At 71.0% G+C, this 43,623-nt stretch carries 35 protein-coding genes; 24 read left to right on the top strand and 11 right to left on the bottom strand.

Annotated elements, in window-relative coordinates:
- Positions 1-287: 287 nt before the first annotated feature.
- On the bottom strand, positions 288-482 hold the full coding sequence (locus ACFWPS_RS24270; protein ID WP_383708248.1) for a hypothetical protein: 195 nt from the start codon (positions 480-482) through the stop codon (positions 288-290).
- Positions 483-605: 123 nt separating this feature from the next.
- Positions 606-4,352, bottom strand: a complete 3,747-nt coding sequence (locus tag ACFWPS_RS24265) for a hypothetical protein (protein WP_383708247.1) — start codon at positions 4,350-4,352, stop codon at positions 606-608.
- 315 nt (positions 4,353-4,667) lie between these two features.
- Between ACFWPS_RS24265 and ACFWPS_RS24260 the strand changes: the two genes are divergently transcribed.
- From ACFWPS_RS24260 to ACFWPS_RS24240, 5 genes are all read left to right on the top strand, one after another.
- On the top strand, positions 4,668-4,814 hold the full coding sequence (locus tag ACFWPS_RS24260; protein ID WP_350776880.1) for a hypothetical protein: 147 nt from the start codon (positions 4,668-4,670) through the stop codon (positions 4,812-4,814).
- Positions 4,815-4,822: 8 nt separating this feature from the next.
- Complete coding sequence (locus ACFWPS_RS24255; RefSeq protein WP_383708246.1) at positions 4,823-5,824, top strand: peptidoglycan-binding protein; 1,002 nt, start codon at positions 4,823-4,825, stop codon at positions 5,822-5,824.
- Between the two features lie 137 nt (positions 5,825-5,961).
- Positions 5,962-6,573, top strand: coding sequence for a hypothetical protein (locus tag ACFWPS_RS24250; protein ID WP_383708245.1), 612 nt, complete (start codon positions 5,962-5,964; stop codon positions 6,571-6,573).
- Positions 6,570-9,470, top strand: a complete 2,901-nt coding sequence (locus ACFWPS_RS24245; RefSeq protein WP_383708244.1) for a M48 family metalloprotease — start codon at positions 6,570-6,572, stop codon at positions 9,468-9,470. The genes ACFWPS_RS24250 and ACFWPS_RS24245 overlap by 4 nt, the downstream gene beginning before the upstream one ends.
- A gap of 931 nt (positions 9,471-10,401) precedes the next feature.
- Entirely contained in the window at positions 10,402-11,745 is a 1,344-nt protein-coding gene (locus ACFWPS_RS24240) for an endonuclease domain-containing protein (RefSeq protein ID WP_383708243.1), read from the top strand.
- Between the two features lie 79 nt (positions 11,746-11,824).
- Here ACFWPS_RS24240 and ACFWPS_RS24235 read toward each other — a convergent pair whose 3' ends face one another.
- Positions 11,825-14,839: a protease pro-enzyme activation domain-containing protein gene (locus tag ACFWPS_RS24235; RefSeq protein ID WP_383708242.1), complete on the bottom strand. Its 3,015-nt coding sequence runs from the start codon at positions 14,837-14,839 to the stop codon at positions 11,825-11,827.
- Between the two features lie 569 nt (positions 14,840-15,408).
- Here ACFWPS_RS24235 and ACFWPS_RS24230 point away from each other — a divergent pair.
- Both ACFWPS_RS24230 and ACFWPS_RS24225 read left to right on the top strand, forming a co-directional pair.
- A complete protein-coding gene (locus ACFWPS_RS24230; RefSeq protein WP_383708241.1) occupies positions 15,409-15,948 on the top strand; it encodes a hypothetical protein in 540 nt (179 codons plus the stop codon).
- Complete coding sequence (locus ACFWPS_RS24225) at positions 15,932-16,147, top strand: hypothetical protein (protein WP_383708240.1); 216 nt, start codon at positions 15,932-15,934, stop codon at positions 16,145-16,147. The genes ACFWPS_RS24230 and ACFWPS_RS24225 overlap by 17 nt, the downstream gene beginning before the upstream one ends.
- Before the next feature lie 458 nt (positions 16,148-16,605).
- Here the strand turns inward: ACFWPS_RS24225 and ACFWPS_RS24220 are convergent, their stop codons facing one another.
- Positions 16,606-17,007: a hypothetical protein gene (locus ACFWPS_RS24220; protein ID WP_383708239.1), complete on the bottom strand. Its 402-nt coding sequence runs from the start codon at positions 17,005-17,007 to the stop codon at positions 16,606-16,608.
- Positions 17,008-17,090: 83 nt separating this feature from the next.
- On the opposite strand from ACFWPS_RS24220, the gene ACFWPS_RS24215 reads away from it, so the two are divergent.
- The 6 genes from ACFWPS_RS24215 to ACFWPS_RS24190 all read left to right on the top strand — a co-directional run bounded on the left by ACFWPS_RS24215 (position 17,091) and on the right by ACFWPS_RS24190 (position 22,591).
- A complete protein-coding gene (locus ACFWPS_RS24215; RefSeq protein ID WP_383708238.1) occupies positions 17,091-18,170 on the top strand; it encodes an MBL fold metallo-hydrolase in 1,080 nt (359 codons plus the stop codon).
- Positions 18,171-18,291: 121 nt separating this feature from the next.
- On the top strand, positions 18,292-18,672 hold the full coding sequence (locus ACFWPS_RS24210) for an alpha/beta fold hydrolase (RefSeq protein WP_383708237.1): 381 nt from the start codon (positions 18,292-18,294) through the stop codon (positions 18,670-18,672).
- Positions 18,673-18,749: 77 nt separating this feature from the next.
- Positions 18,750-19,583, top strand: coding sequence for an alpha/beta fold hydrolase (locus ACFWPS_RS24205; RefSeq protein ID WP_383708236.1), 834 nt, complete (start codon positions 18,750-18,752; stop codon positions 19,581-19,583).
- A gap of 304 nt (positions 19,584-19,887) precedes the next feature.
- A complete protein-coding gene (locus tag ACFWPS_RS24200; protein ID WP_383708235.1) occupies positions 19,888-20,463 on the top strand; it encodes a TetR/AcrR family transcriptional regulator in 576 nt (191 codons plus the stop codon).
- Positions 20,464-20,547: 84 nt separating this feature from the next.
- A complete protein-coding gene (locus ACFWPS_RS24195) occupies positions 20,548-21,342 on the top strand; it encodes an SDR family NAD(P)-dependent oxidoreductase (protein ID WP_383708234.1) in 795 nt (264 codons plus the stop codon).
- A gap of 226 nt (positions 21,343-21,568) precedes the next feature.
- A complete protein-coding gene (locus ACFWPS_RS24190) occupies positions 21,569-22,591 on the top strand; it encodes a methyltransferase (RefSeq protein ID WP_383708233.1) in 1,023 nt (340 codons plus the stop codon).
- 536 nt (positions 22,592-23,127) lie between these two features.
- Here ACFWPS_RS24190 and ACFWPS_RS24185 read toward each other — a convergent pair.
- Positions 23,128-24,183: a LacI family DNA-binding transcriptional regulator gene (locus ACFWPS_RS24185; RefSeq protein ID WP_383708232.1), complete on the bottom strand. Its 1,056-nt coding sequence runs from the start codon at positions 24,181-24,183 to the stop codon at positions 23,128-23,130.
- A gap of 340 nt (positions 24,184-24,523) precedes the next feature.
- On the opposite strand from ACFWPS_RS24185, the gene ACFWPS_RS24180 reads away from it, so the two are divergent.
- The 5 genes from ACFWPS_RS24180 to ACFWPS_RS24160 all read left to right on the top strand — a co-directional run bounded on the left by ACFWPS_RS24180 (position 24,524) and on the right by ACFWPS_RS24160 (position 30,225).
- Entirely contained in the window at positions 24,524-25,849 is a 1,326-nt protein-coding gene (locus ACFWPS_RS24180; protein ID WP_383708231.1) for an ABC transporter substrate-binding protein, read from the top strand.
- Positions 25,850-25,854: 5 nt separating this feature from the next.
- Positions 25,855-26,865, top strand: a complete 1,011-nt coding sequence (locus ACFWPS_RS24175) for a carbohydrate ABC transporter permease (RefSeq protein WP_383708303.1) — start codon at positions 25,855-25,857, stop codon at positions 26,863-26,865.
- Between the two features lie 10 nt (positions 26,866-26,875).
- Positions 26,876-27,775 (top strand): carbohydrate ABC transporter permease, encoded by a 900-nt coding sequence (locus tag ACFWPS_RS24170; protein WP_383708230.1) that lies wholly within the window; start codon positions 26,876-26,878, stop codon positions 27,773-27,775.
- A 132-nt stretch (positions 27,776-27,907) separates the two neighbouring features.
- Positions 27,908-29,341 (top strand): GH1 family beta-glucosidase, encoded by a 1,434-nt coding sequence (locus ACFWPS_RS24165; protein ID WP_383708229.1) that lies wholly within the window; start codon positions 27,908-27,910, stop codon positions 29,339-29,341.
- Positions 29,342-29,550: 209 nt separating this feature from the next.
- Positions 29,551-30,225: a hypothetical protein gene (locus ACFWPS_RS24160; protein ID WP_383708228.1), complete on the top strand. Its 675-nt coding sequence runs from the start codon at positions 29,551-29,553 to the stop codon at positions 30,223-30,225.
- 27 nt (positions 30,226-30,252) lie between these two features.
- Here the strand turns inward: ACFWPS_RS24160 and ACFWPS_RS24155 are convergent, their stop codons facing one another.
- The 3 genes from ACFWPS_RS24155 to ACFWPS_RS24145 form a co-directional block, all read right to left on the bottom strand.
- Entirely contained in the window at positions 30,253-31,737 is a 1,485-nt protein-coding gene (locus tag ACFWPS_RS24155; RefSeq protein WP_383708227.1) for a cellulose binding domain-containing protein, read from the bottom strand.
- A 132-nt stretch (positions 31,738-31,869) separates the two neighbouring features.
- Positions 31,870-33,288, bottom strand: coding sequence for a sensor histidine kinase (locus ACFWPS_RS24150; protein WP_383708226.1), 1,419 nt, complete (start codon positions 33,286-33,288; stop codon positions 31,870-31,872).
- Positions 33,285-33,995, bottom strand: coding sequence for a response regulator transcription factor (locus ACFWPS_RS24145; protein ID WP_089105154.1), 711 nt, complete (start codon positions 33,993-33,995; stop codon positions 33,285-33,287). The genes ACFWPS_RS24150 and ACFWPS_RS24145 overlap by 4 nt, the downstream gene beginning before the upstream one ends.
- A gap of 98 nt (positions 33,996-34,093) precedes the next feature.
- On the opposite strand from ACFWPS_RS24145, the gene ACFWPS_RS24140 reads away from it, so the two are divergent.
- Complete coding sequence (locus tag ACFWPS_RS24140) at positions 34,094-34,618, top strand: hypothetical protein (RefSeq protein WP_383708225.1); 525 nt, start codon at positions 34,094-34,096, stop codon at positions 34,616-34,618.
- A gap of 76 nt (positions 34,619-34,694) precedes the next feature.
- Here the strand turns inward: ACFWPS_RS24140 and ACFWPS_RS24135 are convergent, their stop codons facing one another.
- Complete coding sequence (locus tag ACFWPS_RS24135) at positions 34,695-35,564, bottom strand: spermidine synthase (RefSeq protein ID WP_383708224.1); 870 nt, start codon at positions 35,562-35,564, stop codon at positions 34,695-34,697.
- 36 nt (positions 35,565-35,600) lie between these two features.
- Positions 35,601-36,023 carry a hypothetical protein gene (locus tag ACFWPS_RS24130; RefSeq protein ID WP_383708223.1) on the bottom strand — a complete coding sequence of 141 codons (423 nt, stop codon included), beginning with the start codon at positions 36,021-36,023 and terminating at the stop codon, positions 35,601-35,603.
- Positions 36,024-36,278: 255 nt separating this feature from the next.
- On the opposite strand from ACFWPS_RS24130, the gene ACFWPS_RS24125 reads away from it, so the two are divergent.
- Positions 36,279-37,703 (top strand): hypothetical protein, encoded by a 1,425-nt coding sequence (locus tag ACFWPS_RS24125; RefSeq protein ID WP_383708222.1) that lies wholly within the window; start codon positions 36,279-36,281, stop codon positions 37,701-37,703.
- Positions 37,704-37,812: 109 nt separating this feature from the next.
- Here ACFWPS_RS24125 and ACFWPS_RS24120 read toward each other — a convergent pair whose 3' ends face one another.
- Positions 37,813-38,409, bottom strand: a complete 597-nt coding sequence (locus ACFWPS_RS24120) for a histidine phosphatase family protein (RefSeq protein ID WP_383708221.1) — start codon at positions 38,407-38,409, stop codon at positions 37,813-37,815.
- A 222-nt stretch (positions 38,410-38,631) separates the two neighbouring features.
- On the opposite strand from ACFWPS_RS24120, the gene ACFWPS_RS24115 reads away from it, so the two are divergent.
- Genes ACFWPS_RS24115 through ACFWPS_RS24100 form a run of 4 tightly spaced genes read left to right on the top strand, consistent with a single transcriptional unit; the run spans position 38,632 to position 43,601 of the window.
- Positions 38,632-39,585: a phosphatase PAP2 family protein gene (locus ACFWPS_RS24115; protein ID WP_383708220.1), complete on the top strand. Its 954-nt coding sequence runs from the start codon at positions 38,632-38,634 to the stop codon at positions 39,583-39,585.
- The gene (locus tag ACFWPS_RS24110; protein ID WP_383708219.1) at positions 39,482-40,687 is read left to right on the top strand and encodes a hypothetical protein; all 1,206 of its coding nucleotides are present in this window, start codon (positions 39,482-39,484) and stop codon (positions 40,685-40,687) included. The genes ACFWPS_RS24115 and ACFWPS_RS24110 overlap by 104 nt, the downstream gene beginning before the upstream one ends.
- Complete coding sequence (locus ACFWPS_RS24105) at positions 40,678-42,267, top strand: hypothetical protein (RefSeq protein WP_383708218.1); 1,590 nt, start codon at positions 40,678-40,680, stop codon at positions 42,265-42,267. Before ACFWPS_RS24110 ends, ACFWPS_RS24105 begins: the two co-directional genes overlap by 10 nt.
- On the top strand, positions 42,264-43,601 hold the full coding sequence (locus tag ACFWPS_RS24100) for an AAA domain-containing protein (RefSeq protein ID WP_383708217.1): 1,338 nt from the start codon (positions 42,264-42,266) through the stop codon (positions 43,599-43,601). The genes ACFWPS_RS24105 and ACFWPS_RS24100 overlap by 4 nt, the downstream gene beginning before the upstream one ends.
- Positions 43,602-43,623: the final 22 nt, after the last annotated feature.

Genomic DNA, 43,623 nt, shown 5'->3' with positions numbered 1-43,623 from the left:
GGCTGTTCAATACCCACATCGTTGCGTGGTGTTGGGTTTGTTTTATCTAGCGTTTTTTTCCGAGTTGTTGGCCTTGCTGTTTGGGCGTTTGCGCCGCCCAAACCCCCCCCCCCCGGGCCTGTCTGCCGTTTGGTCACGGCCGAACTACAGCTCATACACCCGGGATTCGAGTCGCCCAGGAAGGAACGATAGCCGTAGGTCCGCATGGAACCTCGCTTAACGTATGCGTCCAGTCGCATACCGTGTGGTATTCCTGCGTTGATCCACCGGTGAGTGACGGGTTCCGATCAGAGCCATGAGGCCGCCCATCGGCAGGTCAGCGCACCGATCGATGCTCGCCAGTGCCCGAACGCGTAGAGCGCGGGCTCGATGAACCACCAGCAGAAGCTGGGGCTGGGGTCGGGGTCATAGACGGCTGCGGCCATCAACGGCGCGAAGAACTCCCCGGACAGGGTGCCGCGTTCGAGTAGTGGCTCGCGCACCGCATGGGCTATGTGCCGCGCGCCGGTACCGGACGGCGCAGGCGACGTCCTCGGGATCGGCCTTACTCCAGACCGGGTGACAGAGCGGGATGACCTGTTGGGCCTCCTCCCGAGTGAGCTCTTTCAGCACACGTCCCGATAGGGCAGCTCAGGAAGGTACGTCCGCCACTGCTCTCGGGTAAGTCCCCCGCCGGCCTGCTCGCACACCTTGACGGCGATGCGCTGAGGGTCGACGGGATACGTCCGCAGCGATACGTGCTCTCCCGCAACCTGGAGGGTCCGGCCGTCGTGGGTGAAGGACAGAGCAAGGATCCGGTCTCCGGAGGTCGGCAGGGTGGATCCCATAGGCTGGCCGGAGTCGACGTCCCACAGACTGATGGTCCCGCCGGCCCCGCCGACGGCGAGAAGACTCCCGTCGGGGGAGAAGGCCAAAGCCGTGACGTCCTCCGGTTCGTCGGTGAAGTCCCTGGCCAGTGTGCCCGCGAGTTCCGCGGTGCGCCGTCGGCCGTCCTTGTCCCAGACGGACACCCAGCCCATGTCGTCACCGACGGCCAGCCGGTCGCCGGACGGGCTGAACTGCGGCAGAGTGGACACCCCGTTCCCCAGCTCGCGAACGGTGGAGCGACCGGACGGGAGCGCGACGAGCGCGGAATAGCCGGTCGCCAGAAGCCGTCCGTCGGGCCGCAGGGCCATGGAATGTGACGCGTCGTACGAGTGCGACAGATAGCGGCGTGGCCCGATACGGTGACGCGCGACCCGGTCTCCCGTGCGCAGGTCCCACCGCTCCCACACGTCCGCGTCAGACCGGTAGACCAGAAGGGAATGCGGGTCGGGGCCGAGTACGAAGTCGTCGCCGAGGGGTTCGTCCGGGTCCTCAGGCGTGATGTCCGTGGATGAGCTCTCTTGCGTCCTCCGGGTGTCCCAGACCCTGATCCGCTCCGGCCAGCGCCGCGACGACGGTCCGTCCACCGTTTCGGTTCCATAGGCGAATGCGGAACCATCCGTGCTGAACGTCATGTGGACGATGCATTCGTCCCCCTCGTCGTCGGACTCGCAATGCGCCGGCGGCAGACGGGTACCGCGGTCTCCGGTCGTGGAGCGCAGCTCGAACTCGGCCGCGTTTCTGACGAGCCGGACGGTGGCGATGAGCCGCCCGTCCGGACTGAACCTCGCGTGATAGGTAGTGGCGTGCTGATGCCAGTGTGTGTCAGCCACGGTGTCGAAGGCGACGGTCCTGATCGCGGAGGGCTGGCTTCCGGCCCGCACCAGATAGCGGATCACCCCTGCTTCCGGGTCGATCCGCACGTCCTGGACCTGCTCGTTGCGCAGGGTGTACCGCAGGACCAGATGCGGGGTACCGCCAACCCGCCACAGGGCGACCGTCCTGGAACCGGTCACGGCCAGGTACCTGCCGTCCGCACTGAATGCCAGCTCGTACGGATCGTCCTGAGAGAGCTTCGGCAAGTCATGTCTGCGGCCCGAGGCGGTGTCCCAGAGGCGTACGCCGTTGTCGGCGGTGGCCGCCAGGTATCCGCCGCCGAAGGCCAGATGGTTACCTTCGCATGCGCTGCGTCCGGCTGTGCGCACCCACGGTGCCCGCAGCCGCCGTCGGTCGGCGATGTCCCACACCTTCAACGTCCCGGACAAGCCCGTACACAGGACCGTCAACCGACCGTCGGGACTGACGAGTGACTGCTGCACTTCCGAGGACTCGGCTCTCAGCAGCAGCCGGTGGCGCTGGATGTCCCACACCTGCACGGACTTGTCGTCCGTGGCGATCAGGGTCCTGCCGCCGGTCCCCAGCTCCACGTCGGAGACGTCGTCTCCCAGCTGGAACGGCCTACCGACCGCGGCACCCGAGTAGGCATCACGGACCTGCAGCGTCCCATCTCCCCGGTATATGAGGAGCCGGTGACCGTCGGAGGACACATCCGCCAGGCTGTCGTCGGCGGACATCCGGATCTCCCCCGAGGGTCGCTGTGTGGCGACGTTCCAGCGCAGTACCCGGTTGCCGTCCGCCATGACCACCGTCCTGCCATCGGCGCTGAGGAACGGATCGTCACTGGTCCGGGCCTCCGGTAGACGGAAGACAGCGCGCTCCGGCTGAGTGTCCGCTGCGAACAGCGCCCCCTTGGTCTCCGTGGTGGCACTGATCCGCCAAGCAGCGACACTGAGCCGCATGGCCAAGACCGGGTCGGTGCTGCGCAGCGAGTCCCCGAGGAAGGCGATCCGTCGGGCCGTGGCCTCCGCCCGGCGCCTGTCACTCTCGCTGCTCTGCTGCCAGGCCGCGACTCCCGCCACCAGGGCGAGCACCAGTAGCAGCGACAAGGAAGCGGTGAACGTACGCAACCGCCGGCGTTCCCTGCCACGGGCCGCGCGACCGGCGACCAGAAATTCGCTTTCCAGCGGGGTGAGTTCGTCAGCTCGCCCCCTGGAGAGGAACTCCTCCTGGGCTGCGGCCAGCCGTACGCCCCGGTACAGCGCGCCCGGGTCCCGTCCAAGGTCCCCCCAGGCGCGCGCGTCCTGGGTCAGCTTGCGATGCAGAAGCAGCCGCTGCCGGTCTTCCTGAATCCAGCCCTGTAGCCGGGGCCAGGCCGTGAGCAGCGCCTCGTGTGCCAGGTCGACCGTCTCGCCGTCCAGCGTGATGAGGCGAGCCCTGGCCATGCGCTCCAAGACCTCGTCCCGGTCTCCGGGGACGAGCTGGTCGAGCTCAGCCCGGCTCACAGGACGGCGGGTGTCCGGGACACCCTCTCCTGGGACAACCAGCCGCAGAAGCAGCCGTCGGGCCACGTCGGCCTGGCTCGGCGCCAGCCGTGTGTAGAGATGTTCGGAGGTGCGGGCGATGGCGCCGTGCAGACCACCGGCTGCCTCGTAGGCAGTTTCGGTGAGGGCGCGGCCCTTACGGAGGCGCCAGGTTTCCAGTAGGGCGTGCGACATAAGCGGCAGGGCCCCGGGCTCGCCTTCGACCTCGTCGAGGATGCGCGCGGTCAGGGATCGTTCCACGATCATTCCCGAGGCCTGGGCGGGTTTGACGATGGCCTCACGCAGCTCGTCACGGCTCATCGGACCAGTCAGCAGGGTGCCGTCCTGCAATGCAGCGGTCAGCGATAAGTGTTCGGCGCAGCGGCTGAGGAAGTCCGCGCGTACGACGATGACAACGCGCAACCGACTCGCCGGGTCGATGGCGACCAGGAGGCGGTCGATGAACTTGTCGCGTTCGGCCGGATCGGGGCAGAGAGTGTAGAGCTCTTCGAACTGGTCGACGATCATCCACGTGTCGCCGTCCGTGTCCTTCGGTATCAGGCGCTGCTCGTGGTTGCGCAGAGGATGTTCACCAGGAGTGAGTACGCGCAGCGCGGCCGGCCGCGGGCCGGCCACGGCCTGGTCGCGGAGACGGGGGATGAGGCCAGCACGCAGCAAGGAGGATTTGCCACTGCCCGATGGGCCGAACACCGCCGTGAACCGACGTGAGGAGGTGAGCTGGAACAGCCGGTCGGTGAGTTCATCTCGGCCGAAGAACAGGTTGGCGTCTCCGGGTTCGAAACGGGCCAGCCCCCGGTAGGGCGGCTCAGCGTCCTCGCCCTCGGTGCGCGGCTCGGCCGCCGCTTCCGTGGCAGCCTCACGCCACCGCGCCTCCCACTCGGCCTCATCGCCGTCGCAGGCACGCACGTAGGCCAGCACGACCGGCAGCGTCGGCAGCCGCTCACCCGCAGCCGCCTGCGACAGCGTGCTCGCCCCCTGACCCGCGCGCTGCGCCATCACCCGGTACGTCGGGTTTCCGGTCTCCGCGCGGAGTCTGCGTAACTCGGCGGCAAGTCGCTGCGCCGGCCCGGCGCTCGGGTCGAGCGGACTCTCCGGACGCCCCGCCATCGGCAACACCCCCGTTGCCCCGCTTCCCCCGTGGACGCGGCGCTGTGGCTCGTGAAGTTACGCGCACCCGTGACGCAGGGGCAAACCACAGGCGCCTTCTTTGGTCAGCAGCCGGACTCCACCCTTGTGAGCTGCAGTTCAGTCATTGATCAGGTTGGTGAAGGCGGCTGCCCATTCAATTCCCGGCCCGCTGAACTCGGTGGTGCAAGGCGGTCGCCAAGCCTCTTCGCCGGCCGCCGGAGAGCTCGACTGATCTCCGGTGCAAACGCGTGGCCCGGCGGCCGACGACCGAGAAAGCGAAAGGAGTGAGCGTTCATGAGCGAGAACGAGCAGACGCCGCCTTACCCGGAGGGCGGCGCGGGGGTCTTCGATGTCGACCCTGACCAGACCGGCGTCAGCCAGGACCCCGCCCACGAGGTCACCTCCGACCTCGACGCACTCCCCGACGACATGGAGCTCTGACACCAGCCATGGGAACCGCAAACGGAATGATCGCCGCTGCCCGCAAGCTGCTCGGCACCACCGAGCACCCGCCCGGCTCCAACCACAACAACATCACCTCCTGGTACGGCTTCTCCGGCCCCTGGTGCGACATGTCCATCAGCTACGAGGCCGCCCACTCCGACAACCTCACCGCCGTCATGGGCAAGTTCGCCCTCACCACCGCCCACGCCCGCGCCTTCCAGGCCCACGGCCGCTGGCACTACGGCCTCGGCGGCATCCGCCCCGGCGACGTCGTCTTCTTCGACTTCTCCGGCGGCCGCTCCATCAGCGGCATCGACCACGTCGGCCTGGTGGAGGCCGTCCACTCCAACGGCACCATCACCACCCTGGAGGGCAACACCTCCGACGCCTTCCGACGCCGGATCCGCGGCCGCGCCTGCGTGGTCGGCTACGGTCGGCCCGCCTACGACGGTGCGGCCCCCATGCCCAGCCACGACGGCATCCTGCGCAAGGGCTCCACCGGCAACGCCGTCAGGACCCTGCAGAAGAACCTCAACACCGTCCAGAAGGCAGGCCTCACCGTCGACGGACAGTTCGGCGCCGCCACCGACAAGGCGGTCCGCACCTTCCAGACGAAGCACAAGCTGACTGTGGACGGCGAGTACGGCCCGCACACCGCCGCCGTGATGAAGGCCGCCCTCGCCGGACACACCGGCGTCATCAAGCCCAAAGCACTCGTCGCCCCGGCCGGCCTGCTCACCGTGGACGGCGAGTTCGGGCCCGCCACCTGCGCCGCCCTGCAGCGCATCCTCAACAGCAAGAGCGGGGCCGGGCTGGACGTCGACGGCGCGTTCGGTCCCCTGACCGTCAAGGCCCTGCAAGCGTACTTGCAGGTCACCACCGACGGCGTCACCGGACCCGACACCATCACCGCCCTCAACAAGCACCTCGGCCTCACCCCCCAGGACACCTGGGACACCAACACCACCGCCCAACTCCAGAAGGCACTGAACGCGGGAGCCTTCTGACCGTTCGGTGCCGGGCACCCCTCAGGTGCCCGGCACCGGCGTTCGAGGCCGGTTCGGATTACGTGAAGAACGCGGACAGCCAGGGAAATTCGCCATGCCGGATGTTCCCCCCGCAGTACCTTGAACGGACTTGGCGCATGGACGTGATGACGGGGGATGCGGTGAACGGGGGACCGGAAACGGCTGTTGGGACGCCGGTGCGGGAAGTCGTCCGAGTGATCGTCAACGAGCTGGCGCCGCATGAGCTGATCTTGCTCGACGGGCTCCTCCTGGTGGACGACGACACCGCCTTGCGGCGACTTGCGAATGGGCAGGACCGCGATCCACTGGGATTCGGACTGGGTGAGGCCGCCGCTCTGGTGACCCCCGTGGTGTGGATGGCACTGGACGAAGCCGCACGTCAGATCGTCTCCGCCGGTGTTGCCGCCGCCGGCCGGCGTTCGAGGCTGTGGCTTCGCCGGATCGGGCGCCGACCGACGGCGCCACGCATGCTGCCTCCACTGGAACCGGGGCAGCTCGAAGCCGTACGTCTGCGGGTGGTTCAGCTGGCCGCGGAAAGCGGTCTGGAACGAGGGGCGGCCGAGGCGCTCGCCGAACGTGTCGTGGCCCGGCTCGTGCTACCCGCGGAACAGGAACAGGTCGACAGCGCCGAACGGGACCGGGACGGCGGCGTGGGCCCGCACCCCACCGCCCCGGCGGACGCCGGGCCTCAGGACGGGCGCGGACCGGACGGGGGAGACCGCACATGAGCGCGGACGCGGCGCCGTTATTCCCTTCCGGCCGAGTGGACGAGCGCCTCCTCGGGGCCGGCACCGGTCCGCGGTTCATCCTGCTCATCGTGCTGTTCCTGACCAGCAGTGCCACCGTGGCGTCGGCCATCAGTCAATCGCTGACCGATCCCCGCAATATGTCCGTGGGCTGCGCCCTGGCCGCCGGAGCTGATCCGCACGGCGACTACCTGGGCGTTGGCCTGGCCACGGTCAGGGCGGACAAGGCATTCCGGGCATGTCTGGACCGCTTCGTCCCGCACGCCTCCCCCTGGCTGGTGCCGTCCGCCGTGACGGTACTCGTGCTGGTCGCCGTCGCCCTGTACTGGACGCTGCCCTGGTGGAAGCAACGCAACCGCAGGCTCGTACCGGTCGAGGCGATCGACCGGCACGGCGAGTTGCTCGCCGTCCTCGACGAACTCGTCGATGTCGCCGGCCTCACCCGACAGCCGCGCTTCGTCGTGGCCCCCGCAGCACGCACTGCGAGTGCCGTGGTTTTCGGACGGTGGCGCCGCCATGTCGTCTGCCTGCACGGCGGCCTCGTAGCGGTCCGGCACCGCGATCCGCTGCGGTTCCGCGCCGTGGTGCTGCACGAACTGGCGCACATCCGCAACCGGGACGTCGACATCACCTACGCGACGGTGGCCCTGTGGCGCGTCTTTCTGTTCACCGTCCTTCCGGGCTACGCGGTCTGGACAGGGCTGTCCCTGCATGTGTCGCTGTCGTCGGCGGTGTTCGGTGCCCCGGCGCTGGTGGCCACCTCACGCGACATGGCGGCAACAGCGGCCATGATCGCTTTCGTCTTTCTGGCCCGCGCCGACATCCTGCGCACACGCGAGCTGTACGCCGACGCCGACGCCATCCGGTGGGGGGCCGACCCGGCGGGCTGGCTCGGCGCGACCGACAGGGCGAACCGGGACCGCGGAAGGCTCGGTAGGGCTTTTCGGGCCTTCGTTTCCATGTGGCGGAGCCATCCCGACTGGGAGCGGCGCAGACGGGCGCTCGGCGACACGCAGGAGCTGTTCCGTTCCTCCGCGCTCACCCTGTTCCTCACAGGCGCGACCGCGTCGATCTGCGCCGGACAGTTGTACGGGTTCGGAACCGGGTGGATGGTCCGGCTGGCGGCGGACACGGTCGCTGGTCTGATCGCGGCGACGGTCGGCGTGACCCTGTGGCGCGCCGCGGCCCGAGTTGTGCTGACGGGCGGCCGAGCGCCCTCGGGTCTGCGCGCCGGGTGGTGGCTGGGGGTGGGGCTCGCCCTCGGGGAGGTGCTGACCGGCAGCGTCTCCGGGTGGCGTGTGCTGCCCAGACAACCCGAGGTGTTCGCACTGCTCGTCGTCATCAGTGTGGTGGTCACATGCTGGACGGCACAGTTCGCCGACCTCGTACTGCGCTGCTGGCGGGGACGCAGCCTGCGGCCTGTGTTCGCCCTGGGTCTTCTGGCCACGCTGGTCGTTTTCGCCATGTCGTACGCCTGGTGGCAGAGCAGTGGCAAGCTCTTCGCGGCGGGCTGGCCGTACTCGGAGTCGGCGATCCGCGCGGCACTCCAGCAGGATCTGCCGGGTCCCGCCCTCGGCCGAAGCACGCTCACGGCGATCGCCGTGGTGATGTCGGTCGTCATGCCGTGGGAGGCGGACACGTCACTGCTGTGGGCGGTGACAGCCCTGTGGGCGCTGCCATTGCTGGTGTGGGCGGGCGGGGCGACGGCCAACACACCGACGTGGGTGATCCGTGCGCTGCCGCCAGGGGAAGACATCCTGTGGCAGGCCGGGCGGCTGCCGTCTCTCCGACGGCTCGCCCTGGCCGCGGCCCTCGGAGCCGGCAGCGCCTGTCTGGGTGTCGTCGTGGTGCTGGCCCGGCTGCACACCGTGCGGCCGCCGACCGGCCAGATGCTGGGACAGCAGGTCCTGCTGCTGGTGACATGGCTCGTCGTGGTACTCGTCGGGGTGGTCGTGGCCACGGCAGCGGTGACCAGTTCGGCGACACCCCGGATCCCGGTGCCGGCCGCCGCCGGGGCCGCCGGGGCGACGGGACTCGCCGGCGTCACCGTCGCCTTCCTGCTGATCTCGGCCGATGGCTGCGTGAGCGGCCTGGCCACGCTGCGCACCACCTGCGCCTGGACGCCCGAGGCGGCCTGGCCGTTGACCGAGGTGGTGCTGCCGCTCGTTCTGGGACTGGCCGTGTTCGTCTCCGCCTTCACCGCCGTGGCCGCCATGGCGACCCGGCAGCTGCTGAGAGCGATGCGCCCGGGCACCGGTGACCGCGGCCGGCGTTCGCCTCTCCGTCCTCCGCGGGATCCCGCCCGGCTCAACGGCCCGACCCGCAAGGCCGCGGTGGCGGTAATCTGCCTGGCCGCCCTCACGCTGAGCACCGCAGCGAGTTTCCCCCTCGACGCCGGCGGACACTCCGGCGTCCGCACTTCGCTGACCCGTGAAAACCTGGCTCCCGCACAGACCACCACGCCGTCCGCGGAGGTACTCGCCCTCGAATCGGACGCATGGCTACGTCTCGGAGGGAGGAAGCTCCTGGCCGCGTTCACCGGCGAACTCCTGGGCATCATGACGGCCCTTGAGGACGACAGAGCCCTCACCGACCGCGGTTATGCGGCCCGCGCCATACGCCCGCACTGCCTCGGACTGCGGACGACCGCCCAGCAGCTCGGCGCCTACTTTCCGCTGCCCGACCCTGCTCTGGATCAACGGTGGCCGACGCTGCTGGCGCAGGCCCGGGTGATCGGCGCAGACTGCCGGAGAGCCATCGACGACGGGAAGCAGGACCTCTACGTCAAGAGCATGGAAGAGATCCTCGGCGTCGCTGACCGTCTGCGCACCATCCTCCCCCAGGTGACCGCGGAAGCCGATGGCCATCGAAGCCGGTGACCGCACCGGCAACCACGGAGACGGTGGGCTACGGCGCTGGGTGTCACAGCGCACCCACCTCGACGCTCACCCGGACACCGGGCCTGGCTGCCAAGGGGCCGAAGCGCAATACCGGACGGACCAGGTTCACCCCCTCGGCCCTGGCCCGGTTCACCAGCTGTTCGGCCGACTCCTGGTCCAGCTCGGTCAGTCACGCCAACTCGGCCCCCGTGCCTACGATGTGCGAACTCTCGCGGGGCCGCTCATCCGCCGACAGTGACAGGCCCTCCGCCCGCGTCCGCTCCTAGCCACCCCAGAACACCGGCCAGGTAACACCGGCAGGCGGCACGCATGGACACGAACCCCACGTTTCACGCGCACCCGCCGTCCTCGACAGGAGCGTTTGGCCATGGCCAAACCGGATGCCGCACAGTGTCATCCAACGTCATCACCCGTCACCCGCATGCCCGGATTTGCCCACACGTACAGCAAAGGCGCAGGTCACGATAGGGATACGAAACACGTTCGAGTCCCGTCACTCACCCCACGAGATGGGCCCGTGGTCTGCGGAAGCGCAGGCTACGGGCCCATCTGTCGTTTGGCCACGACCCGAACCACGGCCCGTCCACCCGCGATTCGGGTCGTTCGGGAAGGAGCGACAGCCGCAAGCCCGCCCGGAACCTCACTTGAGGTATGCATCCAGATACACACTGTTTGGTTTTCGCGCAACGATCCGCCGCTGAGTGACGGGTCCTGATCAGAGCCTGGGCCCGTCCATCAGGAGGGGTAACTCGCCGGCGCCCGAACGCGTAGAGCGTGGGCTCGGTGAACCGACGGCAGAAGCCGGGGCCAGGGTCACAGACGGCCGCGGCCGACAGGAATGTCGGTGCCTCTGCGCCGACCGAGATGCTTGCAGACCCGTTGGCCCGTTGCAGGCCGTTAGCCTGTCGGTATGTCAGAGCGTGCCATGCCCGGTCACACGGACAGCGTGATCACCCTGGGCGCCGCGGACGCTCTGTGGGTCGATCTGACGGCCGACAGTGCTGTGCCGACGGCTCCCGGGGCATTCACCAGCTCTCCTGCCTGTGCCCGGGTGGGATACGTCCTGCTCGGCGGCCATGCGGTGGCGACGGTGAGGGCGAGCGGCGGTCAGTGGAGTGTCCTGGCAGGTGAGGTGGGCCGGGCGGCCGCGGAACTCAACGCGGTGGGGATGGACCGGCAGGACCTGGTCCGCATCGGTCCGTTTCATGGGGCGCCGAGGCAGGAGTGCGGCGAGGAGACGCCGCTGCGTTGGCGCCGGCGCATCACGGGGGAACTGCAGGAGTTGGGCGGCCCCGAGCGGGCAGCACGACGTGAGGTCGGCCGGCCGTACCATCTGGCGGGGATCGACTGGCGGCAGATACTCGTGGAGCAGACCCGCGACGGGACGTATCGGACGTGGTGGCTGCCGCGCGCTGTGGTCAGGCTGCTCGACGCGGCCGAGCACGCCGAGACGCAGTGGGTGCAGGCCGCGCGGACCCGCCAGGCAAGCTCAGCCACCACCGGGCCGCCCTCCCACCCCCGGCAGGCCCGAGACGCCGACGGGCGGCAGACGACGAGCCCCGAGGCCCCCACCGCCTCACCGCGCCCGTACAACAAAGAGCTGGAAGGCCAGCTGTACTCGGTAGTCAGCAGGAAACCAGGCACCTCCCGCAGGGTGTCCGAGTGGGCGTGCGCCGTCTGCCGCACCGCGCCCGCCACCGTCCTCGACCACTGCCACGAACACGGCTACGTCCGCGCCCCCGTCTGCCATTCCTGCAACACACAGGAACGCCCCGACCATCTGTACAGCAACGACATCCGCGTGGCGAACCGCTACACACGCCTCTTCCGCACCGACACCGACGACTGGCTTCGCCACTGGCACCGCTGCCCCGGCTGCCGCGCACGCACCACCCTGCCCCTGCCGCACCTCGCCGCATGGACCGCCCACATAGCCTGCCGATCACTGCGCCCGACCCACCGAGCCCCCCGCGGACGCAAACCCTGCGGCGTCCTGCGCGTGTCCTGGACAGGCAGTCAGAACACGCCCCGTTCCTGCCTGCTCACCGTCACCGTCGACTTCTGCCCCTCCGGCGAACACCGTGTCCTGGCACAAGTCCCCTACCACGAAGCCACCGACCGGTTTCGTGCATGGCTGGCCGAGACGGCCCCCGCCGTCGCCGCCGCGGCCGGTCCCGACCGTCTGGACGGCCTCCCCGCCCAGCCCCGGCCAGTCGTCGCAGACACCAACGGCGAGGATCTGGAACTGTTCTGAGCGACGCATCCCTGAGCGCAACGATGCCCCGTCGGCCAGTGTGGTCGACGGGGCATCGCGGTCGTGTCGTCGGTGGGCGTCAGCCGATGTAGCCGGCCACGTCCGCGATCACGTTGGTGGTGCTGCTCGTGTAGAAGTCCACCTTGCCGTCGGAGCCGACGGGCACGATGACCTGGTTGGCGATCGTCTTGCCCTGCACCCAGTTCAGGTTGGAGGCCGTCGGACGGCTGCCGCCGTCGGCCCAGGCACTGAGGTATCCACTGCCCGTGGTGCCGGTGACGGTGACGGTCAGCACGACGGCCTTGACGCCGGTGGACGGGATGGCGTCGCGCCCCGAGATCTGCAGGGCCAGCGTCTTGCCGGAGCCCAGCGCCGTCGTCTGACGTGTGTCCAGCAGGCGCAGCGGGGTGACCGTGTCGAAGGCCGAGCCGCTGGTGGAGAAGTAGCCGGAGACGTCGGCGATCACGTGGCTGGTGCCGTGGACATAGATGCTGACGTTGCCGTCGCTGCCGATCGGCACGACCACCAGGTTGGGGATGGTGGTCCCGGTGGCCGACCAGTTGACGTTGGACGCGGTCGGGCGGGTGGCGCCTTCGGGGTAGGCCTCCAGGTAACCCCCGCCGACGGTCTGGGTGGCCGTCAGGTTGAGCACCACGGAGGTGGCGGCGGTCGGCACGCCCCCATGGCCGCGGACCTTGAGGCTGATCACCTTGTTGGAGATTTTGCTGGTGGTGGAGATGCCGACCTTTGAGCGGGTGTCCAGCAGGCGGGCCGGGGTCAGCGCCGTGTACTTCGAGCCGGTGGTGCCGCTGGTGTAGTAGCCCTGGACATCGGCGATCAGGTGGGTGGTGCTGCTCGTGTAAAGGTCCACCACGCCGTCGCCGGCCACCTTGACGGTCGTTGATGCGGCGATGGTCTGGCTCGCGCCGGTCCAGTGGAGGTTGCTGGTCGACGGCTTGCTGGTGCCGTCGGCCCAGGCGGTCAACGAACCCGCGCCGGTGGTGCCGGTGACCGTGAGGTTGAGCACGACAGCGGTCACGCCGCTGCTGGGGATCCCCCCGGCGCCCTCGATCTTGACCGGGGCGGTGCCGCCCGCGACCAGGGGCTTCGTGGTCGGGATGGAGCTGAGGCCCCAGCCGGTGCCGTTGCGGGTGTCCAACAGGCGCTTGGGGCTGCTGAGCGGGTGGAAGGTGGAGGCGCCCGTGGCGGCTGTGCCCTTGGCCGCGCACAGTGCGGTGGTCAGACCGGCCCCCTTGGGCGAGCCCAGGCCGGTCACCTCGTCGTAGCCGGCCGCCGCCGTGTAGCCGGTGGCGTATACGGAGTTGTCGCCGCTGGTGACGTCCCAGAAGTTCGTCGGGTAGCTGCTCCGTGCGGCCTTGTAGAGGGCGTTGTTGAGGAAGCCGACCCGGCCGTTGGTCTGGCAGGCCGTGCCGGCGTTGGCCTGGACGATCGCGGCGGCCCAGGTCGGGGCCGCCCCGCTGGTGCCGCCGACGAGGCCGGGGACGGGGCTGGAGGACTGGCTGTCGTCCTGGAAGTAGATCGGATACCCGTCGGCCGGGTCCGCCAGAGCGGAGACGTCCGGAACGGCACGCTTGGTGGTGGTGGCGACACCGCCCTGGTAGACGACGGGAGCCCAGCGCGAGGAGACGCCGCCACCGGTACCGCCGGAGGCGTTGCCCCACGTCGTCTGGGTCGTGGTGCTGCCCGAGGTGGTCATCGTGGTGCCGCCGACACCGGTGACGTAGGGCTGGCTCGCGGGGTCGTCGACGGCCTTGGCCGTGGAGCCGGTCGCGCGGTAGCAGTCGCTGGAGCCGTCGTCGCCCGAGGCGGCGACGACGCTCTGGCCCTGCGCGGCGGCCTCCGCGAAGATGGTGTTCTCGGCATTCGCGGTCGCGCTGCTCTCGACCGCCTCGCATTCACCCCAACTCGTGGAGATGACCTGCGCCTGGTCGTCGGTGACCATTCGCTGGTAGACGTCGAGCACGTTCTGGTCGGTCGCGGACGCGGCGTCCGGCCCCTGGTAGTCGATGATGGCGGCGCCGGGCACCAGGCCTATCAGGTCCTCGATGTCGAGCGCGGATTCCACGCCGACCGATCCGTCGGTGGCCGGTGCGCCGGCCCCTGCCGTCGTGTCGACGTACACGTTGGACACCGAGGTGCTGGTGCCGAGGCAGGACTGGTACGCGGCGATGCTGCCGGCGTCGACGTTCTCCAGCTCGAACACGGCCACGGTCTGCCCGGCACCGGCGGTGGCGGAGCTGGTCATCCCGTAGGCGCCGGCCAGCTTGCCGGGGCTGTAGTAGTCGGTGCCGTCGGTCAGGCCCGAGCCGGTGAAGTCGGCGCAGAGTCCGGGGGTGTACGTGTGGGGGGTCACCGTGCGCGAACTGCGTCCGGAGACGGTGGCGGTGGCAGAGCTGTGCCTGCTTGCGCGACGCACCGCGGAGTGGTGACTGCTGACGGTGTTGATGCTGCTCAGGCCGACGATCCCGGTCACCGAGGACGCCACGTCAGCGGGCAACGAAGGGGCCGAGGTGTTGAGGTAGTCGGTGGTGCCGTCCTTGAGCCGGACGTCGCGAAAGCCGGTGCCGAAGGCGTGGGACGCCTGCGCGGCGGTGGTGGTGACCGGGATGGACAGGCCGTCCGGGCTGACCTTGCCGGGAGAGAGACCGGCTGCCTTCAACGCCCGTGAGACTCCCGCGATGGTGGCCCGCGTAGGACCGAAGACCGCGGCGAACTGCCCCTTGGCCAGGTAATGGTGGTACTGGGCGTTCCCCGGTGTGGAGACCGCGGTGACGAAGTCCGCCAGCGACTGCGGGTCACGCGGAGCCAGGTTCACGCTGAGGTGCAGCCTGGTCCCCGACGCGGTCGCGCCGGTCATCGTCGCACCGGCCGGGACACGCGGGGCCGCCCCTATTCGCTTGGGTGCGCCCGATCCGGCCGCTCCCCCCTGGCCGACCGCTCCGGTGGCGGTCCCGGTGGCGGCGATGAGGGCGACGGCGACGGTGGAGGCCGCGGCGATCGCCCTGGCCCGTCTGCCGGTCTTGGCTGCCGCGCGCCCGGGACGTCCCGGCGCGGCGTGGGCCTTCTTGGCCATGCAGAAATCTCCTAGGAACTGACACACCGTCACATCCATGGATGTGACGGTGTGTCGAAGCGTCACTCGGGCCGACAGGCGCATCCACGTCACGAGGCGTGCAGGAGCTATCCCTCTTAACCGAAGTGTGCGCATTTCTTATCAGATCACGACGGTTACTGTCCCTGTTCACCTGTGAACCATGAACGGATCTTTACGCCACCGCAGCAAGACGAGCCTGTGCCCCACATCGTCGATGCGTTGACCGCGCGGCCGCGGGTCACCGCGAGCCCACGACCGCCGTCACGTCGCACGTCAGCCGGCCTTTCCGGGATGCCCGCGCCCCGCCCCCTTCCGCGCCCCGTGTTTCGACAGCAGCAACGGCGCCTCGAAGCACTGGGCAAAGGCCTGAGCACCAGCAGCACACGGCCACCCGATCCGATGTCGTACTCGCCCATGGTCAGCGCCCGTATCCCGAGGGCGAACGCCGGCCAACCACCGCAGCAAGAGCCTCTGCCGCGGAGAAGAAGGCTGCGGAGCGCGAGGCCGCGCGGCTCCAGGTGGAGTCCCGGCTCGCCGAGGTCGAGTCCATGAACACCGATCTGGCAGTGGCCCAGCGCGAGAAGACGGAAGCCAAGCGGTTGGCGGAACTGTCTGCCGCCGAGGAGAAATACAAGCAGGAATGCGAGAAGCGCGAGGCTGGGGCGTCAGCTCACAACGCCGAGGTCACCAAGCTCATCAACGACCTTGCCTTCGATGTCGAATCCGCCATCGAGGAGTACGTCGGTATCGTCCTGTCCAACTCGGTCTATCCCGAGGGCTGGACTCCCCCGCCAGGATGGAAGCCCGCCCCGGCCTGGCCGACCCCACCACCTGGCTGGCACCTCTTCGTGCCCACCGACGAGTCCGAATCGGACAACGACGTCAACGAGTCCGCCACCGCGTCAACTGCCGAGGCTCCCACCGGCCCAGCGCAAGGGACACCGGAAACTAGCCCACAACAGACATTTGCCCCCGACTGCACCACCGTTTCACGGAGTCGACCCCGCACCGCTGTTGGCCCGTATCGCCGATCTCGAAGCCGCGCTTACAAATACACAAAGCGGCACCGACGTGATCGATCTCAGTGACCAGCGAGCCTTGCAGGATGTCGGCATCTATCGCTACCACCATCCGCTGGAGAACGCGGCGGCCTACAGGGCCCGGCTCCGCAGCGTTGAGGGCCAGATCGACCACGTCATAAAGACCGGCCGCGCGATCCTCGCAGCCGACATGTTCACCTTCGACGGATCTCTGGCTCGAGGGTGGAAGACGAGCCGAAGTCGATGATCTGCCGTCAGCGAGCGCAGCCGTCTCCGGTCATCCGTGCAGCCGGCCTCTGGCCTTCCCCTCATCCGGCAAGCAGCGCGCACAGGCACCAACCCCGCGCTTCACGCGCACCATCATCCTCGGCAGGAGCGTTTGGCCATGGCCGAACCGGATGCCGCACAGTGTCATCCAGCGTCATCACCCGTCACCCGTATGCCCGGTTCTGCCCACGTGGCCAGCAAAGGCGCTGGGCACGATAGTGATACGAAACAGGTTCGAGTCCCGTCACTCACCCTTGTACGAGAGGTCCCTGGCCCGCGGAGACGCGGGTCAGGGACTTTTTCGTTCTCCCGGATCGGCCGAACAGCGGTGCCCCGTGCAGCGGGGGACAGAACGGCTGAGGTCCTCGGTCTGATCGGTACCCGAGGTTCATGACCAGGGCGTTGTCGCACGCGTCACCGGCGGACCCCATGGGTGCCTCAATCTCCGTCCGCGTCCTGCGGATTGTGGGCCTCTTCGACGTGCTCCGGCCGCACTCGGCCGTGGCCGACGCCGGGGTCCCGACGCCGGTGGGTGCGTCCCGCTGGGGTGGAGCCCCGGTGCGAACGCCGCTCCCGCAGTGCTGTCCTGACGTGGTCGGCGATCAGGGCTCGCGCGGCCAGGAGCGCCGGGGCCGTCGGCGGCCATCCCGAGGGAGGGACCATGACATCCATGCCGGTGGCCGGCGCGCAGGTGCGCGGGGCGATCGGCGTCCAGCACCAACGCCGCGGCCGGAGCAGCACCGCATGGACCGGGCCGGAGCCCTCACCCCGTACACCGTCGGCGGTGCCCGGCGCACGGGCGAGCAGGACGTCAAGGGCGTCCGCGGTCCTGGCCGCCACTGGGCACCCCCGATCCCTGATTCAGCTGAACTCCGTCCTGGGCGAAGACCTCTGCCCCCGAACCGGAAGGCGACCCGATTCCCATGTCTCCCGAGCTCCAGCCTCCGACCGGCCGCCGCGGATTCCTCAAGGGCGCTGCCGCCGCCCTCACCATCCCGGCCGCCGCCGCGCTCGTCGGCGCGCCGGCCGAGCCCGCCCACGCCGACGAGGCCGGCCTGCCCGACTACGCGCCGATCCCGGCCGCCTCGGTCGGCCCCGAGCCGAACGCGGACGGTTACCACGTGGGCCGGATCGCCGGAAACCTCTACTGGGTCACGGACTCCTACTACCAGGCCATGTTCCTGACGACACCGCGGGGCGTCGTCCTCGTCGACGCCCCGCCGACCATCGGGCACAACCTGCTCCGCGCGATCGACGACGTCACCCGGGCCAACGGCCGGCCGGGCAAGGTCACGCACCTGGTCTACTCGCACTCGCACGCCGACCACATCGGCGCCGCCGGTCTGTTCGGAACCGACGTCGTCCGGATCTCGCACGCCGCGACGGCCGGCCTGCTGGCCCGCGCGGCGGACCCCAACCGTCCGCTGCCGACGGTCACCTTCCACGACAAGTACCAGCTCAAGGTCGGCGGAGAAACCCTGCGCCTGGCGTACCACGGCCCCAACCACTCCCCCGACAACATCTTCGTCTACGCGCCCGAATACGCCACCCTGATGCTGGTCGACGTCCTGTACCCGGGCTGGGTGCCGTTCAAGAACCTCGCGGTCTCCCAGGACATCCCCGACTGGATCAAGGCCCAGAGCATCGCGATGGACTACCCGTGGCGGACATTCGTCGGCGGCCATCTCGGACGGCTCGGAGTCCGCGCGGACGGCGCCCTGCAGATCCAGTACATGGACGATCTGGATGCCGCCACCCGGTCCGCGATCGCCTCCGTGGACCCGGCCCCGTTCTTCGCCAAGTACGGCGCGCAGGGGAACTCCTGGGCGATCTTCAAGACCTTCCTCGACGCGGTCGCGGACGCCGCGGCCGCTCCGGTGGCCGCGAAATACACCGGAGTCCTCGCCGCCGCCGACGTCTTCACCCGGGACAACGCGTGGACGCTCCTGGAGTCCCTGCGGATCGACGCGGGTGTCCTCGGGCCGTTCGGCGTCCACCCCTGAACCACTGTCGCCGGCGCCGACCTCCTCGTCCGGGGACCTGCCGCCCGAGTGTCACCGGACCGCCGCCGTCCCGGTGAGTCAGACCCGCCCCGAGAGAGCAGGAAAGACGAGGAGAACAGTGATGACAGGTAACGAACCCGTCCGGTTCCGCGAGGGCGCGGAACGCCGCAGAAAGCCGATGCCCACGGCGCTCGCGGTCGGGACGCTGCCCGCCGCCGGCGTGCCGGCGGGCAAGGCACGGCTGATGGCGGCCGGGCAACGGCCGGTGGCGCCGGCCGCGTTCGCGGAACCCAGCGGCACGCCGGCGTGGCGGACCGTTCCCTCCTGGTTCCTGGTCGCAGGCGCCGACCAGGAGGCGATCCCACCGGCTGCCGAGCAGGCCATGGCGCTTCGCGCGGGTTCTCGCACCGAGGTGATCCGCGGCGCCTCGCACACGGTCCTCGTCTCGCATCCCGACGCCACCGCGCACGGCATCGAAGCCGCGGCCCGCGCCACCTCCTGACCCGACGTCAGCCGCGCCGGGCGTGGCCTCAGCCGGGCAATACCCCTGGTTCACCCAGCCCACGAAGGGAAGACGACATGCCGTACATCACCGTCGGCCAGGAGAACTCCGCCGACATCGAGCTGTACTACGAGGACCACGGGAGCGGGCAGCCCGTCGTGCTGATCCACGGCTACCCGCTGGACGGCCACTCGTGGGAGAAGCAGCTCCCGGCCCTGCTCGACGCGGGCCACCGGGTGATCACCTACGACCGGCGCGGTTTCGGCCGGTCGTCGCAGCCGACCACGGGCTACGACTACGACAGCTTCGCCGCCGATCTCAACGCGGTCCTGACCGAGCTGGACCTCACCGACGCGGTACTCGTCGGGTTCTCCATGGGCACCGGGGAAGTCGGCCGTTACCTGGGGGCGTACGGCTCGCAGCGCGTCGCCAAGGCCGCCTTCCTGGCCTCCCTCGAACCCTTCCTGGTCAAGACCGACGACAACCCGGGCGGCGTCGACCGATCCGTCTTCGACGGCATCCTGGAGGCGGTCACGAAGGACCGCTACGCCTACTTCACCGGCTTCTACGAGGCGTTCTACAACCTCGACGAGACGCTCGGCAGCCGGATCAGCGAAGAGGCCGTGCGGGCCGCCTGGAACGTGGCGGCGGGCGCGTCGGCGTACGCGTCGGTGGCCTGCGTGCCCACCTGGATCACCGACTTCCGCGCCGACGTCGCCAAGATCGACGTACCGGCACTGATCCTGCACGGCACGGCCGACCGGATCCTGCCGGTCGACGCCACCGGGCGGCCCTTCCACGCGCTGCTGCCCTCGGCGGAGTACGTCGAGATCGAGGGCGCCCCGCACGGCCTGCTGTGGACGCACGCCGAAGAGGTCAACGCCGCGCTGCTGGCGTTCCTGGCCAAGTAGTCGCGCGGCTCGGCCGCCACCGAGGGCCCGGACCATACCGCGGTGCGGGCCCTCGCGGAGCGTCCCGCCACTACGGGGAGGCCCGGGACTCGCACCGGCGCCGGTACACCGACAGGGACGGCCGCGTCGACATCCCGATGCCGGACCCAAGACGCACGGCGCGCGCCCGAGCGGGGTGCCGGCCCGGCACCGCACACGGCGGCAGGCCCCCGGCGCACACGCCCTCACCTGCACGGACACCGTCGAGCGCACCAAGCCTCCTATTGTGGATTGACTATTCCACAAAGCGCGCTACGCTGTCCCCATGGCACGCATCAGGGAATTCGACATCGACCAGGCGGTAGACCGCGCCATGGATCTGTTCTGGCGCCAGGGCTATGCCGAGACCTCCCTGCAGGACCTGCTGAAGGAACTGTCGATAGGCAGCGGCAGCTTCTACGCGGCCTTCGGCTCGAAGGAGCAGCTCTACGTCCACTCCCTCGACCGCTACCTCTCGCTCCAGGGCCGCGACCTGGAGACGGCCCTCGACGAGACGCCCGAGATCCGGCCCGCGATCCGCAGGGTGCTCAGCTCCCTGATCGAGGCGGACCTGGCCGACCCCACGCGCGGATGCCTCGTGGTCAACACCGCCACACAGTGCGGCGACCAGCCCCTGGCGGCGGACCGCGTCAACACCGCGATCCGGCAGGTCGAGTCCTCCCTCGCCGGCGCCCTGGAGCGGGCACAGGCCCGAGGGGAGATCTCTCCCGAGAAGAGCCCGAGGGAACTGGCCAGGTTCCTGACCACGTTCATCCAGGGGATCCGTATCGTCGGCGGAGCACGCGTGGGGAGGGAGTTCATGGAGGACGCCCTGTCCACGGCGATGCGCGCACTGGACTGAGACACCGCGGCATACCCTCACAGCGCCCGCATCAGTAATTCGCTCCACCCAAATTGTGTATTGATCAATCCAGAAAGGCCCGTCATGGAACTGCACCTCAAGGACAAGGTCGCCGTCGTCACCGGAGCCAGCAAGGGCATCGGCCTGGCCGTGGTCGAGAAGCTGGCCCGCGAGGGCGTCAAGGTCGTGGCCGGCAGCCGCTCCTCCACTCCCGAGCTGGACGCCCTGGCAGCCGACCACGACGTCACGATCGTGCCGGTCGACCTGTCCACCAGGGAGGGGGCGGAGACCCTGATCCGGCGAGCCGTGGAACGTCACCGGCGCCTGGACATCCTGGTCAACAACGTCGGCGCCGCCGAGCCCCGCGAGTCGTTCCTCAAGGTCGACGACGCCGAGTGGCGGCGGATCTTCGACCTGACCTTCTTCAGCGCCGTCCGCGTCAGCCGCGCCGCCCTCCCCCATCTGATCGCGGCCGGTGACGCCGCCATCGTGAACATCAGCTCGATCAACGCCCGGCTGCCGTTCCCCATGGTGGTCGACTACTCGGCGGCCAAGGCCGCACTGACCAACCTCAACAAGTCCCTGTCCGAGGAGTTCGCACCTCAGGGCGTGCGGGTCAACGCCATCGCTCCGGGCCCGGTCCGCACACCGTTCTGGACCGCGCCGGGCGGCTTCGCCGACGCCACCGCCTCAGCCGCCGGTACCACCGCGCAGGAAGCGCTGGACGTCGTCGTGCCGCAGAGCATGGGCATCACTTCGGGACGAATCAGCGAGGCGCACGAAGTCGCCGACCTCACCCTGTTCCTCGCCTCCCCTCTCGCCGCGAACATCACCGGGACGGAGACCCTCATCGACGGCGGCCAGACCAAGACGCTCTGAGGCCCGGCCCGCGCACCCGCACGTCGACGCCACCGGACAGGAGACGGGCCGCACGGACCTCACGGGCCACACTCCGCGACACGACGCGGAGCAGGCCGGAACGCCCGTCACGCCGAATGCCGCCACCCCGCCTCCGGCCGGCCCACGGCAGTCCCACGGACGACCGCGGACGACCGCGGGCCAAAAGCTGTTCACAATTCAACTTCAAATCCGAGTGGAGAGAGAAATGTCGGTCACCGACCCGATCACCCCTGAGCCGCTGCTGCGGCTCGGCCTGGGCTTCATGGCTTCCAAGACGCTTCTCAGCGCAGTGGAGCTGGGAATCTTCACCGCGCTGGCCGACGGCGGCCGCGACCGTGAGTCCATCGCCTCGGAGACCGGCCTGCACCCCAGGTCCTCCGCGGACTTCCTCGACGCCCTGGTCTCGCTCGACGTGCTGACCCGCGACGAGGACGGCACCTACCGCAACACCCCCGCCGCGGACGCGTTCCTGGACCGGGCCAAGCCGTCGTACGTGGGCGGCATCCTCGAGATGGCCGACGCACGCCTCTTCGGCTTCTGGAACAGCCTCTCCGACGCGCTGCGGACCGGCACCCCGCAGAACGAGGTCGCGCACAGCGGTGCCCCGTTCTTCGCGACCCTCAGCCAGGACCCGGCCGCCTGGCGCACCTTCCTCAACGGCATGAACGGCGTCAGCACGCCCCTCGCCGCCGCGCTGGCCGCCGACTTCGACTGGACCGGCCGCCGGCACGTCATCGACCTCGGCGGAGCCCTCGGCGCCGTGCCCGCCGCCGTCCTGCGCTCCCACCCGGACATCACCGGAGCCGTCTTCGAGCTTCCCCCCGTCGGCCCGGTGTTCGAGGAGTTCGTCGCCGCCCACGGCCTGACCGACCGCCTCGCCTTCCACGGCGGGGACTTCTTCTCCGACCCACTGCCCGAGGCCGACGTCTACGTCATGGGACAGATCCTCCACGACTGGAACCTGGAACAGCGCCGGTTCCTGCTCAAGAAGGCCTACGACGCCCTGCCCGAGGGCGGCACCCTCATCGTCTACGACGCCATGATCGACGACGAGCGCCGCCACAACACCTACGGCCTGATGCTGTCGCTCAACATGCTCATCGACACGGAGGGCGGGTCGGAGTACACGGTCGAGGATGCCACCCGGTGGCTCCGGGCCGCCGGCTTCGCCAAGGTGGAGGCCCGTCACCTCATCGGTGGCTACACCGCCGTCTACGCCACCAAGTGAGCGTCGACCTCACCTCCGAGCGTCGACGAGCAGCCGGCGAACAGCCCCGACCGGGGCCACCGTTCGACGCGCCGTGGCGCAGACCGCCCCGGACACGCGCGGCCTCCGCCACGCCCGCCACGGCTGTTCACGCCCGGTTCAAAAGACGCGCATGCGCACCCGCCTCCCCGCCGACGACAGGGTCGTGACGGCCCCATGCGTGCGGCACTCCGGGCGTTCGCGAGCCAGGCGCCGGGCGCCGCGTCCGCGACGCCCGCGGCCAGGCGCCGTCCGGCGGGTCGAGTCGCAGGAAGACGACGGTGACCGATCAACGCTGGTGAGCGGGGTGCGGTGCGTGCGGCTGCAAGGCGGAGGAGGCTGAGCCGGTCGGCCTCCCCCACGCTCGAATGCGCTCGCGCGGAGGGACTCCCATCGCGGCGGGCGGCGCGTTGAACACACCTCCCGGCCGAAGGCCGGGGGACGTCGGCGACCGACGACAACGCCGCAGGCGGGCGTGGCAGACCCCGCGTCTGCGGCATGATCCGTTCGGACAGCCCCTAGGAAGACGCGCGAACCACCAGCTCCGTCGGCAGCACCGCGTGCCGCCGCTCCAGCCCCCGGGACGCAGCCGGGCGCCGGTCGGCGATCTCCGCGAGGAGGAGGTCGATCATCGCGCGGCCCATCTCCACTATGGGCTGGCGGACGCTGGTGAGCGGCGGGTCCATGTGGCGGGCGATGGCCGAGTCGTCGTACCCGACCAGCGCCACGTCGTCGGGGATCCGGCGGCCCACCTCGCGCAGCACCTGGCGGGCGCCCGCCGCCATCACGTCCGAGCCGGCGAAGACGGCGTCGAGGGTGGGGTGCCGGTCCAGCAGCACGGACATCGCCCGCCGGCCGCCCTCCTCGGTGAAGTCGCCCGGCTCGACGAGGAGTTCGTCGGCCTTGTGGCCGGCGTCGCGCAGGGCGTCGCGGTAGCCGTCGACGCGGCGCTGGGCGCCGTACACGTCCAGGCGGCCGGTGATGTGCGCGACCGTCCGGCGGCCGGAGGCGAGCAGGTGCTCCACGGCCGAGCGGCCGCCGCCGTAGTTGTCGGAGTCGACGGACGTCAGCGTCTCGGCGGCGGAGCGCGGGCCGCTGATCACCGCCGGGATCTCCAGCTGGGCGAGGAGGTCCGGCAGCGGGTCGTCGGCGTGCACGGAGACCAGCAGGACACCGTCGACGCGGTGCGCGGCCAGGTACTGGGCGAGCCGCTGCCGCTCCCGGTCGCTGCCCGCGAAGATCAGCAGCAACTGCATCTCGGTGTCGGAGAGTTCGGCGCCGACACCGCGGAGCATGTCCGAGAAGTACGGCTCCGCGAAGAACCGGGTCTCCGGCTCGGGGACGACCAGGGCGATGGCGTCGGTGCGGTTGGCGGCGAGGGCGCGGGCGGCCGTGTTCGGGACATAGCCGAGCTCCGCGACGGCGGCCTCGACGGCGGCCCGGGTGGCGTCGCTGACCCGCGGCGACCCGTTGATCACCCGGGACACGGTGCCGCGCCCCACCCCGGCCCGGGCCGCCACCTCTTCGAGGGTGGGCCGACCACCGCTACGCCCCCGCGCTCCGTGGCTTGCCATGGGCTCCGCCCTCCTCGCCGACGTACAACTCGCTGGCCTGGAATCTAACAGTGCCACCCGACGCCGTAACCGCAGCCGTTTTGTCAGGACATATACGATTTTCGCGACGCCGACGCGCGTTAGCTAACAGCCGGATAACTGAACGCGGTTCGCCGCGCCGACTCCCTTGACACCCCGCTCCGAACCGACGACTCTTCAACACATCACCGGTGGGAGCGCTCCCACAGTACCTGACACATACACATCCCGCACGTTCCCCGCCCGAGCCGCAGCGAGAACTAACGGGCCCAACAAAGCAGTTGGCCGGGGGGTCGGCACGTCAGGGCAACAGGAGGACGTAATGCGAGCACGTACCCGAACCGCCTCACACAAGGCGGTCGTCCTGGCGGCCGTCTTGGCACTGGGAGGAGCGCTGCTGGCCGGCTGTGCCGACGACAGCGGTGGCAGCAGTGACGGCACCAGCGGTGGCGGCAAGGGCAAGACGACGATCACGCTCGGCCTGTTCGGCACCTTCGGCTTCAAGGAGGCCGGGCTCTACAAGGAGTACGAGAAGCTCCACCCGAACATCACCATCAAGGACACCTCGGTCGAGCAGAACGCGAACTACTACCCGGCGCTGGTCAACCACCTGACCACCAACAGCGGTCTGATGGACGTCCAGGCCGTCGAGGTCAGCAACATCGCCGAGGTCACCAGCACGTTCGCGGACAAGCTGGAGGACCTGTCCAAGGTCTCCGGGGTGAAGGAGAGCAACTGGCTGGACTGGAAGTGGAAGCAGGCCACCACCAGCGGCGGCCAGACCATCGGGCTCGGTACCGACGTCGGTCCGCTCGGCATCTGCTACCGCACGGACCTCTTCAAGAAGGCCGGCCTGCCCACCGACCGCGACGCGGTGAGCAAGCTGTGGGCGGGCAGCTGGGACAAGTTCATCCAGGTCGGCGAGAACTACAAGAAGAAGGCACCCTCCGGGACCACCTTCATGGACTCCCCCGGTGGTCTCCTGAACGCGATCCTCTCCAGTGAGAGCACCAAGTTCTACGACTCCTCCGGCAAGATCATCTACAAGACGAACCCGGCCGTGAAGTCCGCGTTCGACACCACCGCGAAGGCCGCGCAGGAGGGACTGGTCCAGGCGCAGACCCAGTTCCAGCCGGCCTGGAACAGCACGATCGCCAACAACAAGTTCGCGGCGATCTCCTGCCCGCCGTGGATGCTCGGCTACATCAAGGGCCAGTCGAAGGCGGACGCGGCCGGCAAGTGGGACGTCGCCCAGGCGCCGCAGGCCGGCAACTGGGGCGGTTCCTTCCTGACCGTGCCCAAGAGCGGCAAGAACGTCGCCGAGGCCGAGAAGCTGGTCGCCTGGCTGACCGCACCCGAACAGCAGGCCAAGCTCTTCAGCGTGCAGGGCTCCTTCCCGAGCGCGCCGTCGACGTACACCTCGGCGGCGGTGACCGGCGCCAAGAACGACATGACCGGTGACGCCCCGATCGGCACGATCTTCGCCGAGGCCGCCAAGAACAGCCCGGTGCAGGTCATCGGCCCGAAGGACCAGATCATCCAGGACGGTCTGGCCAACAACGGCGTCATCCTCGTCACCAAGGGCAAGACGCCCGCGGAGGCCTGGGCGACGGCCACCAAGACCATCGACAACAGCCTGGACAAGTGACCGCCATGGCCACCCGGCACGACACCGCCGCCCCCCTCGCGCAGGAGGGGGGCGCGGCCCCGGTCCGCCCGCCCGCCGCTCCCACGGAGGCGGAGCGGCGGCGCCGCGCCCGTCTCTCGCGCCGCTGGCAGCGGGACATCAAGTGGAGCCCGTACGGGTTCATCTCGCCGTTCTTCGTGCTCTTCCTCGCCTTCGGGCTCTTCCCGCTGATCTACACGGGCTGGGCCTCGCTGCACACGGTGGAGCTGACCGCGCCCACCGACATGCAGTGGGCCGGGCTGCACAACTACACCCGGATCTTCGGCGACGACTTCTTCTGGAACGCGGCGAAGAACACCCTGACCATCGGGATCATCTCGACGGTCCCGCAGCTGCTGATGGCGATGGGGCTCGCCCACATCCTCAACTACCAGCTGCGCGCCTCGACCTTCTACCGGGTCGTGATGCTGGCGCCGTACGCGACGTCGATCGCGGCCGCCTCCCTCGTCTTCGTGCTGCTCTTCGGCCGTGACTACGGGATGATCAACTGGGCGCTGCACTTCGTCGGGGTCGGTCACATCGACTGGCAGAACGACAAGTGGCCCTCGCAGATCGCCGTGTCGTCGATCGTGATCTGGCGCTGGACCGGCTACAACGCGCTGATCTACCTGGCGGCGATGCAGGCGATCCCGACGGACCTGTACGAGTCGGCGGCCCTGGACGGCGCCTCGCGCTGGCGGCAGTTCATCCACGTCACGCTGCCGCAGCTGCGCCCGACGATCCTGTTCACCTGTGTCGTCTCGACCATCGGCGCGAGCCAGCTGTTCGGCGAGCCGCTGATCTTCGACGCCAACAAGGGCGCGTCGGGCGGTGCGGAGCACCAGTTCCAGACGCTCGGCCTGTACCTGTACGAGCAGGGCTGGGTGAACCAGCACCTGGGCCGGGCCTCCGCCATCGCCTGGACGATGTTCCTGATCCTCATCGTGATCGGGATCGTCAACTACGTCATCTCGCGCCGGCTGCGCGCCAGTAGTTAGGAGACCGGCCGTGACGACGACCCTGACCAAACCCTCCGAGGCGGTCGAGCCCAAGCGGGCCCGGCGCTCGAAGTCGGCGCGCGCCGGCGGCACCATGCACGCGGGCCCGATCGCCTACACGGTCCTCGCCCTCTTCTCGATCGGCTCGCTGTTCCCCCTGGTGTGGACGGCGATCGCCGCGTCGCGGAACAACAACCGGCTGGCCGAGACCCCGCCGCCGTTCTGGTTCGGCGGGAACCTCTTCCACAACCTGGACGTGGCCTGGAACGAGGCCAACCTCGGGCAGGCCTTCCTCAACACCACGATCGTGGCGGGCATCTCGGCGGTCACCATCGTCGTACTCTCGACGATCGCCGGGTTCGCCTTCGCCAAGCTGCGCTTCCGGGGCCGCAACATCCTGATGCTGACGGTGATCGGCACGATGATGGTGCCGCCGCAGCTGAGCATCATCCCGCTGTACATGATGGTCGCCAAGCTGAACTGGGCGGACCAGCTCCAGGCCGTCATCTTCCCGTCCCTGGTGAGCGCGTTCGGCGTGTTCTTCATGCGGCAGTACCTGCTCCAGGCGCTGCCGGACGAGCTGATCGAGGCGGCCCGGGTGGACGGTGCGAGCAGCTGGCGGGTGGTGTGGCACATCGTGTTCCCCGCGGCGCGCCCGGCCATGGCGGTGCTCGGCATGCTGATGTTCGTACAGGCCTGGAACGACTTCCTGTGGCCGTTCCTGGTCCTCACCCAGACCGGCAACCCGACCGTGCAGGTCGCCCTGGCGGGCCTGGGCCGCGGCTACACCCCCGACCAGTCCCTGATCATGGCCGGTGCGTTGCTCGGCACCCTCCCGCTGCTGCTCGTCTTCGCGATCTTCGGCAAGCAGATCGTGGGCGGCATCATGCAGGGCGCCGTGAAGGGCTGACCGATCACGAGACAGGGCTGACCGCCTCAGCCTCAAGACGGGGGGCCGGGTCACCGCCGTCCCGGCCCCCTCTCCTCCCCCTCCTCACCCACTCACCCGTCGGTCTCCACGACCTCCTATGGGAGCGCTTCCATGCCTGAGCCCATGACCCCCGTGACCTTTCCTCCCGCCTTCCTCTGGGGCGCCGCCACCTCCGCGTACCAGATCGAGGGGGCGGTGCGGGAGGACGGCCGCACCCCGTCGATCTGGGACACCTTCAGCCATACGCCGGGCAGGACGGCCGGCGGCGAGACCGGTGACATCGCTGTCGACCACTACCACCGCTACCGCGACGACGTGGCCCTGATGGCGGACCTCGGCCTGAACGCCTACCGGTTCTCGGTCTCCTGGTCGCGTGTCCAGCCGACCGGCCGCGGCCCGGCGGTCCAGGTCGGCCTCGACTTCTACCGCCGTCTGGTGGACGAACTGCTGGCCAAGGGCATCAAGCCCGCCGTCACCCTCTACCACTGGGACCTGCCGCAGGAGCTGGAGGACGCGGGCGGCTGGCCGGAGCGGGACACGGCGTACCGGTTCGCCGAGTACGCGCAGATCGTCGGCGAGGCGCTGGGCGACCGGGTGGAGCAGTGGATCACCCTCAACGAGCCCTGGTGCAGCGCCTTCCTGGGCTACGGCTCCGGGGTGCACGCCCCCGGCCGTACCGACCCGGCGGCCACCCTGCGCGCCGCGCACCACCTCAACCTCGCGCACGGCCTGGGCACTTCGGCGCTGCGCTCGGTGATGCCGGCCCGCAACCAGGTCGCGATCAGCCTCAACTCCTCGGTGGTACGACCGCTGTCGCAGGACCCGGCCGACCTGGTCGCCGTCCGCACCATCGACGACCTTGCCAACGGCGTCTTCCACGGCCCGATCCTGCACGGCGCCTACCCCCGGTCGCTGTTCGCGGCGACGGCGTCGGTGACGGACTGGTCGTACGTCCAGGACGGCGACCTCGCCGCCATCCAGCAGCCGCTGGACGCCCTCGGCCTGAACTACTACACGCCCACCCTGGTGTCGGCCGCGGCCGACCCGGCCGCCGGTCCCCGGGCGGACGGCCACGGCACCAGCGCCCACTCCCCCTGGCCGGGCGCCGACGACGTCGCCTTCCACCAGACGCCGGGCGAGCGAACGGAGATGGGCTGGACGATCGACCCGACGGGCCTGCACGACCTGATCATGCGGTACACCGTCGAGGCCCCGGGCCTCCCCCTCTACATCACCGAGAACGGCGCGGCCTACGACGACAAGCCCGACCCCGACGGCAACGTCCACGACCCGGAGCGCATCGCCTACCTGCACGGCCACCTCTCGGCGGTGCGCCGTGCCATCACCGACGGCGCGGACGTGCGCGGCTACTACCTGTGGTCCCTGATGGACAACTTCGAGTGGGCGTACGGCTACGGGAAGCGGTTCGGCGCGGTGTACGTCGACTACGCGACGCTTGCGCGGACGCCGAAGGCCAGCGCCCGGTGGTATGCGGAGGCGGCGCGGACGGGGACGTTGCCCCCGGCGAGGTCGGCTGCTGCCTGACACGCCGCTGTTCGGGCGCGGCGCCGTCGTGGCTGGTCGCGCAGTTCCCCGCGCCCCTTACGGGGCGCTGATGGGCGGGGCGCGGAGTGCCGCGCCCGGCTCACAGGGGGTGCTCAGGGTTCGGCAAGGGGGTTCTCAACTCCCCGGCGTCTCATGAGTGGTACGAGGTGATCGAGCGATCCTCGTGGACGTGGACACCGGAGGACGTCATGGGATTCATCGCGCTGGTGCTGCTGGCGCTGGTCATCGGCTCTGTGGTGGCCCTCGTCGGCCGGAACCGGCAGCAGGCCGCGGCCGACGCCGGGCAGCTGTCGCAGCAGGACCTCGCCGCCGACGCGGGGGCGGAGGCCACCCGCTGGGTGGACCGGCTCGGCGGCGGCATCGCGACCCTGGCCGCGGGCGATGACCGGGCGGCCCGCCAGGCCCTGGCCGACGCGACGGAACGCCATCGCGCGGCCCAGGCCCAGCTGGCGACGGCGTACACCCCGGCGCAGTACGCCCTGGTCACCCAGACCGCCGTCGAGGGCCTGCACTACGTACGGGCGGCCCGCACCGCCCTGGGCCTCGACCCGGGCCCGGCCCTGCCCCCGACGGGCTCGGCCGCGGCGGGCCGGCAGGTGACGGTGGGCGGCCAGACGTACACGTCCTCGGACCGCCCGGGCGCCGGCACCCCCTACTACTACCCGGGCGGAACGGTCGCCGGCCGCACCGTCCCCGGTGGCTGGTACAGCACGCCCTGGTGGAAGACGGCCCTGGTCGCGGGCGCGGCAGGCGTCGGCGGCATGCTCCTGGCGGACGCCCTCTTCGACGGCTTCCACCACCACGGCCCGCCGATGGGCGGACCGGGCGGCTTCGGGGGGTTCGGCGGGCCCGGCGGGTTCTGAGCCGGGCTCCGGAACTCCGGGGGACCGTCAGCCGATCGCGGCGAAGGCCTTCGAGAAGGCGTACTTGTCCTGGGTGATCGAGCTGCAGATGGCGTCGGCGGTGGACTTGGCGCCGCCGGCGCACTGCTGGTCGCGGGTGGCCGACCACATCGAGAGCCAGCCGAGGCCCTTGGACTTGGCGAAGTCGACCAGCTGGGTGGCGTCGTCGACCTTGAAGACCTCGGAGGAGACGTCGTTGACGCCGATCATCGGGGTGACGGCGACCGCCTTCCACGCGGCGGAGTCGGAAAGGCCGAGGACGCTCTTGATCTGGGCCTGGGTGGCGGTGGCCGCCTGGATGGCGTAGGTGCCCATGTCGCCGTTGTACGAGGCGCCGTAGTCCATCGCCATGATGTTGACGGCGCTGGTCTTCACGCCGTTGGCCTTGGCGTCGGAGAGGAGGTTCACGCCGTCCTGGGTGAGGCCCTCCGGCATCACCGGGAGGGTGAAGGAGACGTCCAGGTTCGGGTGGCTCGCCTGGAGCTTGGCGATGGCCTTGGCGCGGTTGGTGTTCGCCGTGGTGTTGGGCAGCGCGCCGCCCTCCACGTCGAAGTCGACCTTGGTCAGGCTGTACGCGTCCACGACCTTGCCGTACGCCGTCGCCAGCGCGTCCGCCGAGGAGCAGGTGGTGGCGAGTTCGGAACCGGACGCGCCGCCGAAGGAGACCCGGACGTCACCGCCCTTGGCGCGCAGCGAGCCGATCTGGGCGGCCACGCCGTCGCTGGACAGATCCGTCACGCCGCCCCACTTGGGCGTGCAGCCGCCGCCGTCGGTGACGAAGGCGAGGTTGTAGTTCTTCACGCCGGTCGCGTTCGCCGCCGCGAGGAGGTCGAACGCCGGGTAGAGGGAGGTGTCGACGTACGGGGCGAAACCGGCGGCGGCGGTGGTGCCGGTGCCGCTGCTCTGGGTCGGGGAGGCGGTGGGGGTGGCCGTCGCGGTGGGGGTGGAGGTGGCAGTGGCGGACGCCGTGGCCGTCGGGGTCGCGGTGGGCGTGGCGGTCGGGGTCGCGGACTGCGTCGGGCGGCCGCTCGGCTCGGGGGTCGACGTACCGTCCGCCGAACAGCTCGCGTTGTCGATACGGCAGCCGGTCGGGTCCCCGCTGCCGTTGACCACGAAGCCGACGGTGTCCGACTCGCCGGCCGCGAGGCCGTCCGTGTCCCACTTCGGCGGCTTCACCGTGACGTGCTGCCCGCTCACCGTGTACTCGGCGTTCCACAGCGAGCTGAGCTTCGCGCCGGCCGGCAGGTCGAACTCCAGCGTCCAGTCCTGCTCCCTGGCGCCGCTGTTGTTCGTGACGACGTACTGCGCGGTGTACCCGGTCGACCAGTCGCTCGTCTTCGTGTAGGCGGCGCCGACTCCGGCCGCCTGCGCGATCCCGGTGAACAGGACCGCCCCGCCACCGGCCACGGCCGCGGCGACCAGACCGCCTATCACCTTGTTCCTGCCACTGATTCTGCGCCGGTGCGTACTCATGCCGTGCCTGCCTTCGCCTGCCGGAGGGGGTGGGGTGCGGCAGCACGCTAGCGGCCAGGAATCGGACAAACGGCCTGATCGGGACGGCCGTTGAGGATCTTAGGGTGCGCTTAAGGAAGGCATCGGGAGCGATTAAAGGTCGAGACCAATTTTCCCGGTCCCCCTCCGGCCCGGGTCCCCCGGCTGCCTGCGCGAACGGCGCCGGCGCACCGCTCCCCGGTGCCCCTTGCGCTCCGGCTTCCGGCCGTCCAGCTGGATCCAGAGCCGCACCTCGGTCCCGCCGAGCACCGACGACCCGATCCGCACGTCGCCACCGGTCGACTCGGCGAGCCGGCGCACGATGTCAAGGCCGAGCCCGGTCGACCCGGCCGCCCCGGAACCCCGCCCCCGGGCCATCGCCGCCTCCGGATCCCGGATGCCCTGTCCCGCGTCCGAGACCAGCACGATCACCGCGTCCTCCGCGTTGTGCACGTCGACCGCGAAGGCGGTGCCCTCCACGGTGTGCCGGAAGACGTTGCCCAGCAGCGCGTCGAGCACGGCGGCCAGGTCGGCGCGGGCGACGGGTATGCGCACCGGCCGGTCCACGCCGGCCACCCGCCACTTGCGGCCCTCGTCCTCCGCGAGCGCCGACCAGAACCCCATCCGCTCCCGCACCACCTCGGCCGCGTCGCACCCGGCCCCCGGCCCGGCGGCCGCCGTCTGCGGCTTGGCCTCCCGGGCGGTGCGGATGATGGTGTCGACCTCGCGCTCCAACTGCGCCACGGCGGCCCGGGTCTGCTCGGCGGCGGCCCCGTCCCCGAGCGAGGCGGCGTTCAGCCGCAGCACGGTGAGCGGAGTACGCAGCCGGTGCGACAGATCCGCCGCCAGCTCCCGTTCGTTGGCCAGCAGTTGTACGACCTGATCGGCCATCGAGTTGAACGCGACCGCCGCCAGCCGCAGTTCGTTCGGCCCTTCCTCGGGCACCCGCGCCCCCAGCTTGCCCTCCCCCAGTTCGTGCGCGCCCTCGACCAGCCGCTGGGCGGGCTGCACCATCCGTACGCCCAGCCGGTCGGCGACCGCGACCGAGCCGACGATCAGCGCCAGGCCGACGGCGGCGAGCACCGCCCAGGCCGTGCCGACGCCGTTGGTCACCTCGGACTCGGGCACGTACACCTCGACGACCGCGATGGCACCGGAGCTCAGCGCGACGGGCTGCAGCAGGGTCGACCCGTCGGCCACCCCGGTCGTGGAGGCCCGCCCCAGCTTCCGTACGGTCGCGATGTCCCGGTCGGCGGCGCGCTGCCGGCCGATGTCGACGGCGGCGGCGCCGTCCGTCGCGGGTATGTGCACGGCCATGCCCCGGTCGGCGCCTGCCGCGGCCACCACCCGCTCCAGCTTGTCCCGGTCGGTGGTGATGGACAGGGCCGGGGCGACGGCGGCGGCCTCCCGCTCGGCGTTGGAGAACGCGCGGTCGCGGGCCAGTTCCTTGACGACCAGGCCGAGCGGCACGGCGAAGGCGACCACGACCATCGCGGTGACCGCCAGGCAGACCTTGACCAGAGCCCATCTCATCCGACCGGCCTCGCTTCCCCGCCGGGCGGCTCCAGCTTCACGCCGACCCCCCGCAGTGTGTGCAGATACCGCGGCCGGGCCGCCGTCTCCCCCAACTTCCGCCGCAGCCAGGACAGATGCACATCGATGGTCTGGTCGTCCCCGTACGACTGCTGCCACACCTCCGCCAGCAGCTCCTTGCGCGGCACCACGACCCCCGGCCGCCCGGCGAGGAAGGCCAGCAGATCGAACTCCCGCCGGGTGAGATCGAGCCGCACCCCGTCCAACTCGGCCTGCCGGCGCAGTGGGTCGACGGCCAGCCCGCCGACCCGCAGCACACTCGACGGCGCCGCCTCGCCCCCGCCCGACCGCGCCCGGCGCAGCACGGCGGCCATCCGCGCCGACAGGTGCTCGACGGAGAACGGCTTGGTCAGATAGTCGTCCGCACCGGCGTTGAGCAGCCGGACGATCTCCGTCTCGTCGTCCCGTGCGGTGGCGATGATGACGGGCACGTCGGTGATGCCGCGCAGCATCTTCAGCGCCTCGGAGCCGTCCAGGTCCGGCAGTCCGAGGTCCAGCACGACCACGTCGAAACGGAAATGGGCGACCTCGCGCAGCGCCTCCAGTGCCGTGCCGACACTGCGCACGGTGTGCGAGGCGTCGGTGAGATGCCGGATGAGCGCCGAGCGTACGAACTGGTCGTCCTCGACCACGAGCACACTTGCCATGCGCCGCACCGTACGCCATGCGGCCGAAGCCGGTCGGAGCCTGTGGATAACTCGGGTCGAGTGCGCACGGCGGTACCCCTGAGGCAATATGGCCCGCGATGCGCAGAGGACTCGTACACGTACTGGCTTGGCTGCTCGCCACGGGCGCGGCGGTCACGCTGTCGTGGTGGGGTGTCCACACGGTGATCGCGGCCACGGCCTACGACCCACCCCGCGCGCTGCCCGTCACGGCGGCGGACGACGACCCGACGACCCAGGGCTCCAAGCCTCTGGCGCCGGCCACGTCCCGCGCGCCGAGCCCTTCGCGCACGACCGCACCGCGCCCGTCGGCGACACCCACGCCGACGCCGTCCCGGACTCCGACGACGACTCCCACCCCCTCGGCCACCGCGACCGCCACCGGCCAGGTCAAGGCCTACGACACGGACGGCGGCCGGGCGGTCTTCGACCTGGGCGACACCAGCGCGACGCTGGTGTCGGCGACACCGGGCACGGGCTGGTCGATGCAGGTCTGGAAGACGGAGACGTGGATCCGCATCGAGTTCAGCAAGAGCACGGACCGCGTCTCGGTGTTCTGCACCTGGCACGACGGGCCGCCGCAGGTGCAGGTGGAGACGTACTGAGAGTCGGCCGACGGCAGGGGGTTTCACTCACCGGCGCTGACAGGGTGCCTCCCCCAGCCCCCACCGGCCCGCAGGCTCAACGAAACACCGAAGGCGGCGGAGAAGGCGAAGCCACGGCCACCGCGTCCGTCACGGCAACCGCCCCGCCGGTGAAGTCCCGCAGCGCCCGCCCGTGTTCGACCCGCCCAGGGTGCGGGTCGGATGCGCAACGCCGGGTCAGCTCCCCCACCGGCAGCTGTACGTCGGCCGCCACCAGCACCGCGTTGCCGAACCGCTTCCCCCGCCACACCCCCGCGTCCGCGACCACCGCGACCTCCGCGAACCGCGCCCCCGCCGTCGCGATCTGCCCCCTGAGGTGCGCGAGCGGCGGCCCGTCCGCGAGGTTCGCGGCGTACACGCCGCCCGGCCGCAGCACCCTCCGCACCCCGTCCAGGAACTCCGTGGACGTCAAATGCGCCGGAGTGCGCGCCCCGCTGAACACATCCGCTATGACCAGGTCCGCCCACGCCTCCGGGACCTTGCCCAGCCCCTCCCGGGCGTCCGCGGACCGCACCCGTATCCGCGCACCGGGATCCAACGGCAACTCCCGCCGCACCAGCTGGACGAGGGCCGCGTCCCGCTCCACCACCTGCTGCGTGGACCGGGGCCGGGTCGCCGCGACGTACCGTGCCAGCGTGAGCGCGCCGCCCCCGAGGTGCACGACCTGCACGGGCCTGCCCGGCGGTGCGACCAGGTCGATCACATGGCCGAGCCGGCGCTGGTACTCGAAGAAGAGATAGCCCGGGTCGTCGAGGTCGACGTGCGACTGCGGGGCGCCGTCGATGAGCAGCGTCCAGGCCCGGCCCCGGTCGGGGTCGGGGATGAGCTGGGCGAGGCCGCCGTCGACGGCCTCGACAACGGCGTCGGCGGCGGTCGCCCTGCGCCGTGAGTTCCTGGACTTGCCCATGCCGCCATTTTCCCAGGCGCCGGCCGTCCGGGAAATTCAGCGGCAGCTGTCCGCGGCCTCGATCAGCCGGGCCGCCTCCCCGAGCGCCCGGCGCAGCACCGCCGGGTCGGTGGCGAGGTCGGCCTCGCCGGGCGGCAGCAGCCAGTCGGAGCCCTCGACCGGCGGCTCGGGGCTGAGCCGCAGCCCGCGCCCGTCGGTCTCCGTACAGGTGCTGCCCGGAACGTTCCAGCCCGCCGCCGTACCGGCCGGCACCACGAAGCCGAGGGTGTCGCCCCCGTCGTCGTGGAGTACGGGCCCCACCGCGTCCCCGGCCCCTCGGCGCAGGATGTCGACCGCCTCCAGACCCTGCCGGGCCGGCACCGTCACAAGATCGCATCCCGCATCGTCTGCCGCCGAAGTCAACGAAGTCACCGAAGCCACCGGCGGCGTACAAGGATCGTTGCTCTGGCTGGTCTCCATCCCGGCCTCCACCACGCAGCCCTCTTGCAGTCCATGACGTCCAACGCGCCACCGCGTCAACGGCTACGGCGGAAGTCAGCCGCAAAGGATGGCAGTTCATGGCAGATCGTGGATGAGATATCCGGTTTGTAGCCAAACACAGCGTCACGGGTCCGACACAGCAGGTACGTTCTTGCCCGCCGGAATCAAGGGTCCACTCGGACAACTCACCATGAGTCCGGCATGGTTCGACGGTTCGCACGAGAGGACCCGGCCATGGCGTCGTCAACCACGAATTCGCCACAGCCCGATCGGCCGGTACGGCCGAACCTCGCCTTCCGGCAGGTGCGCGGCCGGCATTCGCCGGCCGAGTTCGCCGCGCTGGTACGGCGTGCCGCCCGCGAGATCGGCGAGCGGGTGAGCTGTGACGCGCGCTACATCGGCCGGGTCGAGGCAGGCGAGATCCGCTGCCCGAACTACGCGTACGAACGGGTGTTCCTGCACATGTTCCCCGGTCGTTCGCTCGCCGACCTCGGCTTCGCGCCCCGCTCGTCCGTCCGCGGACGTGCGACGCGGCCGCCGGAGGACGTGCCCCTGGCTCTCGCCAGAGGTGAGACGCAAGGGGCCGTAGAGCCGTATGACCCGCAGGACCCGTACGAGACGCACGACAACTACGAGGAGAGCGACGTGCTGCGTCGCCTATTCATGACCGGCGGGGGCGCCACGGTGGCCGCCGCCACGCTGGGCCCCCTGGGGTTCACCATCGACGCCGTGGCGGCGGACCGGCCGGTGCGCCGCGCCGGGTCCTCGCACGCGGCCGCCCTGGAGGAGGCCGTACGCCGGATCCGGCTGCTGGACGACCGGCACGGCGCGGACGGGCTGTACCGGCGCGCGGCGGCTCCGCTGCGCGCGGCGTACGCGCTGCTCGACGCGGGCGCGACCCGGCAGACGACCGCCGAGCGGTTGCACTCGGGCGCCGGTGAACTGGCCATCTCGGTGGGCTGGCTGGCCCATGACTCCGGCCGCTTCGACGACGCCCGCTCGCACTACGCGGAGGCGCTGGCGACCGCGCGGATGACCGGGGACCCGGGGCTCGAGGCGCATGCCTTCTGCAACACGGCGTTCCTGGCGCGGGACGCCGGGCGGCCGCGGGAGGCGGTACGGGCGGCGCAGGCCGCGCAGCGCGTCGGCCGCCCCCTGGGCTCGGCCCGTCTCATGTCCCTGCTCGCCCTGCGCGAGGCAGGCGGCTGGGCCGGGCTCGCCGACCGCACCGGCGCCGAACAGGCGCTGGCCCGTGCGCAGGCCCTCTTCGAGCGAGGCCACTCGGACGCCGACCCCGAGTGGATGAGCTTCTACGGAGAGGCCGAGCTGGAGGGCCTGGAGGCGCAGTGCTGGTCCATGCTGGGCGACTGGCCACGGGCCGCACGGCACGCACGCCGGGCCGCCGACCTGCAGGACCCGCACTTCACCAGGAACATCGCGCTGTACACGGCGGAGCTCGCCGACGACCTCGCGCGCGGGGGACGGCCCGACGAGGCGGCGACGGCGGGCATGCGGGTCCTGGACCTGCTGGACCAGGTCCAGTCGTCCCGGATCCAGGGGATGCTGGCGGGCACGGCACGGGTGCTGTTGCCGCACCGCCGGGCGAGCGGGGTCCAGGAGTTCCTGGACCGGCACGCGTCCACGCCGAGGGTTGGGTAGGGCCGAGACCTGGGTCGCGGGGGCCGAGTGTCGGCTGCGGGCCGGTGGGGGCTGGTCGCGCAGTTCCCCGCGCCCCTGAAGGGGCGCCGGTGAGCGAAACCCCCCACCGTCACCCCGCCAAGTGCCCCAAGTCGTTCCAGCTCTCGATGGCAGGCTCTCCATAAGCCCACCCCAGTACCGACAGCGACGTCGGGTTCAGTCGGATCCGTGCCGCGAAGGCCAGCGGCAGGCCCAGCCACCGCGCCCCGATCGACCGCAGGATGTGCCCGTGGGCGAACACCAGTACGTCCCGGTCGGCCGACCGCGCCCAGGACACCACCTCGTCCGCCCGCGCGGTCACCTCCGCCAGGGACTCGCCCCCGGGCACCCCGTCCCGCCAGATCAGCCAGCCCGGCCGGTCCGCCTGGATCTCCGCCGGGGTCAGGCCCTCGTACGCCCCGTAGTCCCACTCCATCAGCGTGTCCCACCGCTCGGCCCGCTCGCCGAACCCGGCGAGTTCGCACGTCTCACGCGCGCGTGCCAGCGGGCTGGTGCGTATCTCGGCGTCGGCGAGGCCGTCGAACGGCGGCCGGTGCAGGCGCTCGCCGAGCGACTTGGCCCCCCGCCGGCCCTCCTCCAGGAGCGGCACGTCGGTCCTGCCGGTGTGCTTGCCGGACAGTGACCACTCCGTCTGTCCATGCCGGGCCAGCAGGATGCGCGGTGCCATGGAGAGAGAACCTTTCGGGAGAAATTCGGAAGCGGGACACCTCCATCATCACCCACGCTGGGAACACGCCGGGAACGAGCCGGGAGCGGGCAACCCGGGGCGCGTTCCCGGCGTCTTTGAGTGCTGAGCGCCCCGCATGGGCGGGAAGGCGCGCAACGTAAAGTGTCACGGTCGGCCCCCCGGGCGCCGCGCGGACAGGGACGAGAAGGGGGAGGCAGTCGGATGCCGCAGACCGAGAAACCAGGCACCGAGGTGGCTGCGCGAACCCGGCTGCGCTGGTGGACCGAGCTGCCGCTGATCCTGCTGGTGTACAGCTGCTACTCGGCCGGCCGGCTGCTCGCGCGCGGGGACACGGGCACCGCCGTCGACCACGGCCTGGCGATCCTGCGCATCGAGAAGGCCCTGCACCTCAACGCCGAGCACCCGCTCAACCGCCTCTTCACGCGGGAGGCGTGGCTCGGCATACCGGCGGACTTCTGGTACGCCTCGCTGCACTACCTGGTCACCCCGGCGATCCTGGTCTTCCTGTTCCGCAGGCGCGCCGAGGTCTACCGGCGGGCCCGCACCTGGCTGATGACGTCCACGTTCATCGGCCTGATCGGCTTCACCCTGCTGCCCACCTGCCCGCCCCGGCTGCTGGACGCGAAGTACGGCTTCGTCGACACGATGGCCCAGTACAGCTCGTACGGCTGGTGGGGCGGTGACGCCAGCGCCCCGCGCGGCATGGGCGGCATGACCAACCAGTACGCGGCGATGCCGAGCCTGCACTGCGGCTGGGCGCTGTGGTGCGGGGTGATGCTCTGGCGCCACGGCGGCAACCGCCTGACCAAGGTGCTCGGTGTGGCCTACCCGCTGCTGACCGCGATCGTGGTCATGGGCACCGCCAACCACTACTTCCTGGACGCGGTCGCGGGCGTGGTCGTGATGGGCGTGGGCTACCTGCTGGCACCGTACGTGATGCGGGTCGCGGATCTCGTCCGGGTGCGGATCACCCCGGGCGCCTCCCTCGTCGCAGCCCGCTCGGGCAGCGCAGGCTCCCCGATTGTCAGTGCCGGATGCCAGACTTCGGCGGGTGAGCGAATTCCAGCGCAGCGCGAGTCCCGGCCTGCCGCCGCAGCCGAACCGGACGCCGCCCCCACCGACGCGGGGGACGGCGCTCCGGCACCGGCTCGCTGAGCTGCGCGGCCCCGACGTCCCGGCCAAGGCCCTCGACGCGCGCGCCCTCGCGGCGCTCGCCGCGAACCCGGGGTGCAGGCGGCGGGCGATCCTGGACGGCGCCGGGGTGGACAAGACCGCGCTGGCGGGTGCCCTCGGTTCGCCGTCGGGCTTCGGCCAGTCGCAGTTCGCGCTGACCCGGGGCAACGCCTTCGAGGCGAAGGTGAAGGCGGACGGCGGGGCCGAGTTGCTGCGGCTGGTGCGCACCCGTCTCGACCCGGGCGCCGAGCCGGCCGAGCGGGCCGCCGTGCCGGACCTCTCCGCGATCGGGCCCGAGGGGCGTACGGCCCGTACGGCGCTGGCGCTGCGCGAGGCCGTGGCGGCCGGCGGCTGGGCGCTGTTCGACCATCCGATGCTGGCCCTCGACGTGGCCGGCTCCCCCGCGTTCCTGGAGCCGGACGCGGTGGTCGTGCACCCGGACGGCAGCTGGACGGTCGTGGAGATCAAGTCCTTCCCGATGCTGGACGGTTCCGCCGACCCGGCGAAGGTGGGCGCGGCCGCCCGGCAGGCCGCGGTGTACGTGCTGGCCCTGGAGCAGGTCGCGGCCCGGCTCACCCCCGCCCCGCGCGTCCGCCACGACGTACTCCTCGTCTGCCCCAAGGACTTCGCCAACCTGCCCACCGCCGCCGCCGTGGACGTCCGCAAGCAGCGCGCGGTCACCGCCCGCCAGCTGGCCCGGCTCACCCGTATCCAGGACATCGCCGACACCCTCCCGGCGGGCACCTGTTTCGCCCCGGACCTGCCGACGGAGCAGCTCACGGCCGCCGTGGACGCCGTCCCCGCGGCCTACGCACCCGAGTGCCTGTCCGCCTGCGAACTGGCCTTCCACTGCCGGCAGCGCTCCCGCGCGGCCGACGAGGTGACCGCGCTGGGCCGCGCGGCCCGCGCCGAGCTGGGCGGGCTGTCCACCGTCGAGGACGTGCTGTCGGCGGCGCGCGGCGAGAGCGGCGACCCGGCCGACCCGGCGGTGGCGGCCCTGCGCCGGGCGGCGGCGCTGCGCGCCGAAGCCCTGAGCACCAGTGCCCGCGTCGGCGCCGACGCCCAGGAGGCCCTGTGTCCCTGATCACCACCCTCGCCCGCCTCGAAGCGGTGAGCACGGGCACCGCGCAGCCCGCCGCGACCGTCCGCCACCGGCACCTCTCCGACCACCCGCTGGTCTTCGTACCGCTCACCACCGCCGGTGAGGCCGGTGCTCCGCTCGGCGCCCTGGTCGGCACCGACCGGGACGCGCCGCGCCTGCTGGTCGTACCCCAGCCGCGCGACCGGGACCTGCGGTTCGCCTTCCTCGCCGAGCTCGCCGACGTCGTCCTGCCGTACCTGGACTCCTACGCGGACAGCGTCGAGGCCGCCGAACGCACCGAGACCGACCCGGAGACCGGCAAGCGGGTCAAGGTCGAGGTCGAACTGTGCGCGGACGCGCCCCAGTTGATCGTCCCGGGCCGCGCGGGCGTCGAGTACGTGCGGCTGCTGGGGCGGTCGATGCGGTTCCGGCGCACCGCGGAGCAGGACCCGGAGACGCCCTACCCGGCCCCGCCCCGGGTGCCGTTGCTCGGCCGCTGGCTCACCCACTTCGGCGAGCGTGCCCGGGTCCCCGGCTCCTCCCTGCTCCTCGCCATGACGGACCTGCTGTCCCGGCACTGGGCCACCGGCCAGTCCGGCATCGAGGACCAGCACCTGGGCGCGCTGCTCGCCTGGATCGCCCCTCCGGAGGGCAGCACGGGCGCGCAGGCCGCGCGGGTGGCCGAGCTGGCGCGGGACGGCGACGGGCAGTTGCTGTGCCCGCCGGCCGGTCCCGCCACCGACCCGGCGTTCGACAACAAGCTGCTGGCCCCGGCCTTCGAGCGCTACGACCGGGCGCGCACCGCCCTCGCCGGGGCCGAGGACGGCCTCCAGGCCGACGACCGGCTGGCGATCCTCACCGCCGTCGAGCGGGAGATCCGCGCACTGGTCGAGAGCCGTACCCGGCCCACCTGGGACGCGGTCTGGCAGGGCCTCGACCTGCTGCGCGGGCTGCCGGAGGGCGCCCGGGCCGAGGAGCGGTGGACGCGCGACCGCTGGTCGTTCACCGGTCACCGCGACCGGGTGCTGGCCGGCGAACCCCCGCAGCCGCGCCGCGACGACGCGGTCACGGCCGCCAACAAGCTGGCCACGCGCGAGCGCGAACAGGCCCGCCTCGACGCCCAGGAGGCTCTCGACGACCCGCTGGTGATGGCGGGGCGGCGGCTGTCCGGGGAGGCGTTCGCGGGCGAGGTCCTCGATGTCGTCATGGCGTACAGCGAGGGCAAGCGGCCCAGCCCGCGCCCGCTGCTGACCGTGCGCACGGAGGACCGGCCGCAGCTGGGCGAGCGCGCCAAGGCGTACCGCTCGCTGGGCGGCAAGCCGCAGTCGACGGAGTTCGTCGGGTACGAGGCGGAGGGGGTCCTGGTGCTGCGCGTCCTGGACAAGATGGGCCGCGGCAAGGAACCCGAGGAGGGCTCGGTGCCGGAGAAGGGCGACCGGCTCGTCTTCACCCTGTTCGAACACGAACAGCGCGGCGGCGCCAAGCTGCCCGACCCGGAGCAGACCCCGTGGACGCACGGCGGCCCGCCGGGCGAGGCGGCACCGGAGGCGGCCGACACCGTGACGGCGGAGGACGTGCTGTGACGACCACGGACTTCGATCCCGGAGCGGCCGCCGCGCAGGCCACCGCCGCGATCCTCCACGACACCCTGCACGGCACCGACCGGGGTGTGGTCGTGGACTCCCCGCCGGGCGCCGGCAAGTCCACGCTGGTGGTCCGCGCCGCGCTGGAACTCGCGGACGCGGGCCGCCCGCTGATGGTGGTCGCGCAGACGAACGCCCAGGTGGACGACCTGGTCCTGCGGCTCGCCGAGAAGAACCCGGAACTCCCCGTCGGTCGCCTCCACAGCAGTGACGCCGACCCGTACGACAAGGCGCTGGACGACCTGCCGAGCGTCCGCAAGTCGGCGAAGGCGGCCGACCTCAGGGAGACGCAGGTCGTGCTGTCCACCGCCGCGAAGTGGGCGCACGTGAAGGTGGACGAGCCCTGGCGGCACGCGATCGTCGACGAGGCTTACCAGATGCGCTCGGACTCGCTGCTCGCCGTGGCCGGCCTGTTCGAACGAGCGCTGTTCGTGGGTGACCCCGGCCAGCTGGACCCGTTCGCGATCGTGGGCAGCGAGCAGTGGGCGGGTCTGTCGTACGACCCTTCGGCCTCCGCCGTCTCCACGCTGCTCGCCCACAACCCGGGCCTGCCCCAGCACCGCCTCCCGGTCTCCTGGCGCCTGCCGGCCTCCGCGGCCCCCCTGGTCTCCGCCGCGTTCTACCCGTACACCCCGTTCCGCAGCGGCACCGACCACGGCGACCGGCGCCTCGCCTTCGCCGTCCCCTCCGACGGCTCCGGGCCCGACCGGGTGATCGACGAGGCGGCGGAGTCCGGCTGGGGTCTGCTGGAACTGCCCGCCCGGCACACCCCGCGCACCGACCCGGAGGCGGTCCGGGCCGTGGCGACGGTGGTACGACGCCTGCTCGACCGCGGCGGCGCGGCCCTCTCCGAGCGCTCCCCCGCCCCCTCACCCCTCACCGCCGACCGGATCGCCGTGGGCACCGCCCACCGGGACCAGGCGGCGGCCGTCCGCGCGGCCCTGGCGGAGCTGGGCGCGGCGGACGTCACCGTCGACACGGCGAACCGCCTCCAGGGCCGTGAGTACGACGTGACGGTCGTCCTCCACCCGCTCTCCGGCCGCCCCGACGCCACCGCCTTCCACCTGGAGACCGGCCGCCTCTGCGTCCTCGCCTCCCGCCACCGCCACGCCTGCATCATGATCTGCCGCGCCGGCGTGACCGACCTCCTGGACGACTACCCGTCGACAGAACCGGTCCAACTGGGAACCCTCGTGAAGTTCCCGGACGGCTGGGAGGCGAACCACGCGGTACTGGCACACCTGGCCGAACACCGAGTGACATGGCGCCCCTGACAAACACCGGAACCGGCACCGC

The sequence above is a fragment of the Streptomyces sp. NPDC058457 genome, assembly GCF_042720695.1.
GTDB lineage: Bacteria > Actinomycetota > Actinomycetes > Streptomycetales > Streptomycetaceae > Streptomyces.
This window is presented reverse-complemented; position numbering and strand designations above follow the sequence as displayed.

What these genes read in the sequence shown, in the direction of transcription:
- ACFWPS_RS24265 (WP_383708247.1), bottom strand. Translation starts at nt 4,352, where the DNA reads ATGGCGGGGCGTCCGGAGAGTCCGCTCGACCCGAGCGCCGGGCCGGCG.
- ACFWPS_RS24260 (WP_350776880.1), top strand. Translation starts at nt 4,668, where the DNA reads ATGAGCGAGAACGAGCAGACGCCGCCTTACCCGGAGGGCGGCGCGGGG.
- ACFWPS_RS24255 (WP_383708246.1), top strand. Translation starts at nt 4,823, where the DNA reads ATGGGAACCGCAAACGGAATGATCGCCGCTGCCCGCAAGCTGCTCGGC.
- ACFWPS_RS24250 (WP_383708245.1), top strand. Translation starts at nt 5,962, where the DNA reads ATGGACGTGATGACGGGGGATGCGGTGAACGGGGGACCGGAAACGGCT.
- ACFWPS_RS24245 (WP_383708244.1), top strand. Translation starts at nt 6,570, where the DNA reads ATGAGCGCGGACGCGGCGCCGTTATTCCCTTCCGGCCGAGTGGACGAG.
- ACFWPS_RS24240 (WP_383708243.1), top strand. Translation starts at nt 10,402, where the DNA reads ATGTCAGAGCGTGCCATGCCCGGTCACACGGACAGCGTGATCACCCTG.
- ACFWPS_RS24235 (WP_383708242.1), bottom strand. Translation starts at nt 14,839, where the DNA reads ATGGCCAAGAAGGCCCACGCCGCGCCGGGACGTCCCGGGCGCGCGGCA.
- ACFWPS_RS24230 (WP_383708241.1), top strand. Translation starts at nt 15,409, where the DNA reads ATGAACACCGATCTGGCAGTGGCCCAGCGCGAGAAGACGGAAGCCAAG.
- ACFWPS_RS24215 (WP_383708238.1), top strand. Translation starts at nt 17,091, where the DNA reads ATGTCTCCCGAGCTCCAGCCTCCGACCGGCCGCCGCGGATTCCTCAAG.
- ACFWPS_RS24210 (WP_383708237.1), top strand. Translation starts at nt 18,292, where the DNA reads ATGACAGGTAACGAACCCGTCCGGTTCCGCGAGGGCGCGGAACGCCGC.
- ACFWPS_RS24205 (WP_383708236.1), top strand. Translation starts at nt 18,750, where the DNA reads ATGCCGTACATCACCGTCGGCCAGGAGAACTCCGCCGACATCGAGCTG.
- ACFWPS_RS24200 (WP_383708235.1), top strand. Translation starts at nt 19,888, where the DNA reads ATGGCACGCATCAGGGAATTCGACATCGACCAGGCGGTAGACCGCGCC.
- ACFWPS_RS24195 (WP_383708234.1), top strand. Translation starts at nt 20,548, where the DNA reads ATGGAACTGCACCTCAAGGACAAGGTCGCCGTCGTCACCGGAGCCAGC.
- ACFWPS_RS24190 (WP_383708233.1), top strand. Translation starts at nt 21,569, where the DNA reads ATGTCGGTCACCGACCCGATCACCCCTGAGCCGCTGCTGCGGCTCGGC.
- ACFWPS_RS24185 (WP_383708232.1), bottom strand. Translation starts at nt 24,183, where the DNA reads ATGGCAAGCCACGGAGCGCGGGGGCGTAGCGGTGGTCGGCCCACCCTC.
- ACFWPS_RS24180 (WP_383708231.1), top strand. Translation starts at nt 24,524, where the DNA reads ATGCGAGCACGTACCCGAACCGCCTCACACAAGGCGGTCGTCCTGGCG.
- ACFWPS_RS24175 (WP_383708303.1), top strand. Translation starts at nt 25,855, where the DNA reads ATGGCCACCCGGCACGACACCGCCGCCCCCCTCGCGCAGGAGGGGGGC.
- ACFWPS_RS24165 (WP_383708229.1), top strand. Translation starts at nt 27,908, where the DNA reads ATGCCTGAGCCCATGACCCCCGTGACCTTTCCTCCCGCCTTCCTCTGG.
- ACFWPS_RS24160 (WP_383708228.1), top strand. Translation starts at nt 29,551, where the DNA reads ATGGGATTCATCGCGCTGGTGCTGCTGGCGCTGGTCATCGGCTCTGTG.
- ACFWPS_RS24155 (WP_383708227.1), bottom strand. Translation starts at nt 31,737, where the DNA reads ATGAGTACGCACCGGCGCAGAATCAGTGGCAGGAACAAGGTGATAGGC.
- ACFWPS_RS24150 (WP_383708226.1), bottom strand. Translation starts at nt 33,288, where the DNA reads ATGAGATGGGCTCTGGTCAAGGTCTGCCTGGCGGTCACCGCGATGGTC.
- ACFWPS_RS24145 (WP_089105154.1), bottom strand. Translation starts at nt 33,995, where the DNA reads ATGGCAAGTGTGCTCGTGGTCGAGGACGACCAGTTCGTACGCTCGGCG.
- ACFWPS_RS24140 (WP_383708225.1), top strand. Translation starts at nt 34,094, where the DNA reads ATGCGCAGAGGACTCGTACACGTACTGGCTTGGCTGCTCGCCACGGGC.
- ACFWPS_RS24135 (WP_383708224.1), bottom strand. Translation starts at nt 35,564, where the DNA reads ATGGGCAAGTCCAGGAACTCACGGCGCAGGGCGACCGCCGCCGACGCC.
- ACFWPS_RS24130 (WP_383708223.1), bottom strand. Translation starts at nt 36,023, where the DNA reads ATGGAGACCAGCCAGAGCAACGATCCTTGTACGCCGCCGGTGGCTTCG.
- ACFWPS_RS24125 (WP_383708222.1), top strand. Translation starts at nt 36,279, where the DNA reads ATGGCGTCGTCAACCACGAATTCGCCACAGCCCGATCGGCCGGTACGG.
- ACFWPS_RS24120 (WP_383708221.1), bottom strand. Translation starts at nt 38,409, where the DNA reads ATGGCACCGCGCATCCTGCTGGCCCGGCATGGACAGACGGAGTGGTCA.
- ACFWPS_RS24115 (WP_383708220.1), top strand. Translation starts at nt 38,632, where the DNA reads ATGCCGCAGACCGAGAAACCAGGCACCGAGGTGGCTGCGCGAACCCGG.